Origin of the sequence: Sediminibacterium ginsengisoli (assembly GCF_900167075.1) — a bacterium.
Lineage (GTDB): Bacteria > Bacteroidota > Bacteroidia > Chitinophagales > Chitinophagaceae > Sediminibacterium > Sediminibacterium ginsengisoli.
Window position 1 is genome coordinate 115,344 of the sequence record NZ_FUWH01000008.1, and the last position, 57,144, is coordinate 172,487.

General features: G+C 46.8%; 55 protein-coding genes and 1 tRNA gene (2 of these 56 running past the window's edge). 24 read left to right on the top strand and 32 right to left on the bottom strand.

The annotated features are described in order from the left end of the window. Positions 1-874, bottom strand: the 5' portion of a protein-coding gene (gene proS / locus B5D42_RS13440) for a proline--tRNA ligase (RefSeq protein WP_078832034.1). 605 nt of this gene lie to the left of the window's left edge; only the first 874 of its 1,479 coding nucleotides appear in the window; the start codon lies at positions 872-874; its stop codon lies beyond the left edge, outside the window. Positions 875-1,012: 138 nt separating this feature from the next. On the opposite strand from proS, the gene B5D42_RS13445 reads away from it, so the two are divergent. Together B5D42_RS13445 and B5D42_RS13450 are read left to right on the top strand one after the other, a co-directional pair. Next, the gene (locus B5D42_RS13445) at positions 1,013-1,813 is read left to right on the top strand and encodes a hypothetical protein (RefSeq protein ID WP_139367159.1); all 801 of its coding nucleotides are present in this window, start codon (positions 1,013-1,015) and stop codon (positions 1,811-1,813) included. 81 nt (positions 1,814-1,894) lie between these two features. Continuing rightward, entirely contained in the window at positions 1,895-3,433 is a 1,539-nt protein-coding gene (locus tag B5D42_RS13450) for an OmpP1/FadL family transporter (RefSeq protein ID WP_139367160.1), read from the top strand. 73 nt (positions 3,434-3,506) lie between these two features. Here the strand turns inward: B5D42_RS13450 and miaA are convergent, their stop codons facing one another. From miaA to B5D42_RS13480, 6 genes are all read right to left on the bottom strand, one after another. Further along, positions 3,507-4,412, bottom strand: coding sequence for a tRNA (adenosine(37)-N6)-dimethylallyltransferase MiaA (gene miaA, locus B5D42_RS13455; protein ID WP_078832037.1), 906 nt, complete (start codon positions 4,410-4,412; stop codon positions 3,507-3,509). A gap of 59 nt (positions 4,413-4,471) precedes the next feature. Next, entirely contained in the window at positions 4,472-5,047 is a 576-nt protein-coding gene (locus tag B5D42_RS13460; protein WP_078832038.1) for an IS1096 element passenger TnpR family protein, read from the bottom strand. A 55-nt stretch (positions 5,048-5,102) separates the two neighbouring features. Next, complete coding sequence (locus B5D42_RS13465) at positions 5,103-6,521, bottom strand: CCA tRNA nucleotidyltransferase (RefSeq protein WP_078832039.1); 1,419 nt, start codon at positions 6,519-6,521, stop codon at positions 5,103-5,105. 34 nt (positions 6,522-6,555) lie between these two features. Continuing rightward, positions 6,556-7,539 carry a glycosyltransferase family 9 protein gene (locus tag B5D42_RS13470; protein ID WP_078832040.1) on the bottom strand — a complete coding sequence of 328 codons (984 nt, stop codon included), beginning with the start codon at positions 7,537-7,539 and terminating at the stop codon, positions 6,556-6,558. A 27-nt stretch (positions 7,540-7,566) separates the two neighbouring features. Continuing rightward, positions 7,567-7,788: a hypothetical protein gene (locus B5D42_RS13475; protein WP_078832041.1), complete on the bottom strand. Its 222-nt coding sequence runs from the start codon at positions 7,786-7,788 to the stop codon at positions 7,567-7,569. A gap of 137 nt (positions 7,789-7,925) precedes the next feature. Next, the gene (locus tag B5D42_RS13480) at positions 7,926-8,498 is read right to left on the bottom strand and encodes an L-threonylcarbamoyladenylate synthase (protein ID WP_176113015.1); all 573 of its coding nucleotides are present in this window, start codon (positions 8,496-8,498) and stop codon (positions 7,926-7,928) included. Positions 8,499-8,589: 91 nt separating this feature from the next. Here B5D42_RS13480 and B5D42_RS13485 point away from each other — a divergent pair, with 91 nt between their 5' ends. The 6 genes from B5D42_RS13485 to B5D42_RS13510 all read left to right on the top strand — a co-directional run bounded on the left by B5D42_RS13485 (position 8,590) and on the right by B5D42_RS13510 (position 13,410). Beyond that, positions 8,590-9,405, top strand: coding sequence for a 2,3,4,5-tetrahydropyridine-2,6-dicarboxylate N-succinyltransferase (locus B5D42_RS13485; RefSeq protein WP_078832104.1), 816 nt, complete (start codon positions 8,590-8,592; stop codon positions 9,403-9,405). A gap of 56 nt (positions 9,406-9,461) precedes the next feature. After that, complete coding sequence (locus B5D42_RS13490; RefSeq protein WP_078832042.1) at positions 9,462-10,391, top strand: DMT family transporter; 930 nt, start codon at positions 9,462-9,464, stop codon at positions 10,389-10,391. Between the two features lie 117 nt (positions 10,392-10,508). Further along, positions 10,509-11,240 carry a LiaF transmembrane domain-containing protein gene (locus tag B5D42_RS13495; protein WP_139367161.1) on the top strand — a complete coding sequence of 244 codons (732 nt, stop codon included), beginning with the start codon at positions 10,509-10,511 and terminating at the stop codon, positions 11,238-11,240. A gap of 27 nt (positions 11,241-11,267) precedes the next feature. After that, entirely contained in the window at positions 11,268-11,627 is a 360-nt protein-coding gene (locus B5D42_RS13500) for a DUF4288 domain-containing protein (protein WP_078832105.1), read from the top strand. Positions 11,628-11,632: 5 nt separating this feature from the next. Then, positions 11,633-12,676 carry a sensor histidine kinase gene (locus B5D42_RS13505; protein ID WP_078832044.1) on the top strand — a complete coding sequence of 348 codons (1,044 nt, stop codon included), beginning with the start codon at positions 11,633-11,635 and terminating at the stop codon, positions 12,674-12,676. After that, positions 12,673-13,410 carry a LytR/AlgR family response regulator transcription factor gene (locus tag B5D42_RS13510; protein WP_245825689.1) on the top strand — a complete coding sequence of 246 codons (738 nt, stop codon included), beginning with the start codon at positions 12,673-12,675 and terminating at the stop codon, positions 13,408-13,410. The genes B5D42_RS13505 and B5D42_RS13510 overlap by 4 nt, the downstream gene beginning before the upstream one ends. On the opposite strand, the gene B5D42_RS13515 is transcribed toward B5D42_RS13510, so the two are convergent. The 5 genes from B5D42_RS13515 to B5D42_RS13535 all read right to left on the bottom strand — a co-directional run bounded on the left by B5D42_RS13515 (position 13,405) and on the right by B5D42_RS13535 (position 18,781). Continuing rightward, positions 13,405-13,794 carry a response regulator gene (locus B5D42_RS13515; RefSeq protein ID WP_176113016.1) on the bottom strand — a complete coding sequence of 130 codons (390 nt, stop codon included), beginning with the start codon at positions 13,792-13,794 and terminating at the stop codon, positions 13,405-13,407. The genes B5D42_RS13510 and B5D42_RS13515 overlap by 6 nt on opposite strands. Before the next feature lie 346 nt (positions 13,795-14,140). Then, entirely contained in the window at positions 14,141-14,767 is a 627-nt protein-coding gene (locus tag B5D42_RS13520) for a response regulator (protein WP_078832047.1), read from the bottom strand. A gap of 743 nt (positions 14,768-15,510) precedes the next feature. After that, a complete protein-coding gene (locus B5D42_RS13525; RefSeq protein ID WP_078832048.1) occupies positions 15,511-15,930 on the bottom strand; it encodes a response regulator in 420 nt (139 codons plus the stop codon). Next, positions 15,927-18,116: an ABC transporter substrate-binding protein gene (locus tag B5D42_RS13530; protein ID WP_176113017.1), complete on the bottom strand. Its 2,190-nt coding sequence runs from the start codon at positions 18,114-18,116 to the stop codon at positions 15,927-15,929. The genes B5D42_RS13525 and B5D42_RS13530 overlap by 4 nt, the downstream gene beginning before the upstream one ends. Before the next feature lie 347 nt (positions 18,117-18,463). Beyond that, on the bottom strand, positions 18,464-18,781 hold the full coding sequence (locus B5D42_RS13535) for a peptidase associated/transthyretin-like domain-containing protein (protein ID WP_078832050.1): 318 nt from the start codon (positions 18,779-18,781) through the stop codon (positions 18,464-18,466). A 102-nt stretch (positions 18,782-18,883) separates the two neighbouring features. On the opposite strand from B5D42_RS13535, the gene B5D42_RS13540 reads away from it, so the two are divergent. From B5D42_RS13540 to B5D42_RS13545, 3 genes are all read left to right on the top strand, one after another. Continuing rightward, positions 18,884-19,189 (top strand): hypothetical protein, encoded by a 306-nt coding sequence (locus tag B5D42_RS13540; RefSeq protein WP_078832051.1) that lies wholly within the window; start codon positions 18,884-18,886, stop codon positions 19,187-19,189. After that, positions 19,182-19,340 (top strand): hypothetical protein, encoded by a 159-nt coding sequence (locus tag B5D42_RS17930; RefSeq protein WP_176113018.1) that lies wholly within the window; start codon positions 19,182-19,184, stop codon positions 19,338-19,340. The genes B5D42_RS13540 and B5D42_RS17930 overlap by 8 nt, the downstream gene beginning before the upstream one ends. A gap of 213 nt (positions 19,341-19,553) precedes the next feature. Continuing rightward, complete coding sequence (locus B5D42_RS13545) at positions 19,554-19,922, top strand: DUF1801 domain-containing protein (protein WP_078832052.1); 369 nt, start codon at positions 19,554-19,556, stop codon at positions 19,920-19,922. 41 nt (positions 19,923-19,963) lie between these two features. Here the strand turns inward: B5D42_RS13545 and B5D42_RS13550 are convergent, their stop codons facing one another. From B5D42_RS13550 to B5D42_RS13560, 3 genes are all read right to left on the bottom strand, one after another. After that, a complete protein-coding gene (locus B5D42_RS13550) occupies positions 19,964-20,932 on the bottom strand; it encodes a hypothetical protein (RefSeq protein ID WP_139367163.1) in 969 nt (322 codons plus the stop codon). 271 nt (positions 20,933-21,203) lie between these two features. Further along, positions 21,204-21,287 (bottom strand) — tRNA-Leu (locus B5D42_RS13555). Between the two features lie 101 nt (positions 21,288-21,388). Continuing rightward, the gene (locus B5D42_RS13560) at positions 21,389-22,369 is read right to left on the bottom strand and encodes a LuxE/PaaK family acyltransferase (protein ID WP_245825691.1); all 981 of its coding nucleotides are present in this window, start codon (positions 22,367-22,369) and stop codon (positions 21,389-21,391) included. 49 nt (positions 22,370-22,418) lie between these two features. Here B5D42_RS13560 and B5D42_RS13565 point away from each other — a divergent pair, with 49 nt between their 5' ends. From B5D42_RS13565 to B5D42_RS13580, 4 genes are all read left to right on the top strand, one after another. After that, entirely contained in the window at positions 22,419-22,862 is a 444-nt protein-coding gene (locus B5D42_RS13565) for a hypothetical protein (RefSeq protein ID WP_078832054.1), read from the top strand. A gap of 160 nt (positions 22,863-23,022) precedes the next feature. Continuing rightward, positions 23,023-23,802, top strand: coding sequence for a UbiA prenyltransferase family protein (locus B5D42_RS13570; RefSeq protein WP_078832055.1), 780 nt, complete (start codon positions 23,023-23,025; stop codon positions 23,800-23,802). 39 nt (positions 23,803-23,841) lie between these two features. Next, positions 23,842-24,957 carry a M42 family metallopeptidase gene (locus tag B5D42_RS13575; RefSeq protein ID WP_078832056.1) on the top strand — a complete coding sequence of 372 codons (1,116 nt, stop codon included), beginning with the start codon at positions 23,842-23,844 and terminating at the stop codon, positions 24,955-24,957. Between the two features lie 36 nt (positions 24,958-24,993). Then, the gene (locus tag B5D42_RS13580; RefSeq protein WP_078832057.1) at positions 24,994-25,809 is read left to right on the top strand and encodes a type 1 glutamine amidotransferase; all 816 of its coding nucleotides are present in this window, start codon (positions 24,994-24,996) and stop codon (positions 25,807-25,809) included. 129 nt (positions 25,810-25,938) lie between these two features. Here B5D42_RS13580 and B5D42_RS13585 read toward each other — a convergent pair whose 3' ends face one another. Further along, a complete protein-coding gene (locus B5D42_RS13585; protein ID WP_078832058.1) occupies positions 25,939-26,139 on the bottom strand; it encodes a cold-shock protein in 201 nt (66 codons plus the stop codon). Between the two features lie 235 nt (positions 26,140-26,374). Here B5D42_RS13585 and B5D42_RS13590 point away from each other — a divergent pair, with 235 nt between their 5' ends. After that, complete coding sequence (locus B5D42_RS13590) at positions 26,375-28,195, top strand: M61 family metallopeptidase (protein ID WP_078832059.1); 1,821 nt, start codon at positions 26,375-26,377, stop codon at positions 28,193-28,195. A gap of 59 nt (positions 28,196-28,254) precedes the next feature. Here B5D42_RS13590 and B5D42_RS13595 read toward each other — a convergent pair whose 3' ends face one another. The 3 genes from B5D42_RS13595 to B5D42_RS13605 all read right to left on the bottom strand — a co-directional run bounded on the left by B5D42_RS13595 (position 28,255) and on the right by B5D42_RS13605 (position 31,217). Further along, entirely contained in the window at positions 28,255-28,932 is a 678-nt protein-coding gene (locus B5D42_RS13595) for a hypothetical protein (RefSeq protein ID WP_078832060.1), read from the bottom strand. An 80-nt stretch (positions 28,933-29,012) separates the two neighbouring features. After that, positions 29,013-30,239, bottom strand: a complete 1,227-nt coding sequence (locus B5D42_RS13600; RefSeq protein WP_078832061.1) for a TCR/Tet family MFS transporter — start codon at positions 30,237-30,239, stop codon at positions 29,013-29,015. 99 nt (positions 30,240-30,338) lie between these two features. Further along, complete coding sequence (locus B5D42_RS13605; RefSeq protein ID WP_078832062.1) at positions 30,339-31,217, bottom strand: DUF4382 domain-containing protein; 879 nt, start codon at positions 31,215-31,217, stop codon at positions 30,339-30,341. A 199-nt stretch (positions 31,218-31,416) separates the two neighbouring features. Here B5D42_RS13605 and B5D42_RS13610 point away from each other — a divergent pair, with 199 nt between their 5' ends. After that, positions 31,417-32,706, top strand: coding sequence for a M20/M25/M40 family metallo-hydrolase (locus tag B5D42_RS13610; RefSeq protein ID WP_078832063.1), 1,290 nt, complete (start codon positions 31,417-31,419; stop codon positions 32,704-32,706). On the opposite strand, the gene B5D42_RS13615 is transcribed toward B5D42_RS13610, so the two are convergent. Next, on the bottom strand, positions 32,707-33,222 hold the full coding sequence (locus B5D42_RS13615) for a YdeI/OmpD-associated family protein (RefSeq protein ID WP_078832064.1): 516 nt from the start codon (positions 33,220-33,222) through the stop codon (positions 32,707-32,709). It lies immediately after the preceding gene. Between the two features lie 89 nt (positions 33,223-33,311). Further along, positions 33,312-35,915 carry an ATP-dependent chaperone ClpB gene (gene clpB / locus B5D42_RS13620; RefSeq protein WP_078832065.1) on the bottom strand — a complete coding sequence of 868 codons (2,604 nt, stop codon included), beginning with the start codon at positions 35,913-35,915 and terminating at the stop codon, positions 33,312-33,314. A gap of 166 nt (positions 35,916-36,081) precedes the next feature. Between clpB and B5D42_RS13625 the strand changes: the two genes are divergently transcribed. Continuing rightward, complete coding sequence (locus tag B5D42_RS13625; protein ID WP_176113019.1) at positions 36,082-37,107, top strand: serine hydrolase domain-containing protein; 1,026 nt, start codon at positions 36,082-36,084, stop codon at positions 37,105-37,107. 9 nt (positions 37,108-37,116) lie between these two features. On the opposite strand, the gene B5D42_RS13630 is transcribed toward B5D42_RS13625, so the two are convergent. Both B5D42_RS13630 and B5D42_RS13635 read right to left on the bottom strand, forming a co-directional pair. Continuing rightward, positions 37,117-39,015 (bottom strand): DUF3857 domain-containing transglutaminase family protein, encoded by a 1,899-nt coding sequence (locus B5D42_RS13630; protein ID WP_078832067.1) that lies wholly within the window; start codon positions 39,013-39,015, stop codon positions 37,117-37,119. A gap of 10 nt (positions 39,016-39,025) precedes the next feature. After that, on the bottom strand, positions 39,026-41,041 hold the full coding sequence (locus B5D42_RS13635) for a DUF3858 domain-containing protein (protein ID WP_078832068.1): 2,016 nt from the start codon (positions 41,039-41,041) through the stop codon (positions 39,026-39,028). A gap of 70 nt (positions 41,042-41,111) precedes the next feature. On the opposite strand from B5D42_RS13635, the gene queG reads away from it, so the two are divergent. Beyond that, a complete protein-coding gene (gene queG / locus B5D42_RS13640; protein WP_078832069.1) occupies positions 41,112-42,044 on the top strand; it encodes a tRNA epoxyqueuosine(34) reductase QueG in 933 nt (310 codons plus the stop codon). Between the two features lie 8 nt (positions 42,045-42,052). Here the strand turns inward: queG and B5D42_RS13645 are convergent, their stop codons facing one another. Both B5D42_RS13645 and B5D42_RS13650 read right to left on the bottom strand, forming a co-directional pair. Then, positions 42,053-43,474, bottom strand: a complete 1,422-nt coding sequence (locus B5D42_RS13645; RefSeq protein WP_078832070.1) for an outer membrane beta-barrel protein — start codon at positions 43,472-43,474, stop codon at positions 42,053-42,055. Next, a complete protein-coding gene (locus tag B5D42_RS13650; protein ID WP_078832071.1) occupies positions 43,464-44,021 on the bottom strand; it encodes an RNA polymerase sigma factor in 558 nt (185 codons plus the stop codon). The genes B5D42_RS13645 and B5D42_RS13650 overlap by 11 nt, the downstream gene beginning before the upstream one ends. Before the next feature lie 121 nt (positions 44,022-44,142). Between B5D42_RS13650 and bioA the strand changes: the two genes are divergently transcribed. Together bioA and B5D42_RS13660 are read left to right on the top strand one after the other, a co-directional pair. After that, complete coding sequence (gene bioA / locus B5D42_RS13655; RefSeq protein ID WP_078832072.1) at positions 44,143-45,408, top strand: adenosylmethionine--8-amino-7-oxononanoate transaminase; 1,266 nt, start codon at positions 44,143-44,145, stop codon at positions 45,406-45,408. Between the two features lie 62 nt (positions 45,409-45,470). Next, entirely contained in the window at positions 45,471-46,052 is a 582-nt protein-coding gene (locus tag B5D42_RS13660) for a Riean_0653 family protein (RefSeq protein WP_078832073.1), read from the top strand. Positions 46,053-46,057: 5 nt separating this feature from the next. On the opposite strand, the gene B5D42_RS13665 is transcribed toward B5D42_RS13660, so the two are convergent. Together B5D42_RS13665 and B5D42_RS13670 are read right to left on the bottom strand one after the other, a co-directional pair. Further along, positions 46,058-47,320, bottom strand: coding sequence for a carboxypeptidase-like regulatory domain-containing protein (locus tag B5D42_RS13665; protein ID WP_078832074.1), 1,263 nt, complete (start codon positions 47,318-47,320; stop codon positions 46,058-46,060). A 106-nt stretch (positions 47,321-47,426) separates the two neighbouring features. Beyond that, positions 47,427-48,746 (bottom strand): aspartate kinase, encoded by a 1,320-nt coding sequence (locus B5D42_RS13670; RefSeq protein WP_078832107.1) that lies wholly within the window; start codon positions 48,744-48,746, stop codon positions 47,427-47,429. A gap of 326 nt (positions 48,747-49,072) precedes the next feature. Between B5D42_RS13670 and B5D42_RS13675 the strand changes: the two genes are divergently transcribed. Continuing rightward, positions 49,073-49,609, top strand: coding sequence for an NADPH-dependent FMN reductase (locus B5D42_RS13675; RefSeq protein WP_078832075.1), 537 nt, complete (start codon positions 49,073-49,075; stop codon positions 49,607-49,609). On the opposite strand, the gene B5D42_RS13680 is transcribed toward B5D42_RS13675, so the two are convergent. Then, complete coding sequence (locus tag B5D42_RS13680; protein WP_078832076.1) at positions 49,598-50,674, bottom strand: Ldh family oxidoreductase; 1,077 nt, start codon at positions 50,672-50,674, stop codon at positions 49,598-49,600. The two genes, B5D42_RS13675 and B5D42_RS13680, sit on opposite strands and share 12 nt — an antisense overlap. 70 nt (positions 50,675-50,744) lie before the next feature. Here B5D42_RS13680 and B5D42_RS13685 point away from each other — a divergent pair, with 70 nt between their 5' ends. Further along, positions 50,745-52,007 (top strand): hypothetical protein, encoded by a 1,263-nt coding sequence (locus tag B5D42_RS13685; RefSeq protein WP_078832077.1) that lies wholly within the window; start codon positions 50,745-50,747, stop codon positions 52,005-52,007. A 177-nt stretch (positions 52,008-52,184) separates the two neighbouring features. Here the strand turns inward: B5D42_RS13685 and B5D42_RS13690 are convergent, their stop codons facing one another. After that, complete coding sequence (locus tag B5D42_RS13690) at positions 52,185-52,634, bottom strand: single-stranded DNA-binding protein (RefSeq protein ID WP_078832078.1); 450 nt, start codon at positions 52,632-52,634, stop codon at positions 52,185-52,187. A 160-nt stretch (positions 52,635-52,794) separates the two neighbouring features. On the opposite strand from B5D42_RS13690, the gene mnmA reads away from it, so the two are divergent. Next, entirely contained in the window at positions 52,795-53,904 is a 1,110-nt protein-coding gene (gene mnmA / locus B5D42_RS13695; RefSeq protein ID WP_078832108.1) for a tRNA 2-thiouridine(34) synthase MnmA, read from the top strand. Positions 53,905-53,956: 52 nt separating this feature from the next. Here mnmA and B5D42_RS13700 read toward each other — a convergent pair whose 3' ends face one another. The 3 genes from B5D42_RS13700 to odhB form a co-directional block, all read right to left on the bottom strand. Next, positions 53,957-55,129, bottom strand: coding sequence for an RsmB/NOP family class I SAM-dependent RNA methyltransferase (locus B5D42_RS13700; protein WP_176113020.1), 1,173 nt, complete (start codon positions 55,127-55,129; stop codon positions 53,957-53,959). A 70-nt stretch (positions 55,130-55,199) separates the two neighbouring features. Then, the gene (locus B5D42_RS13705) at positions 55,200-56,096 is read right to left on the bottom strand and encodes a hypothetical protein (protein ID WP_139367164.1); all 897 of its coding nucleotides are present in this window, start codon (positions 56,094-56,096) and stop codon (positions 55,200-55,202) included. Positions 56,097-56,176: 80 nt separating this feature from the next. Continuing rightward, a protein-coding gene (odhB, locus tag B5D42_RS13710) for a 2-oxoglutarate dehydrogenase complex dihydrolipoyllysine-residue succinyltransferase (protein WP_078832081.1) crosses the window boundary here: on the bottom strand, positions 56,177-57,144 show its 3' portion. It continues 262 nt past the right edge of the window; 968 of the gene's 1,230 nt are visible here — the last part of the coding sequence; its start codon lies off the right edge, out of view — the gene reads right to left on this strand; its stop codon occupies positions 56,177-56,179.

The following is a 57,144-nucleotide window of genomic DNA, read 5'->3' on the forward strand; positions in this document are numbered from 1 at the left end:
GGCCGTCATCATCACTGTGTGCCATTACCAGTGCGCCGATCAGGCGGGTACTTACACCCCAGCTGGTTGCCCATACATAATGGAGTTTGTTGTCGCGGTCGCTGAATTTCACATCGAATGCTTTTGCAAAATTCTGACCGAGGAAATGCGAAGTACCTGCCTGCAGAGCTTTACCATCCTGCATCAGCGCTTCAATACAATAAGTATCAACAGCACCGGCAAAACGTTCATTTTCGCTTTTCACACCTTTTATTACAGGTAATGCCATCCAGTTCTCTACGAAATCGGCATATACATCGAGCATTTTCTTTGTTTCCTCCACTGCTTCTTCGCTGGTGGCGTGTGCGGTATGACCTTCCTGCCACAGGAATTCTGCCGTACGCAGGAACAGGCGCGTACGCATTTCCCAGCGCACTACGTTGGCCCACTGGTTAACGAGGATGGGCAGATCGCGGTAAGACTGGATCCAGCCTTTATAAGTATTCCAGATGATCGCTTCACTGGTAGGACGAACCACGAGTTCTTCCTCGAGCTTTGCTTCAGGATCCACCATCAGCTTTCCTTTTGATTGCGGATCGGTCTTTAAACGGTAATGAGTAACCACTGCGCACTCTTTGGCAAAGCCTTCCGCATTTTTCTCTTCTGCTTCGAACAGGCTTTTAGGAACAAACAGGGGGAAATAAGCATTCTGGTGACCGGTATCCTTGAACATTTTGTCCAGCACGTCGCGCATGTTCTCCCACAGTGCAAAGCCATAAGGTTTGATCACCATACAGCCGCGGACAGCACTGTAATCGGCCAGGCCGCCTTTGATCACGAGATCATTATACCACTGCGAATAGTCGCTTTCCCTTGATGTTATTTCCTTACTCATAAAAATTTTACAATTCTCTTAACAAATTACATTGCTTACAAGTGTTAGTTGGCAAATGATTTGCGCAAGAATCACCGAAAGCCTGCATACACGGCAAATGTATGTAACTTCACTTTATCTAATCATAATCTGACCGGTATGAAACCTTATTTACTTTTATCAGTCATGGCCATCGGACTGCTTTCCGGCTGTTCTACCGCATTCAAATCCGGTCAGACCCCGGATGATGTGTACTATTCACCCGGCCGCGATGCCGGCGTACTTACCAAAAAGGAAGAAGACAGGCAGAAAGAAGACCAGGCCCGTTATGAAGAATATGTATCCAGCCTGGACGACCGTTATCTCCGCATGAAAGTAGCCAACCGCGCACGTTGGAGTGGACTGGATGATTTTAATTACTGGTACGACAGCCGCTATGATTTCGGCATGTATAATTATTACAGTTACAGCAACTGGAACGACTATTATGCCTGGGGACTCGGTTCCATGTACACCGGCTGGAGGCCATATCTCGGCGTTGGTTATTCCAACTACGGGTATGGTTATGGCGGTGGCTGGTATGGCTATGGCTGGAGCCCGCTCTATACCGTGATCAGTTATGGTTCACCAAAAGCGCCGGGGTATACTGCCGGCAGCAATATCTCAGCCTACAGGAACAAGCAATATAACAACAGTAACCTGGGTTATAAGGATCCGAAAACAGGTGCCTGGGTGAACAATGGTTCCAATAACAGTTTCGGCAACCTGATGAAACGTGTGTTCAGCAGCAGCACATCGGGCAATAACAATACACAACAAAGCTGGGACAGACCTACACGTACCTATACTCCTACCAACAACAACACTCCGCCTGCTACAAGCAGCAGCGCGGGTGGTAACAGCGGCGGATTTAAAAGTACAGGCAGCAGCACCAGCAGCGGCCGTCCGGGAAGAAACTGATAATATCGATTCTTCCATGTTCATACTGAGAGAAGCATTTTGCTTTTCTTAAAAACAGTCTTGTACCCAAAACCAAATTGTATGAAACAATGTCTACTCCTTATAACCTGTTTTATCTCGATGTACGCTGTTGCGCAAACACCTGATGAAGCATTGCGTATGGCATGGTTTACCCAGAACGGTTCGGCGCGCAATATTGCCACCGGCGGTGTGATGGGTTCACTCGGTGGCGAGATCACTGCCAACCACGTAAACCCTGCCGGTATCGGTCTTTTCAAAACCAACGAATTTGCGATCTCGGGAGGTTTCCTGATGAACAATAATAAATTTCGTTACCGTGGAAGCGATACCACCAGCCAGCGGAATAATTTCAACTATGGTGCATCCGGTATCATCCTGAGTTCGGGTGATAACAGGGGCAACAGCAAATGGACCAGCAGTGCGTTTGCGATCTCTGTTAACCAGCTGGCCAATTACAACAACCACGTTCAATTCAAAGGTTTCAATAATTTCAGTTCTTTCAGCGAACAATACCTCGAAGAACTGGTGCGCGACAGGGCTGACACCAATGCGGCGCTCAGCAATTATATCTTCGGTTCATCACTCGCTTTCCGCACTTACCTGATCGATACCACCGCAGGGCCGGGCGGCGTTGTAACCGGGTTTCAGAGCTTGGTTCCTATCTCTACAGGTGTAAACCAGTCGTACGATGCAGTAACCCGTGGCGGCTATCATGAAATAGCACTCGGGCTTGCAGGCAATATGGCCGACAAAATGTATGTTGGCGGAAGTCTCACCATTCCGGTGATCAGCTACCAGCGCGATATCATCTACCGCGAAACAGATGCGAGCACCAATACCAACAACGACTTTAGTTTTTTTGAATACAAGGAAACCTTTACCTCAAAAGGGATCGGTATCGGCGCCAAACTGGGTTTTATCTATAAACCACAGGACTACTGGCGTTTCGGTGTTGCCATTCACACGCCTCAGTTCATTGGCTTTAAAGACGAGATCCGTTCTTCGCTTTCTGCCAACACAGAAGGCTATTATGCGGGCGGAACGCTCACAGAAACAAGCGATAACCTGAACAGCGGCAATCCGGGCAGAAGGGAATACAACCTCCTGACACCCTGGAGAGCCATTGCAAGCGCCAGCTATGTATTCAGGGAAGTAAACGATACCCGCCGCCAGCGCGCTTTCATCAGCGCCGATCTCGAATACGTGAATTACCGCGGCGCCCGGTTCTCCGCCTCTGATGGCAGCGATCCTTCGCTCCGTGATTATTACCACATGATCAACGATGCCATCAAAGACACTTACAAAGGCAATATCAATCTGCGTGTAGGCGGTGAGCTCAAACTACATACTATTATGTTCAGGTTGGGTGGCGCATTCTACGGAAGCCCTTATGCAGATAAAGAAATAAAAGCCAACCGTATACTCGCAACAGGCGGTATAGGCTATCGGGATCATGGTATTTTCATTGACCTGAGCTATGCCCATTCTTTCAATAAAGACGCGCAGTTCGCATACCGTCTTAACGACAAACCCAATACCTACGCCCAGCAAGGTGGCAGCGCCGGCAGCGTAATGATGACGTTTGGTGTTAAGTTTTAAACAGACAGTTATCTGATAAGCAAAAGGAAGCAATGCTTCCTTTTTGCTTATATACTTATATATATACTTCATATTACAGCAGTTTCATAATACTCCCCACCGCATTTTCATCCGGTTGCAACCAGGTAAATGCAGGGTCTTTCCTGAACCAGGTCAGCTGCCGCTTTGCATAATGCCGGGTATTTTGTTTGATGGCATCAACTGCCTGCTGCAACGTCAGCTCGCCATCGAAATAACCGAACATTTCTTTGTAACCAACCGTTTGCAAAGCATTCAGATCCCGATGCGGATATACACTGCGCGTTTCTGCTTCCAGTCCTTCCTGCATCATCAGGTCCACCCGCTGGTTAATGCGTTCGTATAATATTTCACGCGGCTGTTCCAGCGCGGTTTTAATGATGCGGAACGGACGTTCAGCCCTGCTGTTCTGCCTGAAATCAATGATCGACTTTCCGGTGGTTTCAAATACTTCAAGGGCACGCATCAGCCGCTGCGGATTCTGCTGTTCTGCAGTTTGCCAGAACAACGGATCTTTTGCTTTAACTTCTTCCTGTAACCAGGCAAGTCCTTCTTCGCGATAGCGTGCCGTGATCTTATTCCTGGTTGCCGTATCTGCAGCAGGTATATCATCCATCCCTTCACAAAATGCTTTGATATAAAGGCCGGTACCTCCCACCATTACGACCATATCATCCGTTCTGAACAAATCTTCCGCGGTTGCAAGTGCGTATTGTTCAAACACGCCGGCATTGACTTCCTGCTCTATGGAATGCGATGCAATGAAATAATGCGGAACGGCAGCCAGTTCTGCTTCCGACGGTCTTGCTACTCCTATTGAAAGTTCTCTGTAACATTGACGTGAGTCGGCAGAAATGATACTTGCATGCAGCTGCTGCGCCAATGCAATTGCCACAGCAGTTTTGCCTACAGCCGTAGGACCTGCAACAACAATAACCGTTTTTTGCTTTTGTGTATTCATAATAAAACCAACGCACGGATGTGGTTGGCTTATTTATTTACAATGATTGTAATACTGTTCTACAGATCATTCGTATAATTATCATCTCCGCTTTCTTCATTTCCGCTATCGCTGTCATCACTGCCACCATCCTCTCCTTCTTCGCCAAAGCCATCGGCTGCTTCGGACAGGTCGTATTTCTCTTCAATATCGGCAAATTTGTTCCCCAGCAGGCTTTTGGTTCCGTATTGCTGCGGACCGATGCCCTCCGTCCTCGAAACAGACGGATATATGGTTTTGCTGCCTTCATCTTTACTCACATTGATCAACTCTATCAGAAAGGTCCAGTTTTTAGCAAAATCGTATACATAAATAAAGCGCTGGTTGGTATCCCTGATCTCACTGCCGATAATGGTATCGGCCATCAGCAACGGCGGTGCTACATAAGGTTTATCGTATTGCTCAAAGCTGATCTCACGGCCACGCTGCCAGTTGTCGTTGCTGCGGAAAAAAGTAGCCTGGTGCTTGCTATCGAATTCATAAGCTTTCAATATTGCAAAATGCAGATCCTGGAAGGTCTGTTTGTGTTTGATCACAATATCCCTGTAAACAGCATCATCTTCTTCCAGGTATACCCTGAATTTTAATACGGCCATGCTTGCTTATTTATTTTTATGGATTGATATTTTCATTAATGACTGCAAAATACAATTATTCAACGGCAGTCAGGTTCAGTTCGGCAGCTTTCTCCATCATAAATCTCCGCGCTGCTTCATAGTCGTTCGGGATCACACCATCCAGTATCGCCTCCCGGATCGCATCCTTGATAATGCCTACCGTTCTTCCGGGCGTAAGGCCGAATGTAGCCATGATCATCTCCCCCGTGATCGGCGGCTGCCAGTTCCTGATCCGGTCTGTTTCTTCCACTGCCTGCAGTTTCTCTCTTACCAGTTCAAAATTCTGCAGGTAACGCTGTACTTTATGTTTGTTCTTACTGGTAATATCCGCTTCGCAAAGCATCATCAGCGATTCCAGGTCTTCACCGGCATCAAACAGCAATCTTCGTACCGCACTGTCGGTGATGTTTTCTTTTGTGAGGCTGATAGGTCTTAAATGCAGCAGTACCAGTTTCTGCACCAGCTTCATTTTTTCATTCAGCGGCAACTTCAGTTTCGTGAAGATCTTGGGCACCATCCTGGCTCCTACCACTTCATGGCCATGGAAGGTCCAGCCATGGCCCTCTTCATATTTTTTCGTGGCGGGCTTCGCAATATCATGCAATAAAGCCGCCCAGCGCAGCCAGAGATCTGTTGTTTTCTCAGCCAGGTTGTCCAGCACCTGTAAAGTATGGTAGAAATTATCTTTATGTCCTCTGCCGTCTATGTATTCCGCACCGTGCAATTCCATCATCTGCGGGAAGATGATCTTGAGGAGGCCGCTTTTCGACAGCAGATCCCAGCCACGCGAGGGTTTTGCACTGCACATGATCTTGTTCAGTTCATCCGTTATACGTTCCTGGGAAACGATTTTGATCCTCCCGGCATTGTCAATGATCGCCTGGAATGTTTCCGGTGTGATGTGATAGTTCAGCTGGGTGGCAAAGCGAATGGCCCGCATCATCCGCAGCGGATCATCACTGAAGGTCTGCGCAGGTGCCAGCGGCGTTTTGATGATCTTGTTTTCAATATCCGCCAGTCCGTTGAAAGGATCCTGAAGCTTGCCGAAATCTTCTTTATTCAGGCTGATGGCAAGTGCATTGATAGTAAAATCGCGGCGGTTCTGGTCGTCTTCAATGGTTCCCGCACTCACTTCCGGTTTACGGCTGTTATGTGTATAGCTTTCTTTCCGTGCTCCTACAAATTCCACTTCCAGGTCACCTATTTTGATCTGGGCAGTGCCGAAAGTTTTAAAGAATGCCACTACAGGCCTCGGGGTAAAAGCATCTGCTACTTTATGCGCCAGTTCTATTCCATCACCCATACAGACCACATCCACATCCTTGGTAGGCCTGCCGATGATCTTATCCCTCACAAATCCCCCGATCAGGTAACAAGGCACTTCCATAGCTGCCGCCGCGGCGGCTATTTTATCGAAAAGCGACTTTTCCTTGTCTGTGCAAATAATATCCATGGACTGCAAATGTAGGTGTTTGCGCTTGCGGTTATCACAGTGTGGCCAGTAATTGGTTGTTGCCGATCTGCCTTGCGCAGTTAAAATGCCCCAGCGGGCAGGCTTTATAACCGTGTAAACCGCAGGGGCGGCAATCAAGTGCATAGGGTGTTTCTACAATATGGCGGTTGTCAGACAAAGGTCCGTAGCCAAATGCAGGCACAGTGGAGCAGTAAACGGCCGTAACAGGGGCATTCACTGCAGAAGCAAAATGCATGGGAGCAGAATCGTTCACATAATTCATCCTTGCATCACGCATCAGCGCTGCAGACTCGAGGAAATTAAGTTTGCCTGCAAGGACAGTTATATTTTTACGGCCTGCTGATGCGGCAATGGTCTCGCATAAAGACAGATCGCCGGGAGCACCCAGCAAAAACACCTGCAGGTCTGAAGGCAGTGAATTGATAAATGTGATCCATTGCTCCGCCGGGAACTGTTTGGTAAACCATACAGATGCCGGACCGATGCAGATATAGGGCATGTTCTTATAACCCCGCACCGCATTTTCGTCTGCCGCAGCCGGATAAAGTCTTGGTTTAGCAGCCTGTGCATCGGTAAAAGCTGCGATCAGCCGGTGGTTGCGTTCGGTCTCATGCATGCCTTCATCGAATGCATGCGGGATCACATCTGTAAAAAGAAAGCTGAAGGGGTTTTTATTAAAGCCAACAGTTCTTGCGGCACCCGAAAATGCCGTGATCAGGCCGGTTGCAGCGTAACGCTGAACATTCACCACCAGGTCATATTTGCGCTTGCGGATCTTTGCGATCATCGCAAAAAGGTTCCTGTATTTGGCCTGCTTTTTATTCCAGACCAGCGTTTCGCGCAGGAAAGGATGTCCGCTGAAAAGCTGTTCATTGCCTTTTCTTACCAGCATATCGATAGCGGCTTGCGGATAAGCTGCATGCAGTTTTTCGATCAGCGCTGTTGCAAGCACTACATCTCCTATAAAAGCTGTCTGAACAACCAGTATTTTCTGCATCGTGCAAAACTAAGGATTCGCCTGCTGTTATTCGTATTCCAGCTCATTGCTGAAAAATTCCCAGTCGAAGAGGACATAACTGGATGAAATGGCTTTGAGAAGATTCTTTCTTTTTTTAAGGCGCTGGTGCCCCTGATCGCTGTGCTGCGCTTCGGAACGGATCGCATGACGGTCCAGGCCAAGGTTGAGGATTGCCTTGACAAAGGATTTCATTTTATCTGTCGGTACATCAAGTATTACCCTTGCCATACGCCAGCGTTTTTGTAATTATTAAGTTACGGTTAAAAAGTAATAAAAGCAAGAAAAATCGTGCCGGTATCAAAAAGATGATAAACAGGTAATATCTGCTGCCTTGTGAGGAAAATTTGCTGAAAACCGGGCATCGGTTACGGGCGGATCACTGTTAATGTGCCGTTTTTTTCCCATTTTATGATGGAAGACGGGCGTGCGGGCGTCAGTTCATCCTGGCGGTGTTCCACGATATAATCCACTCCCTGTTTAATGGCGATATCGATATCGGGGAATAGTTGTGGTGAAGGATACCCTGAAATATTGGCCGAAGTACTCACGATCGGCTTACGGAAGCGCCGGATCAGGTGCCTGCAGAAATCGTCTGAGCAGATGCGGATGGCAACAGTTCCATCCTGCGCCAGCAGGTTATCTGCAAGCCCTATTCCGCCTTCGTAAATAACGGTAGTGGGTTTGTTCACGCCTTTGATATAATCGAAGATCTGCAGATCAGGCTGCGTTACGTATTGCAGGATCTCACGTTCGTCGGCCACCAGCACGATCATGGCTTTACTGTCCGATCGTTGTTTCAGCGCATAGATCCTGCTTACGGCTTCCGCGTTGGTAGCATCACAGCCAATACCCCAGATGGTATCTGTAGGGTAAAGGATCAGTCCGCCGCTGTTCAGCACCCGGAGACATGCATCAATATCGTTTTGAAAAGGCAGCATAATGGTATTCGAATGGCGGCAAATTACAAATTGTATGAGAACTGACAATCTGCTTAAGCACTATATTGTATTTTTACAGCAAAAACAGGGCATGCAACATTTAAAATCATTGATCCTGGAAGCCTGGGATAACAGAGAATTACTGAAAGAAGTGACTTATAACGATGCCGTACGCACGGTAATAGAAGAAGTGGACAAGGGCCGGTTGAGGGTGGCTTCGCCTGTTGATGGTAACTGGGAAGTGAATGAATGGGTAAAGCAGGCCATCCTGATGTATTTCAGTATCCAGCAGATGAAAACCTGGACCCTGGAGCCTTTTGAGTTTTACGATAAAATGCAGCTGAAAAGCAATTACAAAGACCTCGGTGTACGCGCCGTTCCGCATGCAGTTGCACGCTATGGTGCTTACCTGGCCAAAAATGTGGTACTGATGCCCAGTTATGTGAACATCGGGGCTTATGTAGATGAAGGAACCATGGTAGATACCTGGGCAACCGTAGGCAGCTGTGCACAGATCGGTAAAGGTGTTCACCTGAGCGGCGGCGTTGGTATCGGCGGGGTACTGGAACCGCTGCAGGCCAGCCCGGTGATCATTGAAGACGGCTGTTTCCTCGGCAGCAGGAGTATCGTGGTGGAAGGTGTGGTGCTCGAAAAAGAAGTAGTGCTGGGAGCGAATGTAGTGCTTACACAATCAACCAAGATCATCGATGTGAGCGGCCCGGAACCGGTAGAATACAAAGGCCGCGTACCGGCAAGAAGTGTAGTGATCCCGGGCAGTTATACCAAAAAATTCAATGCAGGCGAATACCAGGTAAGCTGTGCGCTGATCATCGGTCAGCGTAAAGCCAGCACCGACCTCAAAACAAGTCTCAACGATGCATTACGCGACTTCAACGTAAGCGTATAGAATCTTATGCGGGAAGAAAACCGTTCGCTGTTTCTTCCCGCATCTATATACCATTTATGACCTCTCAGCCTTCACAACGTATCACACTCGCAGGTTTTATCATCACATTACTGGGCGCGATCTTCTTTTCTACAAAAGCCATTATTGTAAAGCTCGCATTCCAGGATACGAAGGTTGATGCACTTACCCTGCTTACGTTGCGGATGTTATTTTCCCTTCCTTTTTATATCCTTGCTATCTGGCTGGGCGCACGCAAAGAAAAAGCAACACCGCTCAGTACAAAACAATGGCTGCAGGTAGCGGTGACAGGCATTTTAGGTTATTACCTGAGCAGCCTGTTTGATTTCATCGGACTGCAATATGTTTCAGCGGGGCTGGAAAGACTGATCCTGTTCCTCTATCCTACTTTCGCGGTACTGATCAACACATTCCTGTTCAAATCGCCGCTGCACCGTACACAGGTGATCGCATTGCTGCTGACCTATACGGGCATCGGCATTGCTTATGCGGGAGAATTGCATGCAGATACATCAGCACCCGGTTTCTTTTACGGATCGTTCATGATCTTTCTCTGTGCGGTAACCTATTCCCTGTACCTGGTAGGCACCGGCCGGCTGGTGAATAAAACCGGGGCAACACGGTATACGGCTTATACCATGATGGCAGCAACAGCAGGTATCTTTATTCATTTCGCGCTGACAAAACCGCTCAGCAGTATTTCATTCACTCCGGCATTAACAGGTTATTCCATTGCCCTGGCCATCGTGGCAACTGTACTGCCTTCTTTCATGATGAGCAATGGCATGAAAAGGATCGGCAGCAATAATGTAGCGATCATTACCAGCATCGGACCTGTTTCCACCATTTTACAGGCATATTATATTCTTGGTGAACCGCTGCTCCCTCTTCAGCTCTTCGGTACCTTCCTGGTGATCGTGGGTGTACTGATCATCGGCAGAAAAGCCGGTAAAGAACAGGCAGCCTAACCCGCCGGAACGTTTACCGGTCGTTTCCGTGCACTTACCGCCTCTTTGCATCCAACCGCCTAAATGCCCTTTTCTGCGGCAATGTGGTCAGGTATCTTTGCTGTACAATCAATGAAAATGAGACGTACAAATGAACTCCGCAACAATAACAGCCGCTTCTGGACAGGACTGATCCTGCTCCTCGTAGGTGGTGCATTACTTGCAGACCGTATGGGAGCCGGCCTTCCGCACTGGCTGCTCAGCTGGCCGATGATCCTGATCCTGATCGGGCTGGTTACCGGTATCAAACAAGGCTTTCGCAATCTTTCATGGCTGGTACCAACATTACTGGGTACTTTTTTCCTGACGAATGAGATTCTCGAAGACTGGAATATGAAGCTTTATGTATGGCCGCTGGTGATCATTATCCTGGGCATACTGTTCATGATCCGCCCCAACCAAAACAGCAGGTTCTGCCGCAGGAGAAGAGAAGCAGATTACTGGGAGGAGGAATCGGCCAATGCATCCGGAGATGATGTGCTGAACAGTGTTTCGGTTTTCGGCGGGGCAAAAAAAAATATTAGTTCCAAACAGTTCAAAGGCGGAGAGATCACCTGTTTTATGGGTGGTTGCGAAATAAACCTGACCCAGGCAGATCTGGTTGGCACCGCTGTTATTGATGTAACCGTAATGTTCGGTGGCGCCAAGCTGATCATACCGCCACACTGGGAAGTGAGATCCGATACGGTTTCCCTGTTCGCAGGTATAGAAGACAAAAGACCGGTGCAGGTTGGCAAGTTCGATCCGGACAAAGTGATCGTGATCCGCGGAACCACCATTTTCGGTGGTATAGAAATCAAAAGCTATTAAACGCATCATTCCTACAAAACAATGTTTATGAAATGGTACCTGGCAAAACTCGTCTACCGGATTATCTGCGGCAATGGTGAACATTCGGCGCAGTTCGACGAACAGCTGCGCCTTATACATGCCGAAGATGAACTGCATGCTTTCAATAAAGCGCAGCTCCTGGGGCAGCAGGAAGAAGACCTTTTTTACAATCACGATAACCGGCCCGTGCAGTGGAAGTTCATCAATGTAACGGAGCTTCACAAGCTGGAGAACCTAACAGACGGAGCAGAAGTTTATTCCCGTATCCGCGAAGAAGATAACGGCAGCGATTACCAGCATAACGTACATATAAAAGCAGGATATTTGTTACAGGACTGCACTGAACATTTCCTGCAGACGCTCTGAAACCTATGTCACGATCCATCACCAGGGGCAACAAATTCCGCATGATATTTACCGGCTGGTGGCTGGTGTGGATACTGGTGCAGTTCTATGTGGTCTGGAGTTATGGATACAGCCCGGCCATCAGTATTACAGACAGCGCCGTCTGTAATATATTACTCGCAGGCTGCTGTTTGCTGATCGTAAATAACATGAAATATTACCTGCCGCAGCACGAACGCTACTGGTATGTATTACTGATCAGTATCGTTTTAAGCGGTACCTGGCTGCTGGCAGCAAGAACTACGCTTAAAATCGTTTTCAAGAACGAATATGATTACACGGTATTTCTCGGATCATCGCTTACCCTGCGTTATATTTTTGCATTCCTGATGATTGCCTGCATGGCCATGATCAGCCTGTTATGGTATACATTACAGGAGCAGCAGGAAAACCAGAAACGAAAGGAAGATGCAGAAAAGATGGCAAAGGATGCCGAACTGCTCAAACTCAGGCAGCAGCTGCAGCCGCATTTTTTGTTCAACAGCCTCAATTCGGTAAGTGCACTTGCAGGATCGCAACCGGAAAAGGCAAGGCATATGATACAGCAGCTTTCCGATTTCCTGCGCGGCACACTCAAAAAAGAAGAACACCTGCCTGTAACACTCGAGGAGGAAATGCATTACCTGGGCCTCTATCTCGACATTGAAAAAGTACGGTTCGGCAACAGGCTGCAGACAGCTATTGTGATTGATGAAGAAGCAGGCAGGCTGATGATACCCGCCCTGTTACTGCAGCCCGTGGTGGAGAACGCAATCAAGTTCGGTTTATACGATACAACAGGCGATGTGATGATCAGCCTGCATGCAGAGAAAAAGAATGATACGCTCAGGATAACTGTTACCAACCCGTTCGATAAAACAACAGCCATCAGCACACAGGGCACAGGGTTCGGGCTTGCATCAATAGAGAGAAGGCTATTCCTCTTATTTGCCAGAACGGACCTGTTACGTACCACTGCCGGTGAGCAGATTTTTACCACCGAGCTGACCATACCACAATATTCATTATGAAAGCAGTAATCATAGACGACGAAATGCTTGCACGCAGTATTGTAAGAGAATATCTTCAATACCATCCGGATATTGAGATCGTGCAGGAATGCAATGACGGCTTTGAAGGTGTGAAAGCCATACAGCAGCACCAGCCCGACCTGGTTTTCCTGGATATACAGATGCCGAAGATCAACGGTTTTGAGATGCTGGAATTGCTGGAGCAGCCACCTTCCGTCATTTTCACAACAGCATTTGAAGAATATGCGATCAGGGCGTTTGAAACCCATGCAGTGGATTACCTGCTGAAACCATTCAGCAGGGACCGTTTCGACAAAGCGCTTCAGAAATGGCGGCAGCAGGAAACCAGGGAACAGGTGAACAAAACCACGGCTATGCTGGATACGGTTACCAGCAACCAGCAGCAGAATAACAGGGTGGTGCTGAAAGACAACGGTAAGATCAAGATCATACCGGCCGCTAATATCCAGTATCTCGAAGCATCGGACGATTACGTAAAGATCCATACGGCTGAAGGTGTGTTTCTCAAGAACAAGACCATGCAGCATTTCGAAAAAACGCTGGATGAAACACAGTTTGTAAGAATACACCGTTCTTATATCATCAATATCCAGCTCATCACCAGACTCGATCCTTATGAGAAAGAAAGTTATGTAGCCGTATTAAGCATCGGCATGAAATTACCGGTAAGCAGGGCGGGGTATGCGCGGCTGAAAGAAGTGCTGGGGCTATGATTGCTGCACATGCCGGGCTTCCCGGCTTGTCTTTTCTATGATAGATGGTATTACATGAAAGTCGCGGGCTTTGTCCAGAAAATAATCTGCGCCATACTGCAGACATTCTGCCTTATAACCCGAAACCGTATTGTTGGTGAAGATGATCACGAGCGGATGTATGTTTTTCAGGCTCCTGATATCGTTTTTCAGCATTTGTAATCCGTTCTTGCCGGGAAGATTGATATCGAGTATGATAATATCGGGCTTGTATACCTGTAACAGAGGTATTCCGGCTTCAGCGCTCATGGCAGACCTGATCTCACTTACCTGCTCCAGCTCTCCCAGCAACAGCTCCAGGCGCTGCAGGATAAATTCAGAGTCGTCGATTAATAATATTTTCACTTTATTGGCACCCATACACAATCACTCTAAAGATATAAATAAAATCAAAAAGCTTTGAGGGGCTAATCCTGCAAAGCTTTTATATAACGTTAAATAAAAGGTTTTTCAAGGATAATAGCTTGACAGTAAGCAACCCGACAGAACAAAAAGCCCTGTGAATGCCTGTTACGGAGGATACGGGATTGAAAAAGAAACACTTGCAATGCAACACGGAATCGATACCCCACTTAATTGCTATAGTGTTGAACAAAGTAACTTATGCTTTTAAAAGCATGAAATAGTTAGCCTTAAGTAAACAATGTAGTGAAAAAACTACAATAGTGTAGTATATACCTACTCGTCTATTTTATACGATATTATTCTGGATCGCGTAGCGTACGAGATCTGCGTTGGTCTGCATCCGCATTTTATCCATGATCCTGGCCCTGTAAGTGCTGATGGTATTTACATTCAGAGAGAGGATCTCGCCTATTTCTGAAATGCTCTTACCCATTACGATCATTTTGAATACTTCGAATTCGCGGTCGGATAAATGTTCATGTGGAGCTTTTTCACTTTTCTGCTCGAGAGAACCTGCGAGCACTTCTGCCACTTCACTGGTAATATATTTTCTGCCACCCAGGATCTGCTGAACTGCTTTCACCAGTTCGTAGGGAGCACTTTCCTTGGTCAGGTACCCGGAGGCACCGGCCTTGATGGCGCGTACGGCATATTGCTCAGGAGTATGCATACTCAGCATCAGTACAGGCGTCTGAGGTGCATGTTCCTTGATTTGTTTCAGGATCTCTATTCCGGAGTAACCGGGCATGCTAATATCTGAAATGATGATATCCCATTTCTCACTCACTGCCTTTTTAAAAAGGTCAGCTGAATCCGCTACGTCGTGCACTTCCGCAAAAGAGAGCGATTCTTCCAGTATTTTTCTTAATCCCTCCCTGATAAGCGTGTGATCATCTGCAATCAATATTCTCATTTATTCTCCTTTTGAATGTCAGTACAGCAGTTAAACCCACCAAAATTATTTCCTATCCTATATAACCGCTGTTGAACGCTTATTATTGTTTTCGCTGAACAAAAGACGGTTAAATTTTCCGATTTTCTGCAAGAAAAAAACATCTAAATAAATACTTGCATATGAACCTGTTACCATTCTGATACATCGCCCCGGTCACCCCCTGGTTGTTGCGGCACTTTTCGACCGCACATACCCTGGATTAATTCCGGCTTACCTGACACATGGCAGCACAACCAAACGAGTATCTAAGCTAAAAAAAAGAAATGTGATTTCAAATACCCCCGAGATAGTAATTGGATAAGAATTAAAATAAGATAGGGGCGATTTTCAGATCGTCCCTATCTTCTGGTTAACATCAGAATATTGCATTATATCTAAAGGAAATTGGATCGGAGGAAAAATCTGTGGCATCTTAATGCGACAGATTTTAATGGTTTTTTCAGGATATCAGAAAAGAAGATCAACTGATCAACTTTCTGAAACAAAGATACTTTGTCATAATCCCAATCCTTGTAGTAGTATTACTGATATTAGCTGTGGAAAACACTGAATTTACAAGCCGTTTTAACGGGGAAAACACCCGGACAAATTGCTCAAAAACCGTAAAAACACCAGATATAAAAAAAATCGTTTCAAAAATAACTGAAAATCACTATTTTACAAATAGTAAACAAAATCTATCGTGTAGTAATATCACTACACTACCTGCTGCTGGATTCCAGGATCTCGGAGATGCGGTTTTCGTCGAGCGGTTTTGAGAAGATATTACGTACGGATGGGAAACTTTTAGCTTTGTTCATATCCTCATAGTACACTGAAGAAGTGAACATAAATATGCTGATCGCATCCAGTATCTGTGGATCAGCAGAACTTTTGAGTTTGTCGAAGCCTTCGAGAAAATCCCAGCCATCCATTACCGGCATATTGATATCGAGAAGAATAATATCGGGAAGTGTATCCTGGCCTCTAAGTCCGTTCTGTAAAAAATCAAGCGCTTCCCTTCCGTTCTGCATAGCAACCACAACGGCATCGGGCACAGAGAGGCGCAGCATTTCCCTGCTGAGAAAATTCGTTACATCATCGTCATCTATCAACAGGATATGCCAGGGGCCAGACCTCATAATGCTAATTTTATTTTTTTCAGGAAAACATAGAACATCGTTCCCTTCCCTTCAATACTTTCTACTGCTACTTTTCCTTCGAGTGATTCTACCTGGTTCTTGATCAGGTATAAGCCAAGTCCTTTCCCCTCTTTATCATGATGAAAGCGCTGGTACAGACCGAACACTTTATTGCCGTACTTCTCCATATCAATTCCCGTTCCATTGTCCCGCACCGAAAGTATTACAAATTCGCCATCCTGCTCTGTCTGCACATGTATTTCAGGCTGACGGTCTTCTGCGCTGTATTTGATCGCATTCGTTATCAGATTGATCAGTACGCTGTCGATCACTTTACGCGAGTAAGGCATGCTTTCCACTTTTGAAAAATCGTGTGTGATCAGTACATGTTTTTCCCTGATCTCTTCAGACACTGCATCGATTACACCCTGCAGCTGTTTTTCGAAAAAAACTTCTTCCTGTGAATCCGTTTTATGTACCCGCGAAGATAAGATCTCATTGAGATCATCCATCGTGTCTGATAATTTTACAATGCTGGTATTGATCTTCTGGAAAAAGACCTGGTTCCTGTCTGACAACTGTTTCACTTCAAACAATTTCACCAGGCTCAGCAGGTTGGCAACCGGTGCGCGGAGGTTGTGGGATGTGATATACGCGAACTGCTGTAATTCACGGTTGCTGTTCATCAGCTCCTGTGTAAGTTCGTTCAGTTCTATTTCCTTGTGTTTGATATCGTCTATGTCCAGGTGTATCCCTGAAAGTCTTGTTGCCTTGCCTTCTTCATTGCGTTGACTCGCCTTGCTGATGGTAAGGATCCATTTCCATTTACGGTCTTTTGTTTTCATCCTTACGATAGCCTGGTAACTTTCCTTACGTCCTGCAATATGCTCTTCCAGCTGTTCCATCAGCATGCCACGGTCTTCGGGATGCAATAGCGAAGTAAAGGTTTCTATCTTATCCGGAAGATCTGCCACGAGATAGCCCAGCATCTTCTTCCACATATCATTATAATAAACTTTATTGGCTTCGATGTTCCAGTCCCAGATCCCCAGGCCTGCAGCATCCGTTGCCATTTCCAGTCTTTCTTCGCTGAGCTGGAGTCGTTCCTGCGCAAAAGTCCTGTGCAGCACTTCTATCTCCAGTTCGCGCGTGCGCCTGCGTACAGATCTGCGCAATGAGATACCGTATACGAGGATCAGCAGGAAGATCAGCAGCAGGATCACCGAGATATAAGTGATCATGCGCACAAAACCTGAAGAGATGCTTTTACTTTCGTTATAGATAAAATTATGGAGATTCACATCCGGCGGAACCAGGTGGAAATTTTTGTAGATCTCAAGGATATGTTTCCACCGCCCTTCGTTCATATGACCGATCTCGATCATGTCTGGCAGGATCAGCCTGCGCATTTCTTCTGCTTCTGCCAGCAGGTCTTCCCTGGTAATTCCCCTTTCTTTTACACCTGGCATTGTGAGGATATAATCAATGATCTCTTCCGGGTTAGCCATGGCATAATCCCAGCCTTTGAAACTGGCTTTCTGGAACCGGCTTACGCGCATGGGCGAATTGTCCATGGTTCTTTTATCCGTGAACAGCACGTCTCCGTAAAAATCGATCCCGTAGTTGATGGACTGAAGGATGCGTACATCTTTACGCAGCTTACGGAACTGTAACGCCTCCATAGATACATAACCGGTAAGGGCATCGGCTTTACCATCTATAAGGTCCTGGTTATTCCAGGTATGCGGGATGGGGTGAAGTGAATCGAGCGGGATACCTTCTTTTGAGAAAACAGCCTGCAGTTCTACCCAGCCCTGGCCTTCCGACACCATGATCTTTTTACCAACCAGGTCTGTGGGAGAGCTAATATTCTTCTCACTCAGAGAGATAATACAGTAAGGAGAATGCTGGAAAACTGCGCCCAGTGCGATCAGGGGTTTGCCATGCGCATAATGCACCAGCAGGTCCGAACCACTGATACCGAAAGATGCATTTCCTTTCAGCACTTCATCCACAGGATTATGCTTTGCATCGCCCTCTAATAATTTTACATTGAGTTTTTCTTCTGTATAATACCCTTTGAGCACTGCTGCGTAATAACCCGCAAACTGGAACTGGTGGCGCCATTTGAGCTGAACCCTTAGTGTATCGTCTGCTGCATGCAGCCGCAATGCCCCTGGAAGCATTATTATAAGCAGCAGAAATACTGAATACAACCTGGGGTGCATTGGTTATTGGCGTTTTAAATCCGGCTGGCAGCAATACATTTTTACAGTATCTCTGTTCCGGCGGTCTAATGCAAAGAAAATCATTCTGCCCATACTACCTCATTATCTGCCGTTTATTTTGACAAATACCCATTCTGAAACGATAACCTCACTTTAACATTTTGAAACAAATACCCTATAAAACAAGTGGGGTATCACTTCCACGCTTTTATTCCGGCTGTGCAAAGTTTACCTCTGGCTGCATTTAAAAACGATAAAAGGCTCTGTAATCCAGAGCCCTTTTATCGTTTTTGTAAATCTGTAGTTTATTGCGATAATGCAATTTCACCTACATCTGTCGGGCCGCCTTCGTTTACAGTAATATTATCCTTGGATGCATTTTTGTATGGAGCAACCGCCTCGATAATCACACTGTAAGTTCCGGGCTTTACATTACCTATCTCGAAACTCCCGTTTGAAACATCTGTACGGAAAGTATCGGTGGCATTGATTGCCCATGCACGAACGGCTTTGTCAACCGGCGTATAGGTTCCTTTTACTGAACCCTGAGGTAATGGTTTGAAGGCGAAAAAGCCTCCCGCTGCTACTGCAACAGCAACGAGTCCTAACTTGATTTTTTTCATAGTAAAGTGATTTTATTGATTTGAAAAAACCAAGTATCATGCCATCAGGGGCCATTTATTTGCAGGCACAGTTTTTTTAATATAATTCTAATAAGTGCTGTTATGAAAAAAAATGAACGTAAACGATTCTCGGTTGAGCAGTTTGTACGGGAAACCATGCACCTGAAGAAGCCAAGACTGATCCGGTATTGCGAGGAAATACTCGACTGGATCGACAACATGCAGTTCACTAAAAAAAGCGCTTATCCGCCTGAAAGCCGTATTTATATCATTCCTTACAGGCAGATGGTGCTGAAGGTGCTGCAGTTGCTGCGGGGCGCTACACCGGCAGAAGCAGGATTATCTATGGAACAATACCAGCAGCTCGAACCTATTTTAAAAACCGTAAATACTGAAAGAAATGGATAAAGAAAAAGAGACACCCGAAAAAATCCCGCCTGTGATACCAGGCCAGGAACCTGCACCTGAAGTACCTCAACCGCCGCGTGAAGTTCCTGAATCGAGGCCGGAAGAAGTACCTCAGCCCGACAGTACACCGGGCGAATTGCCCAAGCCATAATGGTAAACTATTCAAAGGATCATGGTCAGCTATCAGTTGCCATGATTCTTTTTTACATCCTGCCCAACCAAAAGGCAATAAAATACATCCCCGTTGATTTAACGCCGGAAGCTTCTGCTTAACAAGCATACGTATTTCAAACCGTCTGAATAAACCATAGTTATTGTTTTTCCTGCTGCAGTATATTAGGCAATCAATATACACGACACTGCCATGAAAAGCGAAGACCTTTTTTACGAAACACAACTACCCGTTGTAAAAGAATGCCTGCTCGCGCTCAGGAGCATGATACTCGCACAGGATAAAGAAATTACAACTGCGTGGAAATACGGTATGCCTTTCTTCTGCTACAAGGGAAAAATGTTCTGTTATTTATGGTTCCATAAAAAATACAAGTTGCCATACATCGGTTTTGTAGAAGGTAAGCACCTTGATCATCCGCAACTGATCCAGGAGAAAAGAGCGAGGATGAAGATTTTTTTATGTGATCCGGAGAAGGAGTTGGCGGTGGAGGATATCAGGATGCTGGTGAAAGATGCTTTAGCAGTTTATAAGAAAAAGAGAATAATGGAGAAGGAATAGTATTAGGTTTGCCTGACCGCGCGTTTTGCAATTTCCCTTGACTAATCTGATTCTTTTTGGATTAACTGGAACGTAATGCCTTCATCTTCCATAAACCAGGAATCACTTTCCAAAACAAATGGTATTTCTTTCATACTGGCTTCTTTAATACCAACTTCGGAATTCAGAAAAGGCTGAACAAATAAAAGGTATTTATCGGGATAGTCGATTTGCACATTAATCCCGTTTGTCAGAGTCGCGAATCGCCATGCAACAAACCTATATCTTGCAATTTTGTATTCTATATGATGACTCACATGCAGTCCATCGTGTAAACAACCGGCTTTTTTTAAATCGATATTATATCCACGGTCATTACCTTCGCCGATTGCATAACCAGTCTCTGACAATTTGTTATAATCAAATTTCATTTCTCCGCCGTGTAATAAAGAATGCCTCAATGTAACATCAAAACTGGCCGGGAAATTAAATTCTCCTTTATCAGGCTTCCACCCTGTTTTTTCTTGAATGGTTGCCCCACCAGATCTGCAGATGTAGGATATAACTTCGTCTACTAAAAAAGTATCATTATCGGATTCAGTGATTTTCAAATTATAATTAAGCTGTTCACGGTAGGGTTTGCTGATTGCCGACTGCAGGTTCCCTCTATAGAATTTATAAAATTCCTCGCTTTTTTGGATTTTTCTATCCCCTAACAAAGATTCAAGCGCATTTTTTTCTAACTCAATTACCTTTTCCGGATTGATGATTTTAAGGAAATCTGCCTTAATAACAATGTTTTGTAAACGATGTTCAAAGTAATGGCTCCAGTGATCAGTTTCCAAATACATCCCGAGCAGTATCATAATAATCAGGCCTACTCCAATGTGCGAAAGAAAAATGTTTAACAATTCTACCCAAGGTGAATGCTTATCCAGGTAATGATGAGAAAAGTAATATCCTCCAAGAAATACTACCCCCAAGAAAAACCAAAAATACTTACGCGATGTTATGTGTTTAACCTTAGACATAAATCTGGTTTGACTGCTTCTTAAATATATATTGAATATTTTTAATTTACAAGTCTTACCTTTTGGTATTCGACAGACGCAAAGGACAAGTTTTTCTCTCTAGCTACTTACTGAACTTTATTTGTGATCAAACAATCTCCCAAGTTTTAGGCGTGCCCCTTAATCAATCCCCGAAAAAAGTTCTTGAGCCTCCATAATTCATAAGATTATAAGAAAAGAGGTAACCAAAAAACAAAAGCCGCTGATCATTTCTGATCAGCGGCTTTTTAAGTGCCCAGAACTGGATTCGAACCAGCACACCCGTGAAGGCGCTGCGACCTGAACACAGTGCGTCTACCAATTTCGCCATCTGGGCATTTAGACAAGAGATGTTATTCACATCCCTTCGATTCAGGGGTGCAAATATAAGATCAAAAAGATCAAACCGCCAAAATAATGCAACAAGTTCTGAAAAATTTATACCACCAGCAGGCTGCAGCCCCTGATATCACTGTTATCGAGGCGGCCCCAGACTTCGAAGCTTCCGTCGGGGTAAACCATGCCTACATCTTCCGTAGCAATAAATGATACACTATAGAGGTTCGCCAGGTCTATGATCTGTAAAAGACCACGGCCGCTGGTACGTACTTCTTTGGGATCTTCCTCATCCCGCACAAGCACACGCATCCAGGGCGGGCATACAAACCGGCCCTCGCCTTTTGAATAGGCCTGGCTGAGCAGTTCGGTCATACCGTATTCGGAATGTATTTCATTTACACCCAGCCCCTTTTTCAGTAATCCGTGCACTTCTGCCCGGGTCATTTCCCTGCGGCGGCCTTTCATGCCGCCGGTTTCCATTACAATGGTATGTTTCAACTGCTGCGGGTAGGCTTCGGCAAAATCGAGCAGGCCGAAAGTGACGCCGATCAGCAGGGTCTGCTGTTTATTTTCTTCGAGGTGACGCAGGGTTTTATCGAGCTTGTCGTGTTCGTAGAGATAAAAACCACTGTCGGGGTGACCTGTAAGACCAACCAGTTCATCCACCATCATCACCAGGGAAGAATGCTGCCGTTCCAGGTAGGCCGGCAATAAACCGATGATACACCAGTCGCTGACCGGGCCGTAAAACTGTTCGAATGCTCGTATGAAACTCTGCCTGTAAACAGTGATATCCCTGATCCAGTGCCGGCTGTTGATGGTCTGGGTGGTTCCGCTGCTTTCGAAAAAGATCTCCGTATCGAAATCAGTGGTAGCGATACGGTGCGTTTTAAAAAAAGAAACAGGCAACGAAGGCAGTGCTGCCGGTGTCTTTACAGTAGCCGGGCTGGCGCCCATTAAATCGCACCACTGGCGGTAAACGGGATTATGATCGTACTGGAAACGGAATACTTCCAGGCAGACCTGATCGAATGTTCCGGGTGTAACAGAGAAAATATTGTTAACATCTAAAGTCAACACGGCTGTCTATTGTAATGTTTTAACTAAATTTGAACTGAAAGCAAAGCGAATGAAGACAAAAGTATTGATACTGGCCGCCATTACACTGCTCATCCTGTCGTGCAACAAAGATACCTATAACACCCGCCCCAAGCTAACTTTTAAGGAAGTTAACGGCAATGTGTTCGGGAATGCGCAGGCGGTGATCTTTACCCTCGAGTTTACGGACAAAGAGGGTGATGTGCAGGACAGTCTCTGGGTACAGAAAGTATCGCGTACCAACGGCTGTAATAATTTCGGCGACAGGATCAAGATCCCTGCTTACACTTCAACCAGCAATCTAAAAGGCATTTTCGAAGTAGGATACAGCACCAGCGTCATCCCCAACAGTAATTATACCATATTGCCCAAATGCAGCAAGGACGATACCTGCTACTTTAAATTCTGGGTGAGAGACAATGGTAAAAATGTAAGCGATACCGTAGTATCACCGGATATCGTTATCCTTAAATAAACCGGCCCGCAAACCGGTTGTAAAAAAGCCGCTTATCAACCAGCGATTTACAAACGGATTATTCTTCGGCAATTATTTCTATGGCATCTGTGCGGTAGCATTATCTATAGAAGCCAGTCTGCAGCAGGGTTACAAGCTCAACACACCTGTTTATTATATATTGGTTTTTGCAGCCTGTACGCTGTATTACACACATGCCTATATAGCAGAAGCCCCGGTAAAAAGCGGTAATAAGCGCGCAGAATGGTACCGCGATAACCGGTCATTCGTACGTGCATCGCAGGTGATGCTGACCTGTATCGTTGCGGCCTGTATCCTTATTTTATTATTCCGTTCCGGTTCACATATCATACAGGCAACGGTATGGCAATGGCTGGCAACCGCCATATTCCCGGTAACGGGAGCCTTGTACTATGGCAGTGTTGCGCCGGGGAAAAGTACCCATAATCTCCGCAATAACGGCTGGCTCAAACCTTTTGTGATCGGCTTTGTATGGGCAGGAACTGTTACGGTTTATCCTGTGCTGTTCAAAAGCATAGAAAGCGGGGAACCCTATAACCCGGGAATTTTTAACCTGCTCCTGTTCATCAAGAACCTGATGTATATCACCATGCTCTGCATCATGTTCGATTTTAAGGATTATGCAGCCGATCACAACCAGCAACTCAAAACTTTTGTGGTGAGGATCGGCCTGCGCAGGACACTGTTTTTTATCATTATACCATTGACAATCATAGGATTAGGAACTTTTTTAAGTTTCGCAGTTTTCAGCCGTTTCCCGGCCGGACGTATCGCCGTTAACACCATTCCCTTTATATTGCTGATATTTGTGACCTTGTCTATGCAGCGGCGTAAAAGCATTCTCTATTATCTTGCGATCATAGACGGGCTCATGCTTGTAAAAGCACTCTGTGGCATTGCGGGAATGCTCCTGTGGTAATCTTCCACCAGTTCCTGCAGCCACTTAAAACAAAAGATCATGGCAAAAACGAAAACACAGAAGACAAAAGCAAAATCGATCCTGACAGACCAGTCAATGGTTTTTTTAAAGAATTACCTCAACACCGCATCTCCCGTAGGTTTTGAAAGCGCGGGTCAGCGTGTGTGGCTGGACTATGTTAAACCGTATACCGACACCATTTTTACAGACCCTTACGGTACGGCCGTTGGAGTAATCAATCCTACAGCCCCTTTCAAGGTAGTGATAGAAGCGCATGCAGATGAGATCAGCTGGTTTGTGAATTATATCAACGACCAGGGCCTGATCTACCTCAAACGCAACGGCGGTGTAGACCACCAGGTAGCGCCGGCCAAACGCGTGTGGATCCATGGCAAAAAAGGACCGGTTAAAGCAGTTTTCGGCTGGCCGGCCATCCATACCAGGTTAGGCGGCGATCAGAAAGAGCAGCAGCCGAAAGTAGAGAACCTTTGCCTCGACTGCGGTGCAAGGAGTAAAAAAGAAGTGGAAGACCTGGGTATTCATGTAGGTGCCGTTGTTACCTATGAAGAAGGGTTCGATGAACTGTCGTACGACTTTTACATCGCAAGGGCATTCGATAACCGTGTGGGAGGTTTCATGATTGCGGAAGTAGCAAGGCTGCTGCATGAGAATAAGAAAAAGCTTCCTTTCGGTCTTTATGTGGTGAATGCGGTGCAGGAAGAGATCGGGCTGCGGGGAGCAGAAATGATTGCACGCCGCATCAAACCGGATGTAGCCATTATTACCGATGTAACACATGATACCAGTACCCCCATGATCAACAAGATCATCGAAGGCGATATCCAGTGTGGTAAAGGGCCATCACTTGCTTATGCACCTGCTATCCATAACAAGCTGCTGCAATTGGTGGAGAAAGTAGCAGAAAAGAACGAGATCCCGGTTCAGTTCCGCACGCTCAGCCGCAGCACCGGTACAGATACGGATAGTTTCGCTTATGCAAACGATGGTTGTCCTTCCGTACTGATCTCGATCCCGTTACGGTACATGCACACAACCGTGGAAATGCTGCACAGGAAAGACATCGAAGAAACGATCAGACTGATGTATCATACCCTGCTGGAGTTGACCCCGAAAACCAATCTTTCATACTTCTAAAGTTTCCAGCGCCGAAACAAGTGAAGGCGTTCACCAATGTCTGCTACAAAAAAAATTGCGATACTCGATCTTTATGAAGGGCAGCCCAACCAGGGCATGCGCTGCATCAGGGAGATCATAGACCACTGGGGATCCGCTAATGGAACAGACCTGGTTTATGAAGAATTTGATGTGCGCAGTAAACTGGAAGTGCCCGATACTTCTTTTGACATGTATATATCGAGCGGCGGCCCCGGTTCTCCGCTCGACAGTGAGGGCAGCGAATGGGAGGAACGGTATTTTTCATGGCTGGGAGCTATTGAAAACTGGAATAAGAACAGTGAACAACCTAAAAAACATGTGTTCTTTATCTGCCACAGTTTCCAGCTTGCCTGTCGTCATTATGGTCTTGCAAACGTTTGTAAACGTAATTCCACCGCATTTGGCGTATTCCCGGTTCACCTGCTGGAAGAAGGCGTTCACGAGCCGGTGTTCCGCGGACTGCAGGATCCGTTTTACAGTGTAGACAGCAGGGATTTTCAGGTGATCGAACCTGATAATGAAAAAATGGAAGCCATGGGCGCCAGCATCCTGGCAATAGAGAAAGACCGGCCGCATGTGCCTTATGAAAGAGCCATCATGGGTATCCGTTTCAATCCTTATTTTGTTGGTACACAGTTCCACCCGGAAGCAGATGCAGAGGGGATGCGGATGTACCTGCTGCGCGATGATAAGAAACAGACCGTTATTGAAAATCACGGCGAACCTAAGTGGCAAAGCATGATCGAGCAGCTGCAGGATCCGGACAAGATCCTCTGGACGCATAACCATGTTCTTCCCAATTTCCTGGATCTTGCGCTCAAACAAAACTGATCTCCGCTTGTCTGTACCGTACAGAACAGGTAAAACCTTATCCGGGCGCGAATCCGGTAATAGCTCAAAAGAAAAGCCCCGCAAGACACTTGCAGGGCTTTTTCTATAAGAGATGTTTACGATCGTAAATTAGATGCGTTTAACGTTAACTGCGTTAGGTCCTTTACGTCCTTCCTGGATATCAAAAACAACCCTGTCGTTAGCTTCGATCTGATCGATCAGGCCATTAGCATGTACGAAAGTTTCTTGACTGGAGTTATCATGCTTAATAAAACCAAAACCTTTTTCTTCGTTAAAGAACTTTACAGTTCCCTGAATTTGTGTGTCCATTTGTAAAATTTGTATAAATGAGGGGCAAAGGTAAGGTTAATCACCGCTTCTTCCTAATTAATGTGCTTCCAACCGTCATTTCTAATAAGGCGCTAATCAGGTCGTGAAACGCCGGCGCTGTTGATTTACAATAGGTTCAACCGCTCATAAAGCTCCGCGGGGAGAATCATTTTTTAATCTTTCCTTAGCTTATCTTTAGCAATTAACGCAACCTTCACATTTTTAAAACGATCCGATGAAAAAGATCCTGTCCCTTTCTTTATCACTGCTTTTGTACTATGGATTGCATGCACAGAAAATGCAATACAAGGTTTCTTTCCCTAATGCCGTTCACCACGAAGCACATATAGAGCTTACTGCCAGTGGTATTCCCCTTCAGCCTGCCGTATTCAGAATGAGCCGTTCTTCCCCGGGCCGATATGCAACTCATGAATTCGGGAAAAATGTATATGATGTGAGCGCAAAAGACCTGAAAGGAAATGCACTGGCAGTTAAAAGGATCGACGGCGATGTATATGAAGTTGCCAAACACACCGGTACTGTCACCCTTTCCTACACTTTATACGCCAACTACCCCGATGGTACTTACGCAGGTATCGATCCTGAAAGCATCCATCTGAATATGCCTGCCTGTTTTATGTGGATGAAAGGCCAGGAAAAAGCACCGATCGAGATCAGTTTTGATCTTCCGAAAGAAAACAAGGGCATTTATGCCACGCAGCTGGTGCCTACTTCCAAACCTGGTACATTCACTGCTCCGGGTCTGCAGTATTTCTTCGACAGCCCGACCAAAATCGGCGATCTTGTGATCAAAGAATGGACAGTAAGCAACGCCGACGGAAAAAGCTTTACCATCAGGGTTGCACTGGAAGCCAATGCAACTGCCGATCAGGTGGAAGAATATGTTTCCAAAGTAAAACGCATTGTTGCCGAGGCTAAAGAAGTATTCGGCGAATATCCGGCATACGATTACGGCACTTATACTTTTATTGTAAGCGCCACCCCTTATGTATTCGGCGATGGTATGGAACACCGAAACTCTACCATGATCTCTACTACCATGAACGGCTTTAATGCGAACCGCCTCCAGGGGGTTACCTCCCATGAATATTTCCATAACTGGAACGTTGAGCGCATCAGGCCTAAAACACTTGAACCATTCAATTTCGAAAAAAGCAATATGAGCAATGAGCTCTGGTGTGCCGAAGGTTTCACCCAATATTACGGCGATCTGATACTTGCCAGAGCTGGCCTTAAAGAAGAGCGCAGCCAGTTGGCTACCATGTCGGGCCTTGCTTCCACCAAACTGAACAGCCCTGGCGGCAGGTTCTACTCTCCCGTTGATGCAAGTAATCATGCAGTTTTTGTTGATGCGGCTGTATCCATAGATAAAAACAACTATGGCAACATGTTCACTTCCTACTACACTTACGGCGCTGCTATTGCACTGGCGCTTGACCTGGAACTGCAAAGCCGTTATGGCAAGAGTATAGATGTTTTTATGCAGGCGATGTGGAAGCGTTTTGGAAAAACCGAGATCCCTTACACCATCCCTGCCATGCAGGAAACGCTTGCTTCTGTTTCTGATGCTGCATTTGCCGCTGATTTCTTCCGCAAATACATCAATGGCCATGAAGCTATTGATTACGCTGCCCTTTTCAGCAAAGCTGGTTATGATTTCAAAAACAGCACCGAAGGCAAAGCCACAGCAGGCACCGTGCCACAGCCCGACGAACAGAATAAACTGGTGATCTCAAGAAATACCACACGTGGCACCGCCGCTTATGAAGCAGGACTGGACATCAACGATGAAATTCTCAAACTGGATGAAACAGCGGTAAAATCGAGCGCAGATTTCAACAATTATATCCAGTCGAAAAAACCGGGCGATAAAATAACCATTACTTACAAACACCGTGGTACAGAAAAGACAACAGTGCTTACACTGAAAGAACAGATTTCTTATACGCTGGTACCTTTTGAACAGTCAGGGAAAACAGTAACTGATGCCATGAAAAAAATGCGCGACAGCTGGTTCAAGACAAAAACAAAATAACATTCCCTGTAAATAAATCTCAACGAATAATGCCCCTTTCAAAAAGGGGCGTTGTTCGTTTATGCCTGCTGCGGAAGAAGTTTTCGCCTGAAACAATAAAACAATACCAGCATTACTGCCAGATGGATCCATATCAGCAAAGCGGTTCCTGCATAAGGTTGCGCCAGCACTCCCGCCGCTAGTACTTTGTTCATAACCTTCCATTGCCATAACATGGCAAACAACAGCGGACCAATATTCAATCCCACCAGGTATAACCATTTACGTTTTGCCGGCAATTGTTTTGCCGCAATAAGGATCGGCGGCAGGCAGAACAACAATACCACCAGTATCGCCAGTATACGTACGGCAATAACAGGCAGGCTCCCTCCTGTTACCGCGGCGATAAACACTTTCTCATCTCCGCCACCCATTACAGCAGTAAATATGCGCGCAAAGGGAAGTGTTGCGAAAAGAACAGCGAGTGCATACCATTTACCTGTAACCGTTGATGCATTACGAATGCAGTAAACACAGATCCAGTAAACGAGATAAGAGAATAGTGGCCCGGCCAGTGTTGCGAAATAACTGTTACCACTACATGCGGAACAGGTTGTCCAGACATTAAAATTGCGTTCGCCATAGCAGCCGCATAACCCGAAACCTGTTTGTATATGCGCCTGTTCATGCAGTTCGCCCATCACCATACACAGGGCCAGGAATGCGATCCAGTATGCCGGTTTAAAATATGTTTTCATCTTGCTGCAGGATTGTTTATCCTGTCAAGATAAAATCAATCACAGAAGCCGCACAGCAAATATGTATGAGCGGGTTTTATTTACGATAAATGTTTTTTTTCGTCTTTCAATGCCATATAAGCCCAGATAGCGCTTCCCATCATGAGGATAGCACCCAGCAAAAATGCAGAGCCGGGAAAATAAACGGGTGCCGTTGGTTTGGTAAAATAAGCAAACAGGTTGGTCATCATAGGCGGACCTATAATGGATGTAGCACTCATCAGACTTGTAAGCGCCCCCTGTAATTCACCCTGCTCGTTCGGCGGAACATGCCCGGAAATGATCGACTGTAAAGCCGGTCCGGCAATACCACCGAGACAATAAGGTACCAGGAAGACAAACATCATCCAGCTCTGGCTCGCAAAAGCAAACAACAGCAACCCGAGTGCATATAATCCGAGTCCTACGTAAACGCTTTTTTCATTACCGATCTTCGGATTCACCACGCGTACGAGTCCACCCTGCACCACGCCTACCAGCAGCCCTACAATTCCGAGGGAAATGCCGATCATCTTCGGCCCCCATTTGAATTTCTCTATATTGAAAAAACTCCAGTTGCTCTGAACCGCGTGAGACGCAACATATACCAGCACAAGAGACATTACCAGTCCTGATACAGCCGGGTATTTCCTCAACTGCATCAGCGAGCCTACAGGATTTGCACGGCGCCATTCGAATGGTCTGCGGTGCTGTTCATCCAGAGATTCCGGCAGCACAAAATAACCATAGATGCAGTTGAGTAAAGCCAGCGCTGCTGCCACGATAAAAGGAATACGCGGACCAAGCTCACCCAGAAGTCCGCCCAGCAATGGCCCCAATATAAATCCCAACCCGAAAGCCGCACCGATCATACCGAAATTCTGTGCGCGGTTCTTCTCTGTACTGATATCGGCAATATAAGCTGACGCTGTAGTAAAGCTGGCTCCTGTGATCCCTGCAATGATCCTGCCCACAAATAGCCAGGCAATGGATGGTGCAAAAGAAAGGAACAGGTAATCGATCCCGAAACCCAACAATGAAAACAGCAGTACCGGTCTGCGGCCATAACGGTCGCTCAGGTTGCCCAGTACCGGTGCAAAAAGAAACTGCATAATGGCATAGGCGAATGTAAGCCAGCCGCCATACTGTGAAGCAAGGCTTACATCATTGGTATGCAGTAATTGTTCGATAAGCTTGGGCATTACAGGAATAATGATCCCGAGTCCTGTTACATCAATCAGCAGCGTAATAAAAATGAACCCTATCGCGGCTTTACGATTGGAAGCCATAAAATGTGTATTTAGGGCAAAGGTGCTTATTTAAGGCGAAATCCGGCAAACAAAAAAAGGACACGGCCGTGTCCTTTTTTGTTTGCACCGTTAAAAGTGTTATTTACGCCGCAGACCAATCGCTCCAATGGATGTTTCCTTGGGTGCGGTCACTTTTATATTGTTGATGGTGGTATCTGCATAAGCAGAAGACCCGTTGATAAACAGAGAATAGGTTCCGTCGTTAAGACCACGGATCTTGAAACGCCCGTCTTTATCGGGAAGACCGTAAGCCGTATCTGTTCCGCTCACCAGTGTAAGAACTGCTTTGGCATCTTTCGGTTCTATTTTACCAGCAACACTTCCCGAGTTCTTAGTTACGAAGAAATGGAAGAACGGACGCAGGTAGAAGTAATTGTTCAGGCCTACAGTCACAGACCTGTTGATATCAAAATCGAGCCAGAGACGGGTTCTGCCGGTCAGGTATTCGTCTGCTTCATGACCTTTCAGTTTGATCAGGACATAATCTGAAGTACCGGCGGGCCATTTCAGCGGGTAGGTTACCCCGTCTTTTACAAGTGCATTGTTCTGTGTACCGAACAGGATGCGGATCAGCCTGATCGCTCCCTTGGGTATCATGATTTTAGACAGCAGTGTATCAACACCATTACGCAGGTTCATGATATCATATACACCCGGACTTACACCCAGGTCCTGCCATACGAGTGAGGAATCAGGTCTGCGGTTAGGTGTTGCCCCTATCCTGTCCCAGTTACAGGTATCATTACGGCGTGTATCTTTCCCGGTATCTACCAGCACCTGCACCGAGCGGATCTCTACCAGCACCTGGTCAAAAAAGCCCGGGCCGTCTGTCATGTACAGCGAAAATTCCTGTTTACCCTGCGGCATCTGGGCCGACTGGTCTTTCTTGCAGGCAACGAATGAAAGGGCAGCAACTATGGCAACGCATGCCACAACGAGGATGTTTTTTTGTTTCATTTTGTTTAGTTTAAAGTAGCATTATACCATTTGCACAGTTTAATGAGCGGGCAAGGCAATAAGTATTTCCTATCAATGCATATAACACTGACCAAAGCGGTACCCGTATTTGTTAAGTTGAATTGTTTCAGTGGCAGCGGTGTAATGATTGCCCCACCCTGTTATTATTCCTATCTTTCCGGTCATCAATACCGATCACATGAAAAAGATACCGTTCCTGCTGCTTGTGTTGCTTCCCTGCAAAAAAATTTTTTCGCAGCTTTCCGAGCATGAAAAAAAGCTTGTTGCCTATATCAATGCGCATATGGGCGAAGCAGAACAGCTACTGGCCGATGCAGTTAATATCAACAGCGGAACACTCAACAAAGAAGGTGTTAAAAAGACAGGTGCTGTTTTTAACAAGGCGCTTTCGCAGATCGGCTTTAATACCGAGTGGATCAATCTCCCCGATTCGCTGAACAGGGCCGGGCACCTGGTAGCAACCCGCAAAGGAAAGAAAGGCAAAAAACTTTTCCTGATCGGGCATCTGGATACCGTATTTGAGCCTGATATGCCTTTCGCACCCTACAGCAAACTGAACGATTCTACAGCTACCGGCCAGGGCGTAAATGATATGAAAGGTGGCGATGTAGTGATCGTAATGGCGCTGCGGGCACTGGAAGCGGCAGGACTGCTGAATGATGCTTCTGTTGTTGTGTATATGACGGGCGATGAAGAGAATTCCGGTAAGCCGTCCGGCGTGAGCAGGGCAGATTTTATTGAACGTGCTAAGAGCGCTGATGTTATACTTGGATTTGAAGGCGCAGCGGGACTGCGCAATGTTGCAACAGCAAGGCGGGGTACGAGCGACTGGCGCCTGACGGTGACTGCAAAAACCGGCCACTCTTCCGGTGTTTTCAGTCAGGGCGCAGGTTATGGCGCTATTTATGAAGCAGCGCGTATACTGAACAGTTTCAGGGAGCAGCTGGCGGGAGAAAAATACCTTACGTTCAATCCCGGGTTGATTGCAGGCGGGTCAGAAACTTCTTTTGATGCACAGAAGGCAGAGGCAAGAGCGATCGGTAAAACCAATATCATTTCACCTGCTGTGACTGTAACCGGCGACCTGAGGTTTCTGACGGCAACACAACGTGATGCAGCCCGGGTAAAAATGAAAACGATTGCAGCGGCAAGTTTGCCCGGAACCAAATCAACATTACAATTTCATGATGGTATTCCTGCCATGGAACCAACCAAAGGAAATGATCAATTGGTAAAACTGATCGACAGTGTTTCGCGCGATATGGGTATTGGCCGGACCTATGCAGGCGATCCCGGTTCGCGGGGTGCAGGGGATATTTCTTATGTAGCTGCCTATGCAGATGCGATAGATGGATTAGGCGCTTCAGGGCGAGGTTCTCATGCGCCTGGCGAAACCATCAACCTGAAGGAATTCCCCATACTGATACACCGTGCGGCAATTCTGATGTACAGGCTGATACATCAATAATTACCGGAATTCCTTTTCAGCTTTCATAGCACGCATCATTTCAACAAAATCCTGGTTTTTCAGTAAGGCCGTGATCACTGCGCTGATACGTTTTGCCACGGCCGCATCACTTTTAACACCGGTGATCCATTTAATATAATAATTACGATGTGATTGCTTCAATGCATCAAAAACTGCGCGTGCCTGGGGTTCATCTGCAAGACATTCCGCAAAAGCTGCAGGTATTTCGAGCGGCGCTTTATCTACTGCAAGCTGTACTGACACCATGCCGCCTTTCTTTTTACGAAGTTCTCTCCGCATCGTGGCATTGATGGCAAGGATATAGCGGCCTCCGCCCATTGGCACCAGTGCAACACCTTTAATGGGCATCGCATCAATCTTTCCTTTCACACGGAAAGCTTTTTTTGTACCGGGCATCAGGGCTTCGGTAACTTCTGCGGGAACATCGATATAGGTCCAGCCGGTCTTTTCGCCCTGTTCGGCAAACTGTTCTATCGTGGCGGTAAAACGATGCATGTCCAAAAATAAAGATTCGCTTTAATATACCCTACAAACAAAAGAGCCGGCAAATATGCCGGCTTTTTTAAAAAGTACTTCATCCGCACTTATTCCTCATTCCTGAATACCACAATTCCATCAAACACATCTACCAGTACTTTTTTGGTTTTATCGATATCTCCTGCCAGTATCCTTTTACTTAAACTGTTCACGATCTGTTTCTGGATCAGCCTTTTCAGCGGTCTTGCACCGAACTGCGGATCATAACCCTGTTCTGAAAGGAAATCGAGCAGGTAATCGCTGAATTCCAGTTCTATTCCATTCTGTGCCACCATCTTCTTCAGGCCATCCAGCTGGATCTTTACGATGCCGGTAATCTGTTTTTTCAACAACGGGCTGAACATGATGATCTCATCCACACGGTTCAGGAATTCCGGCCTGATGGTCTGGCGAAGCAGGTTCATCACATCGGTCTTTGCTTTATCTGTGGCGTCTTCCACGTTCTTTTCATCCACGTTATCGAATGCATCCTGTATCAGGTGGCTGCCGATATTGCTCGTCATGATGATGATGGTATTCTTAAAATTCACCACGCGTCCTTTGTTATCGGTCAGGCGGCCATCATCCAGCACCTGCAGCAAGATGTTCCATACATCCGGGTGCGCTTTTTCGATTTCATCGAGCAGCACTACGCTGTAAGGTTTTCTTCTCACCGCTTCTGTGAGCTGTCCGCCTTCATCATAACCCACGTATCCGGGAGGCGCACCTACCAGGCGTGAAACGGTATGTTTTTCCTGGTATTCGCTCATGTCGATACGGGTCATCATGCTTTCATCATCGAAGAGGTATTCGGCAAGCGCTTTGGCCAGCTCTGTTTTACCTACACCGGTAGTACCGAGGAATATAAATGAACCGATCGGTTTTTTGGGATCCTGCAAACCGGCACGGCTCCTTCGGATCGCATCTGCTACGGCGCTGATGGCTTCGTCCTGTCCTACTACCCTGTTATGCAATTCTTCTTCCAGATGCAGCAATTTTTCCCGTTCGCCCTGCATCATTTTCGCTACCGGAATGCCGGTTGCTTTGGCAATGCTGGCGGCTATATCTTCCGCATCTACTTCTTCCTTCATCAGGCGGCGGCTGTGTTTGCTGAGTTCATCCAGCTGCTTTGTATATTCTTCTATCAGCGCTTCCTGTTCTTTCATTTTTCCGTAACGTATCTCGGCTACTTTGCCGTATTCCCCGTTCCGTTCTGCCTGTTCAGCTTCCAGTTTCAGGCCTTCTATGCCTGCTTTTGCGTTCTGTATTTTTTCAACAACTTCTTTTTCTTCCCGCCATTTTGCCTTCAGGGTGTCTCTTTCAACGCTGAGATTACTGATATCGATATTCAGGTCTTTCAGCTTCTCATCATCGTTCTCGCGTTTGATGGCTTCCCTTTCAATTTCAAGCTGGCGGATCTGCCTTTCGAGTTTATCCAGTTCTTCCGGCATCGAGTTCATTTCCAGGCGCAGTTTTGCCGCGCTTTCGTCTATCAGGTCAATGGCTTTATCCGGCAGGAAACGATCTGTGATATACCTGCTCGACAGTTCAACCGCTGCAATGATCGCTTCATCCTTGATCCTTACATGGTGGTGCGTTTCGTAACGGTCTTTCAGTCCGCGAAGGATCGATACCGCATCTTCCACCGATGGTTCTTCGATCATCACTTTCTGGAAACGGCGTTCCAGTGCTTTGTCTTTTTCAAAATATTTCTGGTATTCGTTCAGCGTGGTAGCACCGATCGCCCTCAGTTCGCCCCTGGCCAGTGCCGGCTTAAGGATATTTGCGGCATCCATGGCTCCTTCTCCGCCACCGGCACCTACGAGGGTATGAATCTCATCTATAAAGAGGATCAGTTCACCATCACTTTCTGCCACTTCCTTTACAACACCTTTCAGCCTTTCTTCAAATTCACCCTTGTACTTGGCGCCGGCGATCAGCTGGCCCATGTCGAGTGCAAATATGGTTTTTGATTTCAGGTTTTCCGGTACGTCGCCGTTTACGATACGCATGGCCAGGCCTTCGGCGATGGCTGTTTTACCAACACCAGGCTCACCCACGAGGATCGGGTTGTTCTTGCTTCTGCGGGAGAGGATATGCAATGTTCTCCTGATCTCTTCGTCACGACCGATCACCGGATCGAGCTTGCCCTGCCTTGCCATTTCGTTCAGGTTCTTGGCATATTTGTTCAGGGCATTGATCTGTGCTTCCTGGGTCTGCGATTTGATGGAGTCTCCCTTGCGCAGATCTTTGATGGCGGTAACAAGACCGTTCTCGGTAAGCCCCGCCGCTTTCAATGTTTTAGCTGTGGCATCATTCGTTCTTAACAGGCCGAGCAACAGGTGTTCGGGAGTGATAAATTCATCCTTGAATTCGCTCAGTGCAGCATTTGCTTTGAGTAAAGCCGTGTTGAGTTCACGCCCCAGCTGCTGAGCTGGCTCTGCACCCTGGGCTTTGGGCAAACGTGCGATGGCTTCATCGGCCTTGCTTTCGGCAAAAGAAGGATTGACGTTGTTCTTCTTCAATAAAAATTCCACCGGGCTGTCCTTATCTGCCAGCAACGCTTTCAGAAGGTGCTCGGTTTCAATAGCCGGGTTGCCATTGTTAAAAGCAACCTGCTGGGCGGCCTGGATGGTCTCCTGGGCCTTGATGGTATAGTTATTCAGGTTCATATCTTATTGATTCCTTTACGGATGTTTTAACGGGTTTGTATTTAAACTTCTTTCGCGGTTTGCGGCTGAAGTCATAATTTGTACGCAAAAATTGTTCTAACTCTCTCCCCTATTCATTAAAGGCGTTAAATCGGAAAATATGTCTGTCAATCTTCAAAAAAACTGCATGAAAGTCAGTCTGGTATTGGTTTTCCTGCTATTCTTTCAGTTCACCCGGGCACAGTATGATTTCAGTGAAGCCGACCGTAAAATAGAGCAGGCTAAAAAAGAGCTTGAAGGTAATGCGGTGGTACTGGTGCAAAAAGACGGTAAGATCATTTACCAGAAGATCCTCGGTGAGTTGAATGCCAAAGCGCAGGTGCCGGTTACGGCAAGCAGTAACTGGCTTACGGCAGCGCTGGTAATGACTTTTGTGGATGAGGGCAAGCTGTCGCTGGATGATAAGATCAGCAAATACCTTCCTGTTTATGCTAAATATTCGAAAGGCTATATCACGATCCGGCACTGCCTTGCGCACCTGACCGGCATCGATTCGGACCCTGTCCGTTCGCAGAAATCCTTTCTGGACCGGAAAAAATACGCAACCCTGGATGAGGAAGTGGCCGATTTTGCCTCTTCCCGCGAGATTGCATCCAATCCCGGTCTCGAGTTCCGGTATAGCCAGGTGGGACCGGATATTGCAGCGAGAATACTGGAAATCATTACGCGCCGCGGATTCGAGCAGCTCATGCAGGAGCGGATTACAAGGCCACTGATGATGCGTAATACGTCGTTCTCAAGTTTCAGCGCAGTAAACCCCACTGCCGGAGCTATATCTTCAGCAGGCGATTATATCAATTTCCTGTCGATGATCCTCAACAAAGGCACATTCAATGGTAAACGCATTTTAAGCGAGAAAGCCATCGCAGAAATGGAGACCGCCCAAACCACTCCTGCCATGATTAAATATGCACCTAAAGCTTTAACCGGCTTCAATTACGGCATGGGTGCCTGGATACAGGAAACCGATGAAAACGGCAAAGCAACTATACTCTCTGCACCCGGACTTTTCGGCACCTGGCCACTTATAGACAAATGCCGTGGTTATGCCTTTATTGTTCTTACCAAGGGAACGCTCAGTGAAGAAAAAAAGGAACTGGTGATGAGCATCAAGGACGCGATCGATGCGGTGATCCCGTCTGCATGCAGGTAATCGCTTTGTTTAAGATTCTTTTTTAACCAGCACTACCCTGGCACGGTCGGCTTTATATAATTCTTCGAAGTACTTTACCAGTTCAGGGTAATCACCCGCCGGAAATTTACCTGCGTCCTGCTGGTGCTTTCTTACCAGTATGATGCGGTTACCTGTAACGGTGCAGTTAATGCTGTAACGGCCAAACCGATTGGTGATATCTGCCGGTTTGGGTAAAGCCTCCAGTGTATAACCATCGGGGATGGTGATCAGGATACTGTCCACATCCACATAAGCCGATCTGAATTCGATATCATATTGCCTGGGCTTATCAGCAGGAAGCCTTGACACACGATTGAAGAGATTGGGTGTGATAAAAAGTCTTTTTCCCGTAATAGATGCATACCCGCTGGATGTGATACGAAGTATTTCATCCATAGCCGGGATCTTGCCGCGGGTTTCCGTATAATTGATCTTTTCAACTTTATAAGTAGGCAGGTTCAGTTCCCGGTTCAGGTATTTATCCCTCTCTGCCTGGGTAGCATGATGCAGCAGACTATGCGACAGCTCCTGCTGCGATCCGGTAAAATGCGTATTGATATCTGCCGTAAGGGTTCCCGTTTCATCAACCGTTGCGGTAACAACCCGTAACTGGCTGTTATCTGCGGCTTTATAAACCGGAGAGTAAACCACTTCACCTCCTTTTTCAGTTATCATCAGTGCTTTGCGGTTGCCGGTAGATGAACCCATGTATCCGGTACTCACCGTCTGGCTCGTACACTCCAGCCAGGTGGTATCTTTTGCACCCGGAACACAGACTACGGCATGATTAAAATAAGGAGCCGGGAAATCTTCACGCAACCCTTTACGCCCCGCTCCTGATGTGATCAATGTATAATAGGCCGGGATACCCGCTTCTTTCAGCAGGCTTACCATATAGTTGCTGAGTGCTTTACAATCGCCGTATTTTTTCTCAGCTACATATTTAGCTTCAAAAGGCTGCCAGCTTCCTATGCCCAGCTGAATACTGATATAACGCGTGCGCTGCTGCATGTAACGGTAGAGTGCATCTATTTTTTCATCATTGGAACTGAGACCTTTTACCAGAGCCTGCACTTCCTGTTTTACGGATTCAGGTAATTCGTCTCGGTTACGGTTAAGATCGGCTACAAAACGCCCGAAGCCCGACCAGGTGCTCATATCGCCTTTATAGCCACCAATCACAAACTGTGTTGGCGCTATGTGTACAGTAGGAGTAATCTCCTGCCAGTCGGGCTGGTATGGCTCTGCTTCTATTCCTTTCAGGTTTGCCAGTTGCCAGGTATATGTTTTTACTTTACTGTTATCGGCAATAACCGGTTGTAAGGCATAGTTCTGCTGTTTGTAACGTAATCCATAATCTGAAGGCGTTTCTACAATCAGCCGGCTTTGCTGCACTGCATATTTTTCGTCTTCCACAGGCTGCCATATGGGTAGAAAATAAATACCGTCGTACACCTGTTCGTCTTCAAATTCTACAGTATAGGGATAGATCTTGTGGTAAAAAGTAAAGCTCTTGTAACGGGCATCGGTGAGCAGGCTTTCATCATCGTTGGCGCTGCGGTCGGCGATGTCTTTCCTGCGTACAGTCTTCAGCAGTTTTCCGCCCGCATCATACAACTTACCGGATATATCGCCCAGTGAGATCAGTTTTGTATAAGCGTTACTGTAGCTGGCAGCATCATCACCATTTTCGTTGAGAATGGTGATGGCATAGCGGTGGCGTACCACGGCTTTATCGATGCCTTTGATGGTAACATGCAGCTCCTCAAATCTTTTTACAACATCTGCATGCTGAACAAGGGAATCCGGTATAGAGGCAACATTATAATCCTGGGCATGGGTTTCTGCTGCCCACAATGCCAGCACGAGAAAAAGCAGTCTTTTCATAAAGCCTTCCTTATTTTACTTTTTTGAATACGATCTGTTCTGCCTGTTTGGTCACAACCATGCCGAAGAAATCGCGCAGGGTTTCATAATCCTCAGCAGGGAAAGCGCTGACATCGATCTTGATGCGCGACCGTAATTGGATTTTATCTTCCTGTACACGAACAATATATTCGAACATACCATCCTTTTCATTCAGTTTCACACGAACGCTCTTCGGCAACTCATCCACTTTATAGCCTTTGGGAACATCCATAGTGAGCAGGTACAGTTCGTCCATGAGGTAAGGCATTTCTACCGGGTATAACCTTTCGGCTGCTGAAAACGGGTTCTTTTTCCAGCTTTCGCTGAACATCGGGCTGAAATAGAATATATCTTCATCACCGGCCATCTTTATATTCATGTTATACTTTATCAGCACAGGTTCATCATAAACATTCAGTGAATCCAGTTCTATATTGCTGATCTCTACTTCTGCAGGATATGATTTAGCAATATCCGCCAGGAAGCTTTCTTTTTTACCGGCCGCTATTTTATCGCGGATATTCATGCTTTCCTGGTAACCGGTGCGCGAACTGAATGCGCCCTGTATACCGCCCTCTTCATTATTGATCATGAATATGTTGGTCACTTTTGTTTCCCTGACCGAATCGGGCAGCAGGGAAACAAGCATCGGCATGTTCGGATCGATGAGCCTGCCCGATCTGTTGTAAACGGAAGGATGAAGCTTACCAAAACCAAGACGTCTGTGCGAAGCATCCAGTAATACCGGTTTATCATCAGTTATGACCCTGCACAACACATAGTTGTATTGCGATAAAATGGGAGTGGTTTCGTCGGCATAACCGTTATCGCGCGTACTGAGTAATACAGGCGTTGCTTTCATACCCGATTTGAGGAAAATAGCGGTAAGCAGCAGGTTAAGATCTGCAACATTTCCGGATTTGGTCTGAAAGGTTTTTTTCAGCGACTGCGAGAGATATTGATTATCATGATCGGTGCAGATAAAATTATCCCGCACATATTCGTAGGTTTTGCGGATCTGCGAGATTTTATCAGCTTCTTTACCCAGCAACTTTACAGGCTCATCCAGCCAGCTGTTGTCTTTGGTAAGCTGCTCTCCGAAATCAGGGTCTTTCAGCAGGTCTTCTGCCGTAGAGGCCCAGCTTTTCACATAATGACGGGTATAAGTATCAGAAAAACGGATAGACCGCAGCTGAAAAGCGATGCGGCTCATCAGATTTCTGGAAACGGTAGAATAAGATTCCGCCCTGAATGCCGGAACGTCTTTGATGGCCCACCATGCCATGGTGGCTTCCCCGTTTATGTTGAAATTTTCGGTACGCTGCGTATTCAGGTTTTGTTCCGAAATGGAATAAGATTTAAACACTTTGCTTACCGTATCTATTGTATAGGGAATATAGCCCTGTTGCGTACGGAGATAATCGAACATGGGCGGAATTGTTACCTTGTACTCACTCCACAGACAAGGATACTCGCCCTGGAAGCGCCAGGAACGAAGATTGGTGTAAAATGGAGATCTTACTTCAAACCTGTATTCAATAATACTTCCTTCTTTAATACCCGGGAATGTAAACTTCCGTGTAGTGGTATACCTGCTCGCTTTTTCGGTAAGTACAGCTGATTTTTCCAGTTTTGTAGCCACTACTTTTCCGTTTTCGAGATTATAGGTGTATGCCTCGAAGTTTTCAAATTTCTCAGTCAGTGCTGTAGCGCCGCCGTTATATAATGGCACTTCAATGGTTGCTGCACCGAAAGCATTCCTGTTACGAAGCAGGATTCGGCGATGCTGCACAAAAACCAGGGTAAAATCGCCATTGTTATTCCCTTCGAATTCAGTACTTCCGATATCTGCAAGTACAACCGCATTGCTATTGGAATCAACTACGGGAGATGAAACTGTGAAATCGGCATTTGTTATTTTTCCGAACTTTACCGCCGGTTTGGTTTGGGCGTCTGCCCCTGTGGTCAGGCAAAAGAGTAGTAAAGAGAAGATGAATTTTCTCATGGTTAGTTTTGGATTACAGATAAGGCGCAAAGATCATTTATAAATTTTAATAAAGCAAACGACAGTCCGTTTGGATTCAACAGCATCACATACCACACTGATCAAATCGCTGGCGCAGGAACTTGGTTTCCATTATTGCGGTATTGCAAAAGCAGTAAGGCTGGATGATGATGCCCGCCGGCTGGAAGCCTGGCTCAATAAGGGTTTTCATGGCCAGATGCAGTACATGGAGAATCATTTCGACCTGCGGATAGATCCGTCCAGGCTGGTTCCGGGTGCAAAGTCTGTGATCACTCTTTTAAAAAATTATTACCCTTCGCAGGAACAGAAAGCCGGCACACCACATATTGCCAGGTATGCTTTCGGTAAGGATTATCACGAAGTGATACGGGAGCAGCTGAATCATTTTCTGCATATACTGCGTGGTAAGATAGGTGAAATACAGGGCCGGGGATTTGTGGATTCTGCGCCCGTTCTCGAAAGAAGCTGGGCTACCCGCAGCGGCGCCGGCTGGATCGGGAAAAACGGCAACCTGATCACCAGGCAAAGCGGATCCTTCTTTTTTATCGCTACCCTTATCGTTGACCTTCCCCTCGAATATGATGACCCTTTTGCAAAGGATTACTGCGGCTCCTGCCGTAAATGCATCGACGCATGCCCTACGGATGCCATAGAACCCGACAAGGAGATCAATGGCAGCAAATGCATCAGCTACTATACCATTGAGCTGAAAGATGCAATGCTTCCGGACAACATGAAAGATAAATTCGACAACTGGATGTTCGGCTGTGATGTATGCCAGGAAGTGTGCCCCTGGAACCGTTTCAGCAAACCACATACAGAACCGGCATTTACACCGATCCCCGAAATATTGAATCTTTCCACGAGCGAATGGCTCGAAATGAGTGAGATAACTTTCCGGGAAGTATTCCGGCATTCGCCTCTCAAACGCAGCAAATTCAACGGGATCCGCCGCAACCTGAATTTCCTGAAAAACGATTGATGCGTATACTACCGTTTACGCGGGAATATATAAGTCAGCCTGAAAGACCCGCGGAAAAGGTGGCCCGGTTCGTTTTCCTCTCCGGATAATGTTGTAAGATAATATTGTACATGCGGCCCGAACCAGAATGCAGGCTGCTTCCCGATGCCGATGTCGAGTCCGGCAGCTACATCCCACTGCGGTTTGCGGAACAAGGATTTATTCTTGTAAAGCACATCATCCGCTGCTGAATAGTGAAGCCCGTTGGTACTTACGATAAAACCCATTCCTGCTCCTGCTTCAGGCCGGATGGATAATCGTTTCCCGGCTGCAAAAGTGGTGAACACATCCACGCCCACCCTTACCAAATGATAGTTATTACGATAAGTGAAGCTGTCGGTATTCAGGTAAAAATAATCCTGCATGCCAAGTCTCGTGAAATTACTGTTAGATGCCAGGTTGGCATTGATCTTTGAACCTGCGCGGATATTTGTCTGGTAGAGATCATACCCCAGCGATAACCTGAACCCGGTTTTTTTATCGATCAGTTTTGCTGCCTGCAACTGTACAGAGAATGCCAATGCATCTGTCTGCAGCGGCTGTGCATAAGCGCTCCCGCCGTTACCGGGACCGATCTGCGTTGGAGGACCGATAGCACTGCCAGGATTGAATCCACCGGAAGACAACTGGTTCTTTAATCCGCTCATACCTATTTCAGCTGCCAGTCCCCATTGCCAGGAAGAACTGCTTTTTTTCTTCTTTGTTGCGGACGCTGCAACAGGAACCGTTGCAGGCAATGCCGTATCTGTTGTTACAGGCGTTGCTGCCGCGGGTTGTATACTGTCTGTTTTTGTATCGGAGATTGTTTCAGTCAGATTCCTGGCCGCCGGTGAAGATGATACAGGTGCTGTAGCAGGTATTTTCACTTCATCGGCAGCGTTTATGGAGGCGGCAGAACGCTTTTCTTCTGCTATGGAACTCTTTTCAGGCTCAGTTTTAGCGGCGATGGGTTCATTTTCCTTTACACTGGTCACTGGTAAATTTTTGCTCTCAGCCACTTTTTTCGCAGCAGTATAAACATGATCCGGTTCTCTGCCCGGCGCATAGGTTTCAGCGATCTCTACAGACAGAACGGGACCAGTAACGGCCGGCTGCCGGCCAGCAGGTATTGCGCTATCTTTTGATGCATCCTTTTTATGCATATCTGCCGGAACAATTTCTTTAAACTGAGGCACAACTGCAGCTGTTTCGTTATTTCCGGAACGCAAGGGCAACAGCCACAGCATACCTGTTGCTATAAAAAGCAGTAATACCGCCGATAAGGCAACCCATCTGCGCTTCCTCGTTTTCTGCAGTGAAGCCTGTACCTGTTTCCAGACCTCGTCATCCGGCAGCATTTTAAGATCAGCCAGCTGCTCCCTTACCTGCTCCTCAAAAGATTTACCTGGCATAGCTATCTATTTTTCCGTTATCAGAATATTTTTCAAGCCAGTTGATGAGCAACGCCCTTGCCCTGGCATATTGCGATCTGCTGGTTCCCTCATTGATGCCAAGTATCTTTCCTATTTCCACATGCGAGTAACCTTCTATGGCATGCATGTTGAAAATGGTCTGATAACCGGGTGGCAGCTGACGTATCAGGTTAAGCAGGTCTTTTACATTCAGGTTGATGTCTGGTTCAGCATTGGTTACGGGGTGGAGATAACTGTCTTCAAACCCCAGATCCAGCTGGTAACGCGGTTTTCTCTTGAGGTAGTTAATGGCAGTGTTGACCATGATCCGGCGGACCCAGCCGCCGAGTTCGCCTTCCGATTTGTACTGGTGCAGATTACTGAACACCTTGATAAAGCCCTGCTGCAGTACTTCTTCCGCATCATTCCGGCTTTTGGTATACCGGTAACAGATGCCCAGCATGGTGTCTGCGAAAAGATCATAGAGTTGCCGCTGCGCTGCAGGGTTGTTTCTAAGACAATCTTTTACCAGTTTTTGGTGATCCATGGTTCTGATTCCGGGCTTCGGAGGTATTGACACCGCCCGTTAACGGGTCGTTGCACGTCTTCTGAAGAAATTTCCGTGCTGCAAAACTAACGCCGGCGGTGTTTCCCTTTACTTTTGCTCCATGAATTTAGCAGCAAGAGACCAGCGTGTGATCTGGCATCCTTTTACCAGGCAGAAAGATATGCTCCCCCCCATCCCGGTTGTAAAAGGCCAGGGTTCACTTTTATGGGCTGAAAACGGCGATGTTTATATCGATGCCGTGAGCAGCTGGTGGGTTACCCTGCATGGTCATGGGCATCCTTATATTGCTGAGAAAATATACCGGCAGGCCCTCCAGCTGGAACAGGTGATCTTTGCAGGTTTTACACATGAACCGGCCGTTCAGCTGGCAGAAAGACTCCTCCCCTTACTGCCCGGAAACTTTACCAGGATATTCTACAGCGATAATGGCTCCACCAGCACGGAAGTGGCATTGAAAATGGCCATCCAGTACTGGTGGAACAAAGGCGAAAAAAGGAAAAAGATCCTCGCCTTCCACAATGCCTACCACGGCGATACTTTCGGCGCCATGAGCGTGAGCGACCGCAGCGTGTTTACCCTTGCTTTTCACGACCTGTTGTTTGAAGTGATTTTTATCGATACACCCGATACCGTTAACCTGGAATCCATCGCTCAGAAAATACGTGAGCATGAAAATGAAATTGCCGCATTTATTTACGAGCCGCTTGTACAGGGTGCCGGCGGTATGAAAATGTATGATGCCGGCAGTATGGATCAGCTGCTGGCTCTTGTTCGGCAAGCAGGTATTGTATGTATTGCAGATGAAGTGATGACTGGCTTCGGCCGTACAGGCAATCTGTTTGCCAGTGCAGCCATGGTGAATAAACCCGATATTATCTGCCTCAGCAAAGGCCTTACCGGCGGCACAATGGCCCTGGGTGTAACGGCCTGCACAGACAGAATTTACCAGGCTTATGTAAGCGATGATGCTATGAAAACTTTCTTTCACGGCCATTCTTTCACGGCGAATCCGCTCGCCTGTTCAGCAGCCGTTGCCAGCCTTGATCTGCTGGAAGAACCGGCCTGCCGGAAACAGATCAGCTGGCTTTGCTCTATGCAGCAGGCTTTTGCCGAAAAACTGCAGCAACAGCAGCTGCCCGTAAAAGATATCCGGGTTACCGGCACTTTACTTGCCTGCGAAATTGAAAAAGGAGTTGATGGCTACCTCAACAATATCAGCGCACATGTTACATCCGAAGCATTAAGACAGGGTGTTTATCTTCGCCCCCTGGGTAATACACTTTACCTGATGCCGCCTTATTGTATCACCGCCGCGGAACTGGAACAAGTATATACCTGCATGGAAAACATATTGCAGGCCTTGTAGTCATGTATTGTTTTTTTGAAACACCAGGCAGCAGATAAATCCGGGGCAGGGTCTTTCAGCTGATGAAACCTTTATATATCGTTTTATTCTGCTGCAGCCTGCTCGCCTGTCGTAAAGACGATACCGGCGTTGTGCTTACCATGCCTGCCAAAACACAGACAGGTCAGCATACTTTCGGCTTCCTGCTGAATTCCGAAGTTTGGACCAATTACAATAAGGTTTGTTTTCTTACCACCGGGTGCCGGGAAAACCTGGATGGCATTTATTATACCAACGATGGGGATGTTCATGTCAGGGCAGACAAAGTACTTCATAAGAACAGTGGTCTGAGCAGTACGGAAAGCATCGATCTGTACCTGAATACCCGTTTTCGCGGAACCGGTACATACAGTATTGCAAACGGCGATACGCTGATGATATCATACAGACGTTCCGAAACCGGCAGTCAGGATGTTACTTATTTACTGTCTTCCCTGAATCCATCTTTCACCATAACCCTTGACAGGATCGACCCGGCTAACAAGATCCTGTCCGGTACATTTTCGGGTAAGTTGTTTAAACAAATGAATAGCGCATCAGCTGCAACTTCCGCTACCGATTCACTTATGGTAACCGATGGAAGGTTTGATATTAAAGTGAAATAAGCCTCTTATTGTTTCGATAAAGGAAGTTTATTCCGCTTAGGCCAGTAATCGAAAGGAAGCATGGTGGCTAGTTTTTCCCACCAGCCCCAGTAACCGGAACTGATCATATCGATCCCTTCAAAATAAGAACCATTCGCAAGCACTACCAGTTCTTTTTTGTTAACCAGAAAGATCTCGGAAACAACCGGTCCCTTATAGGTTTCAGCCGGGTTGATGGTTGTGATGAATTCCGGAGGTGTGAGTTTGTGTTTATACGTAACCTGCAGGTGATCCTGGAAGAAGATGCCGGCAGTGATACTGTCGATAGCATAGGCAATACTATCACCCGGCAATACCTGGTTGATCAGTACAGCAAGTTTGTCGGGCTGGCTCATCACTTTACGGTAATAAGCAGCGGAATCCTTATTGCCTTTCGCAAGAGCAGAATCGGACATAACTATCCTGAGCCCACCCTGCTGCATTTCGAGCATACGGTTGCGATAGAGATCCTTCACGCGTTTTTTCTCTTCTTCAGAAATCTTGATCAGTTTACGTGCTTCAAAGCCGTTTTCCACCAGCCGGTTCCTGAATACACTGCGCATAAAATGCATCAGAGAACCATAGTAAGAATCTTCCCTGTTACGCTCCCAGCGCTCTTTTAACCGGTTTCTAGAGGTTTCCATTTCTTCAAACAAAGGGTAGCCCTGGAAATAAAGAATGCGTGTATTGTAATTGTAGATAAAATCTTTAAGATCATATTTAAGGATATAACCCAACGCTTTATTTTCAAGAATTACGGGCTCACTTGCAAAAGCCTGCAGCACATTCGCTTTTTTATCGTAGCGGAATTTGATCACATCTTTATTCTTCAGCTTACAATCCTCAGCAAACGCAGAAGTGCCAACAAAGTTGTCTACGAAGAATTTGCCCCAGCGCTCCCAGCCGTTTTTTTCGAAAGGCGCTACCACTACTTCCTGCAGCTCATGCACTTTTGGTTTAAGCGTTACGTGCAACTGTTCGGGCAACTGATTCGATTGAAGCGTGGTTACATACGATTCGTAACCGATGCATGAAATAACCACATCATACCTTCCCGAAGGAAACCGGTCGATCGTGAATTCGCCTTTATCGTTGGTAACCGTACCCACCGAGGTATTACTCAGGAAAACATTGGCGAGCGCAACCGGCTTTTTATTATCAGCAGCAATAACGATACCCCTTAGCGATTGCTGTGCTTCAAGCGTTGCAAAAAAAGAAACGGATAATAAAAGAAGAATGATTTTTTTCATATTCAGCTGGCTTGGAATCTGAAAGATAACATCCTGCTGCTGTATATAAAAAAAGGAAGCAGGTTAATTCCTGCTTCCTCCGATATATTAACGTCTATTAACGTTCTTACAATCCGAACAGTCCTTCGTTCAGCAACTGTAGTGTTCTCGTTTTGTGGGCACCGGGCACGAGCAGGGAAATATTATGTGCACTGCCGCCATAGCTTACCATGGTAACCGGTATTTCGCGGATGGATTCGAACAGGCGTTGCAGTACATTCTCGGTACGGGCGATTTCGTTGCCGACAATAGAAACAATCGTTTCATCCCTGGTCACTTCCACTGTACCGAAAGGTTCGAGTTCTTTCACAATTGAATTGAGTGCCGCACCCGAGTCGATGGTAACAGATACAGCCACTTCGGATGTGGTGATCATATCAATGGAAGTTTTGTATTTTTCGAACACTTCAAATATTTTCCTCAGGAACCCGTAGGCCAGCAACATCCGGCTGCTCTTGATCTTGATGGCAATAATACCATCTTTGGCTGCTACGGCTTTCACACCTACGCTACCCGCTTCCTGTGTGATCACGGTTCCGACCGCATCGGGCTGCATGGTATTCAGGAGTTTTACAGGAACATTTTCCTGCTGTGCAGGCCAGATACAGGTAGGGTGTAATATTTTGGCACCGAAATATGCCAACTCGGCCGCTTCTTCAAAACTCAGCTGCTCAATTGCCACTGTTTTGTTTACGATACGCGGATCATTGTTATGCATGCCATCGATATCAGTCCAGATTTCACAAACCGAGGCATTAACCGCAGCAGCAATCAGCGATGCTGTATAATCACTGCCGCCTCTTTTCAGGTTATCAACTTCACCGCGCGCATTACGGCAGATATATCCCTGTGTGATGAACAGCTTCTTTGCTTCATGTGCTTTCAGTATTTGCTTCAGCCGCGTTCTGATCACATTGATCTGAGGCTCTTCATTGCTGTCGATACTCATGAATTCCAGCGCCGGCAGCAGCATATGATCGATGCCCTGTTCTTCCAGGTACACGCAGAATAATTTGGTACTCATCAGTTCGCCCTGTGCAAGAATATCCTTATTCAAAGCTTCGCTGAAAGAAATACGCAATATGATATTAAGGAATTCGAAGTGTTCTGTAACAATCGCGTTTGCCTTATCACGCAATGCATCGCCCTGTACCAGATCCAGCACAAATGCACGGTAATGCGCCTCCAGCGCATCGATCTTCTGCTTGGCTGCATCCCTGTTACTCTCTGCCAAATGATTGCTGATCTCTACCAGTGCATTGGTAGTTCCGCTCAGGGCACTCAGCACCACCACCTTCGGCTCGTCGCTTCTTGTGATCAGCTCCGATACCTGGCGCATGCGCTCCGGCTTACCCACACTGGTTCCGCCAAACTTCATGATTTTCATAAATACTCCGCGATTTTTTTGATTGATTGCTTTTATTTGAGTTGCAAATGTAAACCGCTGAAACGAAATGCTGGCAAGGTTTTTAGCAAACATCCGTTAGCATCGGGTTTGTGCGTTTTATGAGAAATGAGTTGCTGTTTTTTGCAGATTAGTGGGTTGAGGTTTGGGAGTGTGAGGGCGAAGTGAGGGGGGATGCTGGAGGCATGTGGTGAGGGGGAAGTGAGGGGGATTTAGGGGCGGTAGAGGTATGAAAAAACACATGACAAACAACTTACCGGCCCGTGAATAAAAACCGGTGCTATCTTTATCGCCCTTAATTTTTCATTATGTCCGGCAACGGTAAAATACTCGCCATCAGCGGAAGCCTGCGGGCCGATTCATCAAGCAGACAAATACTCCGGTTCCTGCAATCGCTCCCTGCTCCGGGCTACGATTTTTCCTTTTATGATTCGATGGATTCTCTGCCGCATTTCAATGACCCCACATCCGACCCGCCGGCTGTAACTGCCCTGAAACAAATACTGGCCGATGCCTCCGGGGTGGTTATATGTACGCCTGAATACGCATTCGGTGTACCGGGCAGTCTCAAAAATATGCTCGACTGGACTGTTGGGTCCGGCGACCTTGTTAATAAACCCGTTGCACTGATCACCGCTTCTTCATCGGGCGATAAGGCACATGCGTCTCTCCTTGCAACATTAACGGCATTATCGGCCAGCGTTGCCGCTGACCATACATTACTCATCCCCTTTATCAGGTCTAAGCTCGACGTAAACGGACATGTGAAAGATCCTGCCCTGAGCAATGCCTTAATGCAATGCTGGAACTCGTTCCTGGATCATTTAAATGCATCAGAGTTGTAAGGAAAACCGATCTGCCAGCTGCTGCAGATCGTCTGCAACACTGCTTACAACGGGTATGCCTTCTGCCATGCGGACGGATTCCATTTCCCTTTCCGGATCACCAGGCACCAATACTCTTTCATAACCTGCCGCAGGTGTTGCTGCCCTGAAACGGCTGATCCAGTTATCCATATGCTGCAGGAATTCTTCTGCGGGTCTGAATGCATCAACACGCATTGCGCCGAAGAAATGCCCGAGTCCTTTTCCCGGCATATTTTCCGGCATCGGCACATAGGCCGGGAATGGTGGCGCCCAGGGACCATAACTTGCACCGCTGAGTACGGCAGAGAATATGTCTACGATCGATCCTAATGCATACCCTTTATGACTGCCGTGTTCCCTGTCGCTGCCCAATGGTAATAAAGCGCCCTGCTTTTTCAGGATATTGGCATCTGTAGAATCATTGCCGTCCTTATCCTGCACCCAGCCGAGCGGTGTATCCGCATTTTTACGTTGCAGTATTTCAAGCTTGCCATTGGCTGCTGTTGTGGTTGCCATGTCTGCAACAAAAGGAGGCTGACTGCCTGCGGGAATCGCGACAGCCACAGGATTGGTTCCAAGCATCCGTTCTGTTGAAAAAGTAGGCGCTACCAGTGCACTTGCATTGGTCATGGCCATACCGATCATCTGGTGTTCGAGTGCCATCATCGCGTGAATGCCGGCAATACCGAAATGATTGGAATTGCGGACACTCACCCAGCCGGTGCCCGCCAGCTTTGCTTTGTCAATCGCTACCTGCATGGCATAGGGAGCAACTACGAGCCCAAGGCCGCTATCCCCATCCACTACCGCGGTTGAAGGTGTTTCATGAACGATGCGGATATCGGGTTTTGCATTGATCCGGCCTGCTTCCCATAAACGTACATAGCCGCTTAAACGCGCCACACCATGACTATCGATCCCGCGCAGATCCGCCGAGACTAATACCCTGGCAGCCAGTTCTGCATGTTCCGGACTACATCCCATTGCTGTAAATATGTCATTCGTAAACCGGTGCAGTTCCTGGTATGAGTATAGCTTTTCCATGCCTGCAAGATAATCAGTTAAACTTTTATGCAGTGTCCTGCATTTTATACAGGTAGCCTAACTTTACGGCATGAAGTCATTTGTACTGCTCATCTTTCTTATACCTGTGCTGCAAACGAATGCCCAGTTTTCCAGGGATTCCATATACAGTAATTTCGTATTGTATGGCAACCGGCTGCAGTTTGACAGTCAACTACGGAATAAGGATATTGATGCTGTTTTCTCCAAAAAGCTGGACAGTACTACTGAAGAACAGTATCGCGAAGCCTGCCAGGCTGTTTCACAATTCCTGATCAGGTCTTTAAAAGTTCAGCAGGGCTTTGAGGTTCTGTTTAAACAATATAATGAGCTGGAACCAGCTACCAGGCGCGCATTCCTGGAAGCTGTTTATGCAGTTTATCCAACTTCATACAGCGACCAGGTAAACCAATTGCTGCAGCGTGAAACAATACCCAAACTCTACGCCATGCAATCGGTCTATCTTAACCGGGCCATGGCACCACATAATTTAATGCTGCGCGATCATCTGAAAACGCATTTCAACAGGTTTGATACCTTGCCGGTACTGCTGGAACTGGACCGTTATCTTGCCGCTCACGATCAGGATATACGCAATGCTACGCCTTCCCTCTACGATCTGTTTTCCTACAGGAAGGCGCAGGGTATCAAAACCATTTATTCGTTCCAGCGCTGGGATCGCGATTACCCAGGCCTGGCAGTGATCCAGAAAGCAGACGGCAGTTTTGAGCGCGATGCTGCGGGCAGGTTGCTGGTGTTCCGCCAGCTGGCAAGATCTGCATCGGATCTGCCGTATTTTATTACCGATGGCAGTACGCCGCAAGGTATTTTCAGCATCCAGGGAACGGCTGTTTCACGTAATAACCTGATTGGCCCTACGCCCAATATCCAGCTGGTAATGCCTTTTGAGACCGACAGTGGCTATTACCATCATCCTGTCGATTCCACCATTGATCCCTTAATAAATTACCTGTCGCTGCTACCCGCTTCCTGGCGCAATTACATGCCGGTAACCGAAGCATTCTATGCTGGCAGAATCGGCAGGTCCGAGATCATTGCACATGGTACTACCATCGATCCGGATTACTATAAAGGCATGCCCTTTTACCCGCTGACTCCCACTATGGGCTGCCTGTGTGCGCAGGAAAGCTGGAATATTTTCAATGGCGGCATTTTACAAAGTGATCAACTGAACCTGGTCAATGCATTTCTCGCCTCTCCGGGAGATAAGGGCTACCTGTTTGTGATCAACTTAGACAATAGAAAAGAAGCAGTATCGGCTGAGGAGATTGAACGTATTGTTGGGGGGATGTGAGGTAGAGTAAGGGGATGCTGGTGGTATAAGTGAGGGCGAAGTGAGGAATGCCTGCGGCATGGGTGAGGCGAAGTGAGGAGGATGGATACCCGACACCGGGACTATCCTCCTCACTTCGCCTTCTCCGGAGCGCAGCTCCCCCTCACTTCGCCCTCACATTGCTATCTTAATCATTACTTAAAACGGCAGATCATCCAGCGGCTCGGTAATATCGCCTGCTGATGGGCCCTGGCTTGCCGGCTGATTGTAAGATGGCTGGGATGAAGATCCTCCGTAACCGCCGCTATAGCTGTCGCTGCCGCCGCCTTCACTCCTGCCGCCGAGTAATTGCACGCTCAGTACCCTCAAGGTTAAAGAAGCACCGTTACGGCCGTCCTGCGTGGTATAAGTGCGTACATCGGGCGTTCCCTCCACATATATCTGGGTACCTTTTTTGAGATAAGGAGCTACGCCGGTACGATCGGTCCAGTAGGCACAGTCTACCCAGGTAGTTCTGTCTTTCTGGTTTCCCTGCGCATCCTTGAACCGCTCCGTATGGGCCACGGTAAAATTGATCACATTCTTCCCGTTTACATTATTCAGAACTGCGTCTTTACCAAGGTTTCCGATCACTTGTAATTTTATCATACGAATATCAATTTTGGTAAATATCGGGAAATGCGGCATAATAGCAGCAGGGATTTACCGTAAACTGATATTTGTTCACGCAGTATGCACATTCAGCGGGTTTCTTACATTAACATCCCAATACCGCCAGTTTTTCTACCTTTGCCTGAAATTTAATGAGATGAGCCGTAAAGGAAAGGTCCTGGTTGCAATGAGTGGCGGTATAGATAGTACCGTTACGGCTCTCATGTTGCATCATGAGGGTTATGAAGTGGTAGGCATTACCATGAAAACATGGGATTATGCGAGTAGCGGTACCAGTTCTAAAGAGACTGGCTGCTGTAATATTGATTCTTTCAACGATGCACGACAGGCAGCCGTACACCATGGTTTCCCGCATTTTATACTTGATATCCGTGAAGAATTCGGCGATTTTGTGATCGAGAACTTCGTGGAGGAATATATGGCCGGCAGAACGCCCAATCCCTGCGTAATGTGCAACACCCATATCAAATGGCGCGCGCTCCTGAAAAGAGCCAATGCACTCGATTGTGATTTTATTGCTACGGGCCACTATGCAGAGGTACGCCGTCATACCAATGATCGCTATGTGATCAGCAAAGGCCTCGACGAGACCAAAGACCAGAGTTATGTGCTCTGGGGACTCGACCAGGAACTGCTCAGCCGTACCATCATGCCGCTCGGTAAATACCATAAAACCCAGATCCGCCAGATGGCACTCGATATGGGCTATCCCGAACTTGCCAAAAAAAGCGAAAGCTATGAGATCTGCTTTGTACCGGATAACGACTACCGCGGTTTCCTGAAAAGAAGAGTAGAGGGACTTGAAGAGGAAGTTGCCGGTGGCTGGTTCATCGACAAAAACGGTAAAAAGCTGGGGCAGCATAAAGGTTACCCGTTCTATACCGTTGGTCAGCGTAAAGGTCTTGATATTGCACTTGGCAAACCTGCTTACGTCACTGCTATTAATCCCGATACCAATACAGTAGTACTGGGCGATGAAAGTGACCTGGAACAGAATGATATGCTGGTGGGTAAGATCAACTGGATCAAATACGACGGTATCACCGACGGTATGGAAGCGATAACCAAGATCCGCTATAAGGACAAAGGCGCTTTAAGCAACCTTTACACCCATGAAAATGGCATCCGTGCACGCTTCTATGAAAATGTAAAAGGTATCGCTCCCGGTCAGAGTGCGGTTTTCTATGAAGGTAATGATGTGATCGGCGGGGGTGTGATTCAACGCGGAGAACTGATATTTTCCTGATTCACACCGATAGCATATTTATGAAAACGCACTGTCATTGACGGTGCGTTTTTTATGCCCTTCTGAAAAGTGCAGCAAACATGGTATCGGCTTTTTCATTGTACCCTTTTAACAGACTTACTTTCACGGGTTCGAGCTTGCAGGTGGTTTCTATAAAACGGGCCATGTCTTCATTTTCTGCACTGAACACAGAGCAGGTGATATACAGGAACAAGCCACCCGGAGCCAGTGATCTTACGGCATTGGCTACGATCTTCTGCTGCAGCGCTGCATAATGCGCGATCCTGTCTTCTGTAAAATACAGCAGCTGTTCCGGCGTTCGGCCCCAGGTGCCGCTGCCGCTGCAGGGTGCATCGCAAATGATCAGCGAGAACTCCGATTGTACCGGTACACTGTCTGCCATAGTAAGGTCTGCAACAAATGAACGGTATCCTTTCAATCCCGCCCTTTCAAATCGCTGGGCGAGGTTACGAAGGATCGACTGGCGTACATCCGATACTGTGAGATTGATATTGTTCAGCTGGTCTTTTACCAGTAAAGATTTGCCACCGCTCGCTGCGCAGCAATCCCATACATTGGCTGGTATTTTCGGCGTACCGGCTGCAAGCACCTGTGCCACACGCTGGGAACTGAGGTCCTGGATCACGGCCTCTTTATCAAGCACGATAATATCCTCGAGTTTTGTAGCATTCGGCAAAGCAATCGCTCCCTGTTCCTGTTGTGTAAAAGGCACTGAAGCCTCTGTCAGTTTTCGTGTTACGGCGGCTTCGTGTCCCGGACGGCAGCGGATAAAAAGATCCGGCTGCTGCAAATGCGATTGTAGAAATGCGCTCGGATCAATACCAGCGCTTAATGCACTCGTCCAGAGAAAAATTTTACCGGCTTCAAATGAAGGATATGTCTCCGTTATAAAACGGGTGCGGACCGTAACATCATCGTTCCATTGATCAAGCCAGGCTTCGGGAAAAACCGAGGTCCACTCTCCTGCTTCATCCTGACAAAGAAATAAAGCAATCCTTAACCGTTCTGCGGTATCCAGTGCATCTGCAGCGTGCCCGATCCTGCAATAACAATAGCACAGGTGTGCGATGCGCTTTCTGTCTTTAGATCCGAATTTTTTATGCTGGGCAAAATAGTTTTTGAGAAAGGCAGCCAAAGGCAGGCTTCCATTGTACTGCTCCATGATTGCAATGGCCGAGCGGATATAATTTTCTGCGTATTTCATCAGCTGTAAAAATAATGCCGCTGGGGTTGACAGCGGCATTAAAACAGGTAAGATCTGTATTATCTGGTCTTTATTTATAGTAGAATTTAATTGTGCTGGTACCAAGTACCGGGTTCGAATAGCTTGCAGAAGCGGGTTTCCCGTCATTGTTGTATTGATAGGTTACCGTACTTACCTGATTCTGATATTGAGGTCCTGCACCGGGTATATTGATCACAGCCTTGATCATGTTATTAGGGCCGCAGGCCTGACCGTTGCTACCTCCGCCGATCAGTCCATCGTTTCCCAAAATAAGCGGCGATTTCTGGGTATCGAAAGTATTGTCGTAAGTGACTGTTGTTGGAGGTGCACCCGCTCCCTGCGTAAACGTGTTTTGCACCTGTTTCACATTACCGTTTGCATCATAAGTATATGTCATACTACTGACAACAGAAGAAGGCCCGAACAGATCATTATATTCTGTGATATCCACAAGTTGGTTGGCTGTGTACTTATACACTACACTGTCTGTAAATGCAATCCCCATTTTCGTAGCTGTATAAACAGAATAATCGAATTGTGTGGATGTAGCCGATGGATAATGCACTTTAATGGTGATACTGTCTGTTCCGGTTAACATGGTAGGATTAGACAAGCCATTCGGCATCGCATTAGACTTCACTTCTATTATCCTTCCGTTATTGTCACGTACAAAGCGCATTACTGCTATTACCGGCGATACCGAAGAATAAGAAGTTTGTTTGATCAGTCTGTCAGAAGCATCATAATCATAAGTTACAGTAGAAGTTCCGCCGGAACTGATAGTTTCAGTTTTAAGCAGCAGTCCGGGTGTATTGCCGCTGCCATTATTCGATGTTCCTCCGCCGGAACCTGATCCTGCTCCCGGATTGGTAAGCGTAAAGGTTTTTTCGCAGGAAGCCAGCACGAGGCTGCAAAGCATGCAACAGGCAATATTCAATGCTTTCATAGGATACGATTTAAGATCTAAGATATGAAATGTCTGATGATACAAAGAAGGCCCGTAAACCGGGCCTTCTTTTTGAATCTTTATACTTCCAGTAAAGTTTTTACAGGATCTTTTCCGAACAGTAAGAGTTCCGGATTTTCGAGCAGTTCCTTCACACGTACCAGGAAGCTTACGCTCTCACGTCCGTCGATGATACGGTGATCGTAGCTCAGTGCGATGTACATCATCGGCCTGATCACTACCTGGCCGTTGATCGCCATCGGGCGCTCCTGAATTTTATGCATACCGAGGATGGCACTTTGCGGGATATTGATGATCGGGGTACTCATCAGGCTTCCGAAAACACCACCGTTTGTGATAGTGAATGTTCCGCCCTGCAGATCTTCCGCAGTAAGTTTACTGTCGCGCGCTTTACCTGCCAGCTCCAGTACTTTCTTTTCAATATCTGCCATACTCAGGCTTTCCACGTTACGGATCACAGGAACAGTAAGACCGCGTGGAGTACTTACCGCGATGCTGATATCGGCATAATCATGAAACAGCAGCTGATCGCCATCGATATAAGCGTTCACTGAAGGCCATTCTGCCAGTGCAATGGAACATGCTTTGGCGAAGAAGCTCATAAAGCCAAGATTCACACCGTGCGATTCCTTGAATTTGTCTTTGTATTGTTTACGCACATCCATGATCCTTGTCATGTCCACTTCATTGAAAGTGGTTAACATAGCCGTGGTATTCTTGGCATCCACCAGTCTTCTGCTGATGGTTTTGCGCAGGTTGCTCATTTTTTCCTGGCGTACGTTGCGGGAGAAAAGCTCTGCGCCTGCAAATGCTTTTTTACCGGGGTTGGCCAGCGCTTCCAGTACATCATGCTTCATGATCTTGCCACCTGCCCCGGACGGAGTGATGGAAGAAGGATTTACTTTTTTGTCTGCGATGATAGCAGATGCAACCGGCGATGCTTTTACATCGGCTGGTTTTGCTGCTGCGGGTTGTGCAGCCGGTGCAGGTGCTGCCGCGGGAGTTGCTTTTGCCTCCGGTGCAGGTG

Bases quoted from the DNA above. Each gene is read 5' to 3' on its own strand.
- B5D42_RS13445 (WP_139367159.1), top strand. From the start codon at position 1,013: ATGAAACCTTATTTACTTTTATCAGTCATGGCCATCGGACTGCTTTCC.
- B5D42_RS13450 (WP_139367160.1), top strand. From the start codon at position 1,895: ATGAAACAATGTCTACTCCTTATAACCTGTTTTATCTCGATGTACGCT.
- miaA (WP_078832037.1), bottom strand. From the start codon at position 4,412: ATGAATACACAAAAGCAAAAAACGGTTATTGTTGTTGCAGGTCCTACG.
- B5D42_RS13460 (WP_078832038.1), bottom strand. From the start codon at position 5,047: ATGGCCGTATTAAAATTCAGGGTATACCTGGAAGAAGATGATGCTGTT.
- B5D42_RS13465 (WP_078832039.1), bottom strand. From the start codon at position 6,521: ATGGATATTATTTGCACAGACAAGGAAAAGTCGCTTTTCGATAAAATA.
- B5D42_RS13470 (WP_078832040.1), bottom strand. From the start codon at position 7,539: ATGCAGAAAATACTGGTTGTTCAGACAGCTTTTATAGGAGATGTAGTG.
- B5D42_RS13475 (WP_078832041.1), bottom strand. From the start codon at position 7,788: ATGGCAAGGGTAATACTTGATGTACCGACAGATAAAATGAAATCCTTT.
- B5D42_RS13480 (WP_176113015.1), bottom strand. From the start codon at position 8,498: ATGCTGCCTTTTCAAAACGATATTGATGCATGTCTCCGGGTGCTGAAC.
- B5D42_RS13485 (WP_078832104.1), top strand. From the start codon at position 8,590: ATGCAACATTTAAAATCATTGATCCTGGAAGCCTGGGATAACAGAGAA.
- B5D42_RS13490 (WP_078832042.1), top strand. From the start codon at position 9,462: ATGACCTCTCAGCCTTCACAACGTATCACACTCGCAGGTTTTATCATC.
- B5D42_RS13495 (WP_139367161.1), top strand. From the start codon at position 10,509: ATGAGACGTACAAATGAACTCCGCAACAATAACAGCCGCTTCTGGACA.
- B5D42_RS13500 (WP_078832105.1), top strand. From the start codon at position 11,268: ATGAAATGGTACCTGGCAAAACTCGTCTACCGGATTATCTGCGGCAAT.
- B5D42_RS13505 (WP_078832044.1), top strand. From the start codon at position 11,633: ATGTCACGATCCATCACCAGGGGCAACAAATTCCGCATGATATTTACC.
- B5D42_RS13510 (WP_245825689.1), top strand. From the start codon at position 12,673: ATGAAAGCAGTAATCATAGACGACGAAATGCTTGCACGCAGTATTGTA.
- B5D42_RS13520 (WP_078832047.1), bottom strand. From the start codon at position 14,767: ATGAGAATATTGATTGCAGATGATCACACGCTTATCAGGGAGGGATTA.
- B5D42_RS13525 (WP_078832048.1), bottom strand. From the start codon at position 15,930: ATGAGGTCTGGCCCCTGGCATATCCTGTTGATAGATGACGATGATGTA.
- B5D42_RS13530 (WP_176113017.1), bottom strand. From the start codon at position 18,116: ATGCTTCCAGGGGCATTGCGGCTGCATGCAGCAGACGATACACTAAGG.
- B5D42_RS13535 (WP_078832050.1), bottom strand. From the start codon at position 18,781: ATGAAAAAAATCAAGTTAGGACTCGTTGCTGTTGCAGTAGCAGCGGGA.
- B5D42_RS13540 (WP_078832051.1), top strand. From the start codon at position 18,884: ATGAAAAAAAATGAACGTAAACGATTCTCGGTTGAGCAGTTTGTACGG.
- B5D42_RS17930 (WP_176113018.1), top strand. From the start codon at position 19,182: ATGGATAAAGAAAAAGAGACACCCGAAAAAATCCCGCCTGTGATACCA.
- B5D42_RS13545 (WP_078832052.1), top strand. From the start codon at position 19,554: ATGAAAAGCGAAGACCTTTTTTACGAAACACAACTACCCGTTGTAAAA.
- B5D42_RS13550 (WP_139367163.1), bottom strand. From the start codon at position 20,932: ATGTCTAAGGTTAAACACATAACATCGCGTAAGTATTTTTGGTTTTTC.
- B5D42_RS13565 (WP_078832054.1), top strand. From the start codon at position 22,419: ATGAAGACAAAAGTATTGATACTGGCCGCCATTACACTGCTCATCCTG.
- B5D42_RS13575 (WP_078832056.1), top strand. From the start codon at position 23,842: ATGGCAAAAACGAAAACACAGAAGACAAAAGCAAAATCGATCCTGACA.
- B5D42_RS13580 (WP_078832057.1), top strand. From the start codon at position 24,994: ATGTCTGCTACAAAAAAAATTGCGATACTCGATCTTTATGAAGGGCAG.
- B5D42_RS13585 (WP_078832058.1), bottom strand. From the start codon at position 26,139: ATGGACACACAAATTCAGGGAACTGTAAAGTTCTTTAACGAAGAAAAA.
- B5D42_RS13590 (WP_078832059.1), top strand. From the start codon at position 26,375: ATGAAAAAGATCCTGTCCCTTTCTTTATCACTGCTTTTGTACTATGGA.
- B5D42_RS13595 (WP_078832060.1), bottom strand. From the start codon at position 28,932: ATGAAAACATATTTTAAACCGGCATACTGGATCGCATTCCTGGCCCTG.
- B5D42_RS13600 (WP_078832061.1), bottom strand. From the start codon at position 30,239: ATGGCTTCCAATCGTAAAGCCGCGATAGGGTTCATTTTTATTACGCTG.
- B5D42_RS13605 (WP_078832062.1), bottom strand. From the start codon at position 31,217: ATGAAACAAAAAAACATCCTCGTTGTGGCATGCGTTGCCATAGTTGCT.
- B5D42_RS13610 (WP_078832063.1), top strand. From the start codon at position 31,417: ATGAAAAAGATACCGTTCCTGCTGCTTGTGTTGCTTCCCTGCAAAAAA.
- B5D42_RS13615 (WP_078832064.1), bottom strand. From the start codon at position 33,222: ATGCATCGTTTTACCGCCACGATAGAACAGTTTGCCGAACAGGGCGAA.
- clpB (WP_078832065.1), bottom strand. From the start codon at position 35,915: ATGAACCTGAATAACTATACCATCAAGGCCCAGGAGACCATCCAGGCC.
- B5D42_RS13625 (WP_176113019.1), top strand. From the start codon at position 36,082: ATGAAAGTCAGTCTGGTATTGGTTTTCCTGCTATTCTTTCAGTTCACC.
- B5D42_RS13630 (WP_078832067.1), bottom strand. From the start codon at position 39,015: ATGAAAAGACTGCTTTTTCTCGTGCTGGCATTGTGGGCAGCAGAAACC.
- B5D42_RS13635 (WP_078832068.1), bottom strand. From the start codon at position 41,041: ATGAGAAAATTCATCTTCTCTTTACTACTCTTTTGCCTGACCACAGGG.
- B5D42_RS13645 (WP_078832070.1), bottom strand. From the start codon at position 43,474: ATGCCAGGTAAATCTTTTGAGGAGCAGGTAAGGGAGCAGCTGGCTGAT.
- B5D42_RS13650 (WP_078832071.1), bottom strand. From the start codon at position 44,021: ATGGATCACCAAAAACTGGTAAAAGATTGTCTTAGAAACAACCCTGCA.
- bioA (WP_078832072.1), top strand. From the start codon at position 44,143: ATGAATTTAGCAGCAAGAGACCAGCGTGTGATCTGGCATCCTTTTACC.
- B5D42_RS13660 (WP_078832073.1), top strand. From the start codon at position 45,471: ATGAAACCTTTATATATCGTTTTATTCTGCTGCAGCCTGCTCGCCTGT.
- B5D42_RS13665 (WP_078832074.1), bottom strand. From the start codon at position 47,320: ATGAAAAAAATCATTCTTCTTTTATTATCCGTTTCTTTTTTTGCAACG.
- B5D42_RS13670 (WP_078832107.1), bottom strand. From the start codon at position 48,746: ATGAAAATCATGAAGTTTGGCGGAACCAGTGTGGGTAAGCCGGAGCGC.
- B5D42_RS13675 (WP_078832075.1), top strand. From the start codon at position 49,073: ATGTCCGGCAACGGTAAAATACTCGCCATCAGCGGAAGCCTGCGGGCC.
- B5D42_RS13680 (WP_078832076.1), bottom strand. From the start codon at position 50,674: ATGGAAAAGCTATACTCATACCAGGAACTGCACCGGTTTACGAATGAC.
- B5D42_RS13685 (WP_078832077.1), top strand. From the start codon at position 50,745: ATGAAGTCATTTGTACTGCTCATCTTTCTTATACCTGTGCTGCAAACG.
- B5D42_RS13690 (WP_078832078.1), bottom strand. From the start codon at position 52,634: ATGATAAAATTACAAGTGATCGGAAACCTTGGTAAAGACGCAGTTCTG.
- mnmA (WP_078832108.1), top strand. From the start codon at position 52,795: ATGAGCCGTAAAGGAAAGGTCCTGGTTGCAATGAGTGGCGGTATAGAT.
- B5D42_RS13700 (WP_176113020.1), bottom strand. From the start codon at position 55,129: ATGAAATACGCAGAAAATTATATCCGCTCGGCCATTGCAATCATGGAG.
- B5D42_RS13705 (WP_139367164.1), bottom strand. From the start codon at position 56,096: ATGAAAGCATTGAATATTGCCTGTTGCATGCTTTGCAGCCTCGTGCTG.